Origin of the sequence: Pseudomonas sp. Choline-02u-1 (assembly GCF_002836515.1) — a bacterium.
Taxonomy (GTDB): domain Bacteria; phylum Pseudomonadota; class Gammaproteobacteria; order Pseudomonadales; family Pseudomonadaceae; genus Aquipseudomonas.
Window position 1 is genome coordinate 56,010 of record NZ_PJBC01000064.1, and the last position, 57,113, is coordinate 113,122.

General features: G+C 61.3%; 55 protein-coding genes (2 of these 55 cut by a window edge). 24 read left to right on the top strand and 31 right to left on the bottom strand.

What is annotated here, in order from left to right:
* The 4 genes from rlmH to CXF97_RS20885 form a co-directional block, all read right to left on the bottom strand.
* Positions 1–68 carry the 5' end (the start) of a 23S rRNA (pseudouridine(1915)-N(3))-methyltransferase RlmH gene (gene rlmH / locus CXF97_RS20870; protein ID WP_011063671.1) on the bottom strand. 400 nt of this gene lie to the left of the window's left edge, so 68 of the gene's 468 nt are visible here — the first part of the coding sequence; the start codon lies at positions 66–68; its stop codon lies beyond the left edge, outside the window.
* A gap of 9 nt (positions 69–77) precedes the next feature.
* A complete protein-coding gene (gene rsfS, locus CXF97_RS20875; RefSeq protein ID WP_016773024.1) occupies positions 78–572 on the bottom strand; it encodes a ribosome silencing factor in 495 nt (164 codons plus the stop codon).
* A gap of 72 nt (positions 573–644) precedes the next feature.
* Complete coding sequence (gene nadD / locus CXF97_RS20880; protein ID WP_101160615.1) at positions 645–1,367, bottom strand: nicotinate-nucleotide adenylyltransferase; 723 nt, start codon at positions 1,365–1,367, stop codon at positions 645–647.
* Entirely contained in the window at positions 1,336–2,607 is a 1,272-nt protein-coding gene (locus tag CXF97_RS20885; RefSeq protein ID WP_101160617.1) for a glutamate-5-semialdehyde dehydrogenase, read from the bottom strand. The genes nadD and CXF97_RS20885 overlap by 32 nt, the downstream gene beginning before the upstream one ends.
* A gap of 177 nt (positions 2,608–2,784) precedes the next feature.
* On the opposite strand from CXF97_RS20885, the gene CXF97_RS20890 reads away from it, so the two are divergent.
* The 4 genes from CXF97_RS20890 to CXF97_RS20910 all read left to right on the top strand — a co-directional run bounded on the left by CXF97_RS20890 (position 2,785) and on the right by CXF97_RS20910 (position 9,197).
* Complete coding sequence (locus tag CXF97_RS20890; protein ID WP_101160620.1) at positions 2,785–3,480, top strand: DNA-3-methyladenine glycosylase; 696 nt, start codon at positions 2,785–2,787, stop codon at positions 3,478–3,480.
* A gap of 124 nt (positions 3,481–3,604) precedes the next feature.
* Positions 3,605–4,921, top strand: coding sequence for a bifunctional DedA family/phosphatase PAP2 family protein (locus tag CXF97_RS20900; RefSeq protein WP_101160624.1), 1,317 nt, complete (start codon positions 3,605–3,607; stop codon positions 4,919–4,921).
* 396 nt (positions 4,922–5,317) lie between these two features.
* Positions 5,318–5,644, top strand: coding sequence for a hypothetical protein (locus CXF97_RS20905; RefSeq protein ID WP_101160627.1), 327 nt, complete (start codon positions 5,318–5,320; stop codon positions 5,642–5,644).
* A gap of 70 nt (positions 5,645–5,714) precedes the next feature.
* Entirely contained in the window at positions 5,715–9,197 is a 3,483-nt protein-coding gene (locus CXF97_RS20910) for a calcium-binding protein (RefSeq protein ID WP_256589885.1), read from the top strand.
* A gap of 172 nt (positions 9,198–9,369) precedes the next feature.
* Here CXF97_RS20910 and CXF97_RS20915 read toward each other — a convergent pair whose 3' ends face one another.
* From CXF97_RS20915 to CXF97_RS20935, 5 genes are all read right to left on the bottom strand, one after another.
* Positions 9,370–9,945: a hypothetical protein gene (locus CXF97_RS20915; RefSeq protein ID WP_101160630.1), complete on the bottom strand. Its 576-nt coding sequence runs from the start codon at positions 9,943–9,945 to the stop codon at positions 9,370–9,372.
* 69 nt (positions 9,946–10,014) lie between these two features.
* Positions 10,015–10,245, bottom strand: coding sequence for a hypothetical protein (locus CXF97_RS20920; protein WP_101160632.1), 231 nt, complete (start codon positions 10,243–10,245; stop codon positions 10,015–10,017).
* Between the two features lie 114 nt (positions 10,246–10,359).
* Positions 10,360–10,950, bottom strand: a complete 591-nt coding sequence (locus CXF97_RS20925; protein ID WP_101160635.1) for an LON peptidase substrate-binding domain-containing protein — start codon at positions 10,948–10,950, stop codon at positions 10,360–10,362.
* An 11-nt stretch (positions 10,951–10,961) separates the two neighbouring features.
* Complete coding sequence (locus tag CXF97_RS20930) at positions 10,962–11,678, bottom strand: LrgB family protein (protein WP_016773013.1); 717 nt, start codon at positions 11,676–11,678, stop codon at positions 10,962–10,964.
* Entirely contained in the window at positions 11,678–12,040 is a 363-nt protein-coding gene (locus CXF97_RS20935) for a CidA/LrgA family protein (protein ID WP_101160638.1), read from the bottom strand. The genes CXF97_RS20930 and CXF97_RS20935 overlap by 1 nt, the downstream gene beginning before the upstream one ends.
* Positions 12,041–12,233: 193 nt before the next feature.
* Here CXF97_RS20935 and CXF97_RS20940 point away from each other — a divergent pair, with 193 nt between their 5' ends.
* The 3 genes from CXF97_RS20940 (at position 12,234) to CXF97_RS20950 (ending at position 15,188) form a co-directional block, all read left to right on the top strand.
* On the top strand, positions 12,234–12,689 hold the full coding sequence (locus tag CXF97_RS20940; protein ID WP_101160641.1) for a MaoC family dehydratase: 456 nt from the start codon (positions 12,234–12,236) through the stop codon (positions 12,687–12,689).
* Positions 12,690–12,791: 102 nt separating this feature from the next.
* Positions 12,792–14,519: a C13 family peptidase gene (locus CXF97_RS20945; RefSeq protein WP_101160644.1), complete on the top strand. Its 1,728-nt coding sequence runs from the start codon at positions 12,792–12,794 to the stop codon at positions 14,517–14,519.
* A gap of 27 nt (positions 14,520–14,546) precedes the next feature.
* A complete protein-coding gene (locus tag CXF97_RS20950; protein ID WP_016773010.1) occupies positions 14,547–15,188 on the top strand; it encodes an oxidoreductase in 642 nt (213 codons plus the stop codon).
* 109 nt (positions 15,189–15,297) lie between these two features.
* Here CXF97_RS20950 and CXF97_RS20955 read toward each other — a convergent pair whose 3' ends face one another.
* From CXF97_RS20955 to CXF97_RS20970, 4 genes are all read right to left on the bottom strand, one after another.
* The gene (locus CXF97_RS20955) at positions 15,298–15,582 is read right to left on the bottom strand and encodes a YceK/YidQ family lipoprotein (RefSeq protein ID WP_101160647.1); all 285 of its coding nucleotides are present in this window, start codon (positions 15,580–15,582) and stop codon (positions 15,298–15,300) included.
* Positions 15,575–16,222 (bottom strand): flavin prenyltransferase UbiX, encoded by a 648-nt coding sequence (gene ubiX, locus CXF97_RS20960; RefSeq protein ID WP_101160650.1) that lies wholly within the window; start codon positions 16,220–16,222, stop codon positions 15,575–15,577. The genes CXF97_RS20955 and ubiX overlap by 8 nt, the downstream gene beginning before the upstream one ends.
* Entirely contained in the window at positions 16,219–17,568 is a 1,350-nt protein-coding gene (gene mpl, locus CXF97_RS20965; protein ID WP_101160653.1) for a UDP-N-acetylmuramate:L-alanyl-gamma-D-glutamyl-meso-diaminopimelate ligase, read from the bottom strand. Before mpl ends, ubiX begins: the two co-directional genes overlap by 4 nt.
* Positions 17,569–17,686: 118 nt before the next feature.
* Positions 17,687–19,597: a sigma-54-dependent Fis family transcriptional regulator gene (locus CXF97_RS20970; RefSeq protein ID WP_101160656.1), complete on the bottom strand. Its 1,911-nt coding sequence runs from the start codon at positions 19,595–19,597 to the stop codon at positions 17,687–17,689.
* A 383-nt stretch (positions 19,598–19,980) separates the two neighbouring features.
* Here CXF97_RS20970 and CXF97_RS20975 point away from each other — a divergent pair, with 383 nt between their 5' ends.
* The 10 genes from CXF97_RS20975 (at position 19,981) to CXF97_RS21020 (ending at position 30,190) form a co-directional block, all read left to right on the top strand.
* A complete protein-coding gene (locus tag CXF97_RS20975) occupies positions 19,981–21,501 on the top strand; it encodes an aldehyde dehydrogenase family protein (RefSeq protein ID WP_024014465.1) in 1,521 nt (506 codons plus the stop codon).
* A 246-nt stretch (positions 21,502–21,747) separates the two neighbouring features.
* Complete coding sequence (eat, locus tag CXF97_RS20980; protein WP_101160659.1) at positions 21,748–23,196, top strand: ethanolamine permease; 1,449 nt, start codon at positions 21,748–21,750, stop codon at positions 23,194–23,196.
* Positions 23,197–23,248: 52 nt separating this feature from the next.
* On the top strand, positions 23,249–24,643 hold the full coding sequence (locus CXF97_RS20985) for an ethanolamine ammonia-lyase subunit EutB (protein WP_101160662.1): 1,395 nt from the start codon (positions 23,249–23,251) through the stop codon (positions 24,641–24,643).
* A 5-nt stretch (positions 24,644–24,648) separates the two neighbouring features.
* Positions 24,649–25,473 (top strand): ethanolamine ammonia-lyase subunit EutC, encoded by an 825-nt coding sequence (gene eutC / locus CXF97_RS20990; RefSeq protein WP_101160665.1) that lies wholly within the window; start codon positions 24,649–24,651, stop codon positions 25,471–25,473.
* Positions 25,474–25,588: 115 nt separating this feature from the next.
* The gene (locus CXF97_RS20995) at positions 25,589–26,050 is read left to right on the top strand and encodes an N-acetyltransferase (RefSeq protein ID WP_007958617.1); all 462 of its coding nucleotides are present in this window, start codon (positions 25,589–25,591) and stop codon (positions 26,048–26,050) included.
* 228 nt (positions 26,051–26,278) lie between these two features.
* Positions 26,279–26,929 (top strand): DedA family protein, encoded by a 651-nt coding sequence (locus CXF97_RS21000; RefSeq protein ID WP_016773001.1) that lies wholly within the window; start codon positions 26,279–26,281, stop codon positions 26,927–26,929.
* A 4-nt stretch (positions 26,930–26,933) separates the two neighbouring features.
* Entirely contained in the window at positions 26,934–27,746 is an 813-nt protein-coding gene (locus CXF97_RS21005; protein WP_101160668.1) for a zinc-dependent peptidase, read from the top strand.
* A gap of 112 nt (positions 27,747–27,858) precedes the next feature.
* Positions 27,859–28,386 (top strand): inorganic diphosphatase, encoded by a 528-nt coding sequence (ppa, locus tag CXF97_RS21010; RefSeq protein WP_003205933.1) that lies wholly within the window; start codon positions 27,859–27,861, stop codon positions 28,384–28,386.
* A gap of 218 nt (positions 28,387–28,604) precedes the next feature.
* The gene (locus tag CXF97_RS21015) at positions 28,605–29,351 is read left to right on the top strand and encodes a S24 family peptidase (RefSeq protein WP_101160671.1); all 747 of its coding nucleotides are present in this window, start codon (positions 28,605–28,607) and stop codon (positions 29,349–29,351) included.
* Positions 29,352–29,755: 404 nt separating this feature from the next.
* Positions 29,756–30,190: a hypothetical protein gene (locus tag CXF97_RS21020; protein ID WP_256589887.1), complete on the top strand. Its 435-nt coding sequence runs from the start codon at positions 29,756–29,758 to the stop codon at positions 30,188–30,190.
* Positions 30,191–30,197: 7 nt separating this feature from the next.
* Here CXF97_RS21020 and CXF97_RS21025 read toward each other — a convergent pair whose 3' ends face one another.
* From CXF97_RS21025 to CXF97_RS21050, 6 genes are read right to left on the bottom strand one after another with little or no spacing between them, the layout of a single operon-like run.
* Positions 30,198–31,010, bottom strand: a complete 813-nt coding sequence (locus tag CXF97_RS21025) for a YfaP family protein (protein ID WP_101160677.1) — start codon at positions 31,008–31,010, stop codon at positions 30,198–30,200.
* A 3-nt stretch (positions 31,011–31,013) separates the two neighbouring features.
* Positions 31,014–32,633 carry a DUF2300 domain-containing protein gene (locus CXF97_RS21030; protein ID WP_101160679.1) on the bottom strand — a complete coding sequence of 540 codons (1,620 nt, stop codon included), beginning with the start codon at positions 32,631–32,633 and terminating at the stop codon, positions 31,014–31,016.
* Position 32,634: 1 nt separating this feature from the next.
* Positions 32,635–37,209 (bottom strand): alpha-2-macroglobulin, encoded by a 4,575-nt coding sequence (locus CXF97_RS21035; RefSeq protein WP_101160682.1) that lies wholly within the window; start codon positions 37,207–37,209, stop codon positions 32,635–32,637.
* Positions 37,206–37,856, bottom strand: a complete 651-nt coding sequence (locus tag CXF97_RS21040; RefSeq protein ID WP_071173713.1) for a DUF1175 domain-containing protein — start codon at positions 37,854–37,856, stop codon at positions 37,206–37,208. The genes CXF97_RS21035 and CXF97_RS21040 overlap by 4 nt, the downstream gene beginning before the upstream one ends.
* The gene (locus CXF97_RS21045) at positions 37,841–39,553 is read right to left on the bottom strand and encodes a DUF2138 domain-containing protein (RefSeq protein ID WP_101160684.1); all 1,713 of its coding nucleotides are present in this window, start codon (positions 39,551–39,553) and stop codon (positions 37,841–37,843) included. The genes CXF97_RS21040 and CXF97_RS21045 overlap by 16 nt, the downstream gene beginning before the upstream one ends.
* Before the next feature lie 35 nt (positions 39,554–39,588).
* The gene (locus CXF97_RS21050) at positions 39,589–40,380 is read right to left on the bottom strand and encodes a YfaP family protein (RefSeq protein ID WP_101160687.1); all 792 of its coding nucleotides are present in this window, start codon (positions 40,378–40,380) and stop codon (positions 39,589–39,591) included.
* Between the two features lie 278 nt (positions 40,381–40,658).
* Between CXF97_RS21050 and CXF97_RS21055 the strand changes: the two genes are divergently transcribed.
* From CXF97_RS21055 to CXF97_RS21075, 5 genes are all read left to right on the top strand, one after another.
* Entirely contained in the window at positions 40,659–41,792 is a 1,134-nt protein-coding gene (locus tag CXF97_RS21055) for a Fic family protein (protein ID WP_101160689.1), read from the top strand.
* 105 nt (positions 41,793–41,897) lie between these two features.
* Entirely contained in the window at positions 41,898–42,140 is a 243-nt protein-coding gene (locus tag CXF97_RS21060; protein ID WP_016772991.1) for an exodeoxyribonuclease VII small subunit, read from the top strand.
* On the top strand, positions 42,137–43,024 hold the full coding sequence (gene ispA / locus CXF97_RS21065; protein WP_101160691.1) for a (2E,6E)-farnesyl diphosphate synthase: 888 nt from the start codon (positions 42,137–42,139) through the stop codon (positions 43,022–43,024). The genes CXF97_RS21060 and ispA overlap by 4 nt, the downstream gene beginning before the upstream one ends.
* A 91-nt stretch (positions 43,025–43,115) precedes the next feature.
* Positions 43,116–45,014 (top strand): 1-deoxy-D-xylulose-5-phosphate synthase, encoded by a 1,899-nt coding sequence (dxs, locus tag CXF97_RS21070; protein WP_101160694.1) that lies wholly within the window; start codon positions 43,116–43,118, stop codon positions 45,012–45,014.
* A 153-nt stretch (positions 45,015–45,167) separates the two neighbouring features.
* Positions 45,168–47,051, top strand: a complete 1,884-nt coding sequence (locus CXF97_RS21075; RefSeq protein ID WP_101160696.1) for a TonB-dependent receptor domain-containing protein — start codon at positions 45,168–45,170, stop codon at positions 47,049–47,051.
* A 137-nt stretch (positions 47,052–47,188) separates the two neighbouring features.
* Here CXF97_RS21075 and CXF97_RS21080 read toward each other — a convergent pair whose 3' ends face one another.
* The 12 genes from CXF97_RS21080 to nrdR form a co-directional block, all read right to left on the bottom strand.
* Positions 47,189–47,989 (bottom strand): cobalamin-binding protein, encoded by an 801-nt coding sequence (locus CXF97_RS21080; protein WP_101160699.1) that lies wholly within the window; start codon positions 47,987–47,989, stop codon positions 47,189–47,191.
* Complete coding sequence (locus CXF97_RS21085; protein ID WP_101160701.1) at positions 47,989–48,408, bottom strand: MFS transporter; 420 nt, start codon at positions 48,406–48,408, stop codon at positions 47,989–47,991. The genes CXF97_RS21080 and CXF97_RS21085 overlap by 1 nt, the downstream gene beginning before the upstream one ends.
* Positions 48,405–49,022: a GTP cyclohydrolase II gene (ribA, locus tag CXF97_RS21090; protein ID WP_101160704.1), complete on the bottom strand. Its 618-nt coding sequence runs from the start codon at positions 49,020–49,022 to the stop codon at positions 48,405–48,407. Before ribA ends, CXF97_RS21085 begins: the two co-directional genes overlap by 4 nt.
* 244 nt (positions 49,023–49,266) lie before the next feature.
* The gene (locus tag CXF97_RS21095) at positions 49,267–50,004 is read right to left on the bottom strand and encodes an ABC transporter substrate-binding protein (protein WP_101160707.1); all 738 of its coding nucleotides are present in this window, start codon (positions 50,002–50,004) and stop codon (positions 49,267–49,269) included.
* A gap of 25 nt (positions 50,005–50,029) precedes the next feature.
* A complete protein-coding gene (locus tag CXF97_RS21100; protein ID WP_101160709.1) occupies positions 50,030–50,533 on the bottom strand; it encodes a phosphatidylglycerophosphatase A in 504 nt (167 codons plus the stop codon).
* Positions 50,530–51,495 carry a thiamine-phosphate kinase gene (thiL, locus tag CXF97_RS21105; RefSeq protein WP_101160712.1) on the bottom strand — a complete coding sequence of 322 codons (966 nt, stop codon included), beginning with the start codon at positions 51,493–51,495 and terminating at the stop codon, positions 50,530–50,532. The genes CXF97_RS21100 and thiL overlap by 4 nt, the downstream gene beginning before the upstream one ends.
* Before the next feature lie 27 nt (positions 51,496–51,522).
* Complete coding sequence (gene nusB / locus CXF97_RS21110) at positions 51,523–52,023, bottom strand: transcription antitermination factor NusB (protein WP_024014489.1); 501 nt, start codon at positions 52,021–52,023, stop codon at positions 51,523–51,525.
* Positions 52,020–52,496 (bottom strand): 6,7-dimethyl-8-ribityllumazine synthase, encoded by a 477-nt coding sequence (ribE, locus tag CXF97_RS21115; protein ID WP_003228649.1) that lies wholly within the window; start codon positions 52,494–52,496, stop codon positions 52,020–52,022. Before ribE ends, nusB begins: the two co-directional genes overlap by 4 nt.
* A gap of 91 nt (positions 52,497–52,587) precedes the next feature.
* The gene (ribBA, locus tag CXF97_RS21120) at positions 52,588–53,679 is read right to left on the bottom strand and encodes a bifunctional 3,4-dihydroxy-2-butanone-4-phosphate synthase/GTP cyclohydrolase II (protein ID WP_039761895.1); all 1,092 of its coding nucleotides are present in this window, start codon (positions 53,677–53,679) and stop codon (positions 52,588–52,590) included.
* A gap of 21 nt (positions 53,680–53,700) precedes the next feature.
* Positions 53,701–54,363, bottom strand: a complete 663-nt coding sequence (locus tag CXF97_RS21125; RefSeq protein WP_101160715.1) for a riboflavin synthase — start codon at positions 54,361–54,363, stop codon at positions 53,701–53,703.
* 47 nt (positions 54,364–54,410) lie between these two features.
* Positions 54,411–55,544, bottom strand: a complete 1,134-nt coding sequence (gene ribD / locus CXF97_RS21130) for a bifunctional diaminohydroxyphosphoribosylaminopyrimidine deaminase/5-amino-6-(5-phosphoribosylamino)uracil reductase RibD (protein ID WP_101160718.1) — start codon at positions 55,542–55,544, stop codon at positions 54,411–54,413.
* Complete coding sequence (gene nrdR / locus CXF97_RS21135) at positions 55,541–56,005, bottom strand: transcriptional regulator NrdR (protein ID WP_007910946.1); 465 nt, start codon at positions 56,003–56,005, stop codon at positions 55,541–55,543. The genes ribD and nrdR overlap by 4 nt, the downstream gene beginning before the upstream one ends.
* A 128-nt stretch (positions 56,006–56,133) precedes the next feature.
* On the opposite strand from nrdR, the gene CXF97_RS21140 reads away from it, so the two are divergent.
* Both CXF97_RS21140 and CXF97_RS21145 read left to right on the top strand, forming a co-directional pair.
* Positions 56,134–56,598: a YbaY family lipoprotein gene (locus CXF97_RS21140; protein WP_101160804.1), complete on the top strand. Its 465-nt coding sequence runs from the start codon at positions 56,134–56,136 to the stop codon at positions 56,596–56,598.
* On the top strand, positions 56,595–57,113 hold the 5' portion of the coding sequence (locus tag CXF97_RS21145; RefSeq protein ID WP_101160721.1) for a methyltransferase. The gene runs 138 nt beyond the window's last position; only the first 519 of its 657 coding nucleotides appear in the window; its start codon is at positions 56,595–56,597; its stop codon lies beyond the right edge, outside the window. Before CXF97_RS21140 ends, CXF97_RS21145 begins: the two co-directional genes overlap by 4 nt.

The window sequence follows — 57,113 nt, forward strand, 5'->3', positions numbered from 1 at the left end:
TATTCATGCCAGCCTTCTTCCACCCACTTGGGCATGCGTGAACCGACGGCGATCAGGCGCAGTCGCACAGCAATCCCTTAGAACTGGTCTTTGTTGAGCTTGGTGAAATGCTCGTGGGTGTTTTCCGGGCTGTGATGCTTGGCGTCGGCCGCACGGCTTTGCTCGGCACCGGCCCACAGACGCTCCAGGTCGTAGAACTGACGCGCCGAGGCGGTCATCATGTGCACGATTACCAGATCGAGGTCGAGCAGCACCCAGTCGCTGTCGCCCTTGCCTTCTTCGCCCAGCGGCTTGGCGCCCTGCTTTTTCACTTCCTCGCGGACCTTGTCCAGCATCGCGTTGATCTGGCGATTGGAGGTACCGGTGGCGATGATCATGTAGTCAGTGATGCTTTGCTTGTCGCGCACATCAATGATCTGGATGTCCTGGGCCTTGACGTCTTCCAGCGCAGCGACGGCAATCTTGACCAGTTCGTCGCCCTTGAGCGGCTCGTTGGTGTTGACGGCTTCCGGCAGTGGTGCGCTCTTGAACGTGCCTTTGCGCTTTACTTTCGGTAGATCTTTATCAGTCATATGAAACTCGTTTTGCTCATGTATTCGGCGGCTTGGGGATACGGTGATTCGTATCTGTGAAGCACGCCTTGTTCAGTTCGACGCACGGTACAGACCGTGCGCATCGATGTAGGCCAGGACCGCGTCGGGCACCAGGAAACGTACCGACTTACCGCTGGCCAGCAGTTGACGGATCTGGGTGGCGGAAACCGCGAGCGGTGTCTGCCAGACGAATGCAATCTGTCCGCTCGGCCCTTTCAGGGCCAGCGGGTCGCTCACCGAACGCGCTGCCAGCAGGTTGCGCAAGGCATCCGGCGGTTCGCTGTCGGCGTCCGGGCGCTGTAGCACCAGGATGTGGCAATGCTGGAGCAACTCTTCCCAGCGGTGCCAAGTGGGCAGGCCGCAAAATGCGTCCCAGCCCAAAAGCAGAAAAACCTGGGTCTCGGCGGGCATTTCTGCACGCAGCGACTCCAGGGTATCGATGGTCCAGGACGGTTTGTCCCGCTGCAATTCGCGGGCGTCCACTACCAGCGGCGGCAATCCGGCCACCGCGCACTCGACCATCGCCAGCCGATCCTGCGCTGCTACCTGCGGCGTACCACGATGCGGCGGCCGGGCGTTCGGCATCAGGCGCAACTCGTCCAGCGCCAGCGCTTCGACAACTTCCAGCGCGCCACGCAGATGACCGATATGCACCGGATCGAACGTACCGCCCAGCACGCCAATGCGTTGCGGGCGTGACTCGCTGCCGGTGTGCGGCGCTGTCAGGTCGAGGTCGGTCAAGTCAGACCGTCGCCTGGCCGCGCAACTGGCCATCGCCGACCACGATGTACTTCTCGCAGGTCAACCCTTCAAGCCCGACCGGGCCGCGGGCGTGCAGCTTATCAGTAGAAATGCCGATCTCGGCACCCAATCCGTATTCAAATCCATCGGCAAAGCAGGTCGGCGTGTTGATCATCACCGAGGCCGAGTCGACTTCCGCCACGAACCGCCGGGTGTCAGCGAGGTTTTCGCTGACGATCGAGTCGGTGTGATGCGAGCCGTAATGGTTGATGTGTTCGATCGCCTGTTCCAGACCGTCGACCACGCGGATCGAGAGGATCGGCGCCAGGTACTCGGTGTGCCAGTCGTCTTCGCTGGCCGCTACAGCCTCGATGATCGCCTGGGTACGCTCGCAACCGCGCAGTTCGACGCCTTTCTCGCGGAACTGCGCAGCCATCGAAGGCAGGAAATCCCTGGCAACAGCCTGATCGACCAGCAGGGTTTCCATCGCGCCGCAGATGCCATAACGGTAAGTCTTGGCGTTGAAGGCGATGCGCTGGGCTTTTGCCAGATCGGCGTGTGCGCTGACGTAAACGTGGCAGATGCCGTCCAGGTGCTTGATCACCGGCACGCGGGCATCGCGGCTGATGCGTTCGATCAGGCCACGGCCACCACGGGGGACGATGACGTCGACGTATTCCGGCATGCTGATCATCGCGCCGACAGCGGCACGATCAGTGGTTTCCACCACTTGCACCACCGCGGCGGGCAGGTCGGCCTCGGCCAGACCACGCTGAATGCACGCGGCAATCGCGCGATTGGAGTTAATCGCCTCGGAGCCGCCGCGCAGGATGGTCGCGTTGCCCGACTTCAGGCACAGGCTGGCGGCATCGATGGTCACGTTCGGCCGGGATTCGTAGATGATCCCGATGACGCCCAGCGGTACACGCATTTTGCCGACTTGAATGCCCGACGGACGGAAGCTCATGTCGCGGATCGCGCCGACCGGATCCGGCAACGCAGCGACCTGGCGCAGACCGACGATCATGCCGTCGATGCGTGCCGGGGTCAGTTCCAGACGTTCCAGCAGCGCCGGTTCCAGACCGCTGGCGCGCCCGGCAGCCAGATCCAGCTCGTTGGCTGCGGCCAGCTCGGCGCGAGCGGCGTCCAGGGCATTGGCGGCAGCCTGCAAGGCGCGGTTTTTCTGCTCGGTGCTGGCGCGACCGATGACCCGGGAGGCAGCGCGGGCGGCGCGACCCAATCGGGTCATGTAGTCAAGAACGGACTCAGTCATGGTCTGCTGGGGTCTTGGCAAAGAGGAAAGCGGCAGATTATAGCTGTCGCGTCCCGGGACTAACAGCGGTGACGGGCGGATGGTCGAAATGAGCTGCGTTTGGCCGTCGCTCAGACGTAATTAAGCTCAGCGTTGTTATCATCACGACCTCTTGAGCCTGGATAAACCTTGCCCATCATGACCAACGTGCCCCTTTGCCCCGAGTCCGCCCGCCTGCCCGTGGGCCTGCCGGACAGTTTTTTCGACCGCGACGCGCAGGTGCTGGCACAGGCTCTGCTCGGCAAAGTCATCCGGCACCGCGTCGGCGATCTGTGGCTGAGTGCGCGGATCATCGAGACCGAAGCGTATTACTTTGCGGAAAAAGGCAGCCATTCCTCACTGGGCTATACAGAAAAACGTAAGGCTTTGTTTCTGGATGGTGGGCACATCTATATGTACTACGCCCGTGGCGGTGACTCCTTGAACTTCAGTGCGCAGGGTCCGGGCAATGCGGTACTGATCAAATCCGCCTATCCGTGGGTTGATGAAGTCAGCGGTCCGGCGAGTCTGGCGCAGATGCTGCTGAATAATCCCGATGCCCAGGGCCGGCCGCGTCCGACGCAAAAGTTGTGCGCCGGACAGACCTTGCTGTGCAAGGCGCTGGGTTTGAAAGTGCCGATGTGGGATGCCAAGCGTTTCGATCATGAATTGCTGTTGGTCGAAGATACGGGGCCGGCGCCCTCGCAGATCATTCAAACCACCCGGCTGGGCATTCCGCTGGGGCGCGATGAACACTTGATGTACCGCTTCGTTGACGCTGCGTATGCGCAATGGTGCACGCGGAACCCGCTGCGACGGGGCCAGGTCGAAGGCCGGGATTTTATTCTTCTGTAAACGCTTACCCCTGTAGGAGCTGCCGCAGGCTGCGATCTTTTGATTCTGCTTTAAAGAAACAAGATCAAAAGATCGTAGCCTGCGGCAGCTCCTACCGGAATCATCAATAGTCTGGAGTTTTTGTATGGGCCCATGGCTCGATAGCATCACCGGATGGCTCGGTGCCAATCCACAGTGGCTGGCCGCAGCGGTGTTCATCGTTGCGTGCGTGGAATGCCTGGCGATTGCCGGGCTGATCGTGCCGGGCACGGTGTTGCTGTTTGCCGTGGCGGTACTGGCCGGCAGCGGCGCCTTATCGTTAAGCGAGACGCTCCTGCTGGGGTTTCTGGGCGGCATACTTGGCGACCTGATTTCATATTTCCTGGGCCGCCACTTTCACCAGAACATCCGACGCCTGCCCGGCCTGCGCCATCACCCGGAATGGATGGCCGGCGCCGAGTCGTATTTCCAGCGCTATGGCATCGCGAGCCTGCTGGTCGGGCGTTTCATCGGCCCGCTGCGACCCATGCTGCCGATGGTCGCCGGGATGTGCGACATGCCCTTTCCGCGTTTTTTCGCCGTCAGCCTGCTCGCTGCGGCCGGCTGGAGCCTGGCCTATCTGCTGCCGGGCTGGGCCACTGGCGCCGCGTTCCGCCTGCCATTGCCTGAAGGTTTCTGGCTGGAGGCCGGAATTGTCGCCGCCAGCATCGCGCTGATGGTCGGCCTGAGCGTCAACAGCAGCGTGCGTCGCCATCGTCGCGCGACGATCTGGATCGGCGGCATGAGCCTGTTGATCCTGATCGGTCTGTTCATCGGTTACCCGTATCTTACGGCGCTCGACAACGGCGTGATGACCCTGGTACAGGAACATCGCCAGCCAGCGCTGGACGAAATCGCCGTGACGCTGACCCTGATCGGCGAATTTCGCAACATGTTGCTGTTCAGCGCCCTGCTCGTCGTACTGCTGCTGTTGTGCAAGCAGTGGCGCCAGGCGATGTTCGCCGGTGCCACCATGCTGATCACAGCCATGGCCAATACCGGGACCAAATACTTCTTCGCCCGAGTGCGCCCCGAAGTACTCAGTGATCCACTGACCACCTACAGCATGCCCAGCGGCCACGCTTCTGGCGCGTTTGCCTTGTTCCTGACGCTGGGCGTGCTCGCCGGTCGGGGCCAGCCGCCACGCATGCGCCTGACCTGGCTGCTGATCGCTTGCATCCCGGCGCTTTCTATCGCCTTGTCGCGGGTCTATCTGGGGGCGCACTGGCCAACCGACATCCTGGCCGGCGCCATGCTTGCCAGTTGCGTTTGCGCCGCGATGCTATGGCTGAGCCAGCGCCAGACTTCCCTCAACCCAATGCCGTTCAAGATCTGGTGGCTGATCCTGCCATCGATGATTGCCTTGTTCGGCTTCTTCGTACTGCGCCATCTTCCGCATACGCTGCTGCGTTACGCTTATTGATTGAAACGGCACAAGCGTTATTTTCTCGCACTGCTCTTTTCGGAAACTTCCGACAAGGGCAGCGCGATTAACTTATTCGAGTTTTCCAATTGCTCGTAAGTTTTCGCGCGTCAGCTCAGTAACTTTCCCACCTGTAAGCATCCGAAAAAACCGGGTTACACAATTCAACCCTTCGCACTGCCATAAACAACTCCCAACTAAAGAAAAAGCATTAGATTGACCCACCTAACTCAATAACTTCGATCATCAAAACACTTCAATTAACCATACTTTGGAGTTTGTGGCTGTGTTGCTGATCCATCACCCGAGTCATTCATGAGCCCAAAGCTGCCACGCAAACCAGCCGCCACCCTACGACCACCCGCACCCCTCAAAGTGGTCCCCCATGAAGAAAACATGCTGTTCAACTGGGCAGCCCGCGAAACGCCCCCGACCCAGTTCCCCTCCGACGACTTCAAAGGGCTGATTTCGGTCACCCGCAGTGGATTGCCGGCCGAGCGCATCTGGCTGTTCAATTCAGTACCGACCAAAGCCGCCCGCATCGATGACATCGCCGGGCAGGCCGGCGACCGCGCCGAACGGATCGAAGCCGCCACTCGCGCCAGCCATGCCAATGTCTGGGAATACGACAGCTTGATCGACAGTGCCGAAGCGGCAGCCAATTCGATCGTCAGCCTTTCCGGCAACCGCAACGAATTCGTCTACGACGTTACCTGGCCGTGAGTACGCAACGGCCTGCACTGAAGCCCCCGGCATGGAAGCCGGGCAAACACATCATTAAAGGACTGATACCGTGTCAACACTCATCACACCCAGCCTCGCCGCCCTCCAAGCTCGCGCTCTTGCAATGGAGCAAATCAGCGCATCAGCCAACCCGTACGGGCGCCAGCCTGCTCGGTTGATACCGCCGCCTTCCGCCACCGTGGCGGACCCGGACGCGCCCTATCGACGCACGCTGGCGACTCTCGACAAACATTTCGGCCCGTTACGCATTGGCGAAGTCATGAGCAGTCGGGTCGAATTGCAGGCCCTCGGCGCGACCGTCCACGGCCACCCCATTAGTCCGGCGAACGCCGGCATGCAGAGCGCCGACCAAGCCTTCTTCGACGGTTTGAATTTCGATGCGGACAAGGTCCATGCACGCTTGCGCTCAGCGGACATCGCCGACAGCGGCGCCCCTGCCATGCTGTTTTTCGAACTCTGCTGCAAGCGTTCGCCTGATGCCGGGGACCTGTTCGTTCGCGCTACCAGTATCGATCCAGGCAGTTCCTTCGAGCGCCTCAATCGCTTGGGCCAGTCCGCGCAAAAACTCGATATTCAGCGCGTCGACGCGTTTGAAAACTCACCTGGCTGGGTCAATCGAGGCAAAAGCTATTTGATGAGCGGCGCCGGCGTCGGCATGCAGGCGTTCGGCATCTATAGCGGTTACATGGCCATGGTGGATGCAATCAAGCACGGTGAAACCGGGGAAGCCTGGATTCAGGGCGGCTCGATAGCTGCCGAGCTGGGTTCGCTGATTCTCGAACAGGGCTTCAGCAAAGGTGGTCAGGCAATGATCAGAAACGGCGGAATGATCTTCCGTTATTTCCCGCGGACTTCTGTCGGCAAATTCCTGAGCCGCGGCGCCGGCATGTTCGCCAGCATCCTCACGCTGCCCTTCGACATCAATGATGCGGTGAAGTCGTTCAATGCCGCAGCGGTAACCTCCGGCAAGGTGGCGCAAGACCACTACGTCAGCGCCGGCCTCAGTGTCGCCGGCGCGGGTATCAGCCTCGCACTGGGCGTGGCGGCCCTGGCCGGTTTCGGCAGCGTCGCCGGCCCTCTCGGCCTGGCTGCCGCCGCACTGTTGATCGCCGGCTCGATGATTTATCAAGCCGCGCGCGTGGTCGATGACATCGACGATTACATCGAACTGACGGCCCACGAACGCTTGCGCTCGGGCTGGTTCGCCTTCACCGGCAAGGAACTGGACAAGGAGGTCATGGACCGCTTCAAGGTCTCCAAGGGTTACCGCGACCATCAGGACCTACTGCAATTGTCCGCCAGACAAATGCTCGAAGGTGCGTACAAACACTCTCTGGAACATGTGATAAACGGTGCATTTCGGGTTGAGCTCAAATCGGTCCAACTCTGGCGCTACCAGTGGAACGAGCAGGCCGGCGAACAGCCGTTCAAGCTTGATAGCCAGGCGGCGGTCGTTGACGGTGATGACGAGATCGACGCTGGCAAAGGCTTGCCAGCGGAGCTTGAAGGCAAGGTTTCCGGCGCGGCGGGCGATGGCAAAGGTGTGCTCTGGCGCCTCGGCGATGGCAATGATCGGGTGGTCGGGGTGAACGATCAACCGAACATGTTTTCTTTCCGCTCCGGTCACAAGGCCCTCACGGGCGGCGCCAAGAGCGACGCGTTTTACCACGAAGTGACCCATGACGAACTCAACCGGGCGAACAAACCGCCTCATCTGAGCGTGTTCGATGGCGGCACCGGCTCTGACACGCTGGCGTTCGAAGGCAGCCGCCCACTCGATGACACCACCCACATCGGCCACGACATCAACCTGCAGACCGGCAAGGTCAGCCTGCGCGGGCTGGATGCCGATGTCGCCGCCGTACACGTCGCCCAGCTGACATCGATCGAAAACGTCTCGACACTGCGCAAAGGCACCAGCCGCGTGACCGGCAGCGGCGAAGCCAACCGGATCGCCGCCAATGGTTACGACCGGGTCAATGCCGGCGCTGGCGACGACACCATCGCCATCGGCGGCGTCGATTGCCGGGTCGATGGCGGCAGCGGCAGGGACCGCTACTACATCGCCGACACCTGCGTGCGCACCACAATCATCGAAGACGGCGAGCACGCCAGCCTGATCGAGTTCGGCTGGCCGCGGGACGTCATTCAGCACTGGGAAATCAACGACACCGCCCTGGTGGTCCGCTCTCTGCGCGGCATCGACGGCAACGATCCCGAGCATGTCCTCACCATCGAAAATGTCTACCAACGGATCGACGGCGAGCGCCAGTTGAAAAATAACCAACTGGTGTTCAAGACTCAGGACGAATACGAGCTGCTCGCGCTGCTGCCGAGCAAACCGGGGGCGGCATCGGTCGAGCAGGTCGACATTGCGGTAACGCTCATCGGCAAACCGAGCCCTGTGGCAGAGATCATCAGTAGCGGTACGGTGGACATCAATGATCAGGGGCGCAAACGGCATTATGTGTCGCGCCTGCCTGGCGATATCGAATTCGTCGCCAAACGTCATGCGACGCGCACTTCACGTACGGTTCACCTCGACTTCAAGAGCACTGAAATAAAAGATGTCGTGGTTAGTTATGAAGTCGAAATCCGCAAGGGTGTCTCCGGCAATACCCACCTGACTTACAAAGACATCGGCCTGGCGCTGCACCTGCCGCAGAAAGTCGTGACCTTCAAAGGGGTGATTCAGCCTATCGCCGCAGCCACCGGCTACAGCGGCAGAAACAGCCTGAAAGTCACTACGCCGTTGCTTGCCCACGACATCGTCCTGATTCTGCAGGATGAGGTTTCATATCGCCTGCAAGTGCCGGAGCTGAACTACCAGGACGATGCGCTTAACCCAGGCTCCCGCAGCCAGAGTACCCGCAGTTGCCTGAAGCGGCGTACCGGCAATTACCTGTTCACCCGGCCGGTGGCCGGAGAAAAACTGGCCTTGCCCGCGCAACCGAGCAAAGTAGTGATTCCCGCCGGGCCGCACACCGGCATCCATGTGCTCCACGGGCAAAGTTCGACGTACGACGTGTACCTGACCAGCAACTCCATCGTGCGCTTGTCAACACCGGGCGCGGCAGCGAAAACCGCCAACGCATCGGTCTGGAACATCTTCACCAGCACCATGACGGAGACGATCAAGCGTGATGACATTCAACTCGAGGCCAACCGCCTGCGCATCGGTAGCGCCGTGATCGAACTGCCGACTGTCGACGACGACGCACCGGTCGAGTCGGTCAGCGTGGTGACGTCCGCGGGGCATATTTACGAAGTGTCGCTGCTGTTCGAAGTGCTTCAGTTGTATGTCATCGATGCCAGCGCTTACACCAGCGTCGAAGCGCTCGTGACCGAGATCGACGCGCACCGCCAGCGCAACGAACTGGCCGCCATCGTGCACCTGCCGCACCTCAGCGCGAAGGGAAAAACCGGCACGCTGGTTTACCACGCGACGAAGCAGTACTGGAGCTTGAAGGGGGACCCGAAGGTACGTATCGAGCCTGAAGATCTATTGATCACTCCAATGCCAACTGTCTGATCGGTAGCAGTCGACGATGACGGCGCACCGCTGCAGCACAGAGGGCTGCAGCGGTGCCATTTTTGACGACGCCTCGGGCTAGGCCATAAGACGCCGAGCAGACCAAGACCGTGGTGTACGCCATCGATCATTCAGAAATGCATGGCGCGTTTTATTGGCTTTAAGTCTGTAACTATCGAACCACTTTGATCACGAACGTCGCCGGTTTGTTGTTGAACGCGTTATGCCCGGTGAGGTTGGGATCTTCATCCACAAAGGTATCCATACCGCCGCTGACGTGGCGGTACAACGGCTTGCTCCTGGATTTACCGTTCACCGCTTCGCTGCTCAACTCAAGATGGGCCGGCCCCGCCTCGAAGTCGCCCAGCGAAGCTTTGGGTACGCCGTACGTACTGATGGAAAAGTGCTGCGCGGGGGCACTGGTACTGGCTAAAAGGTTGTGCGTCAGGGCCTCTATGTAAAGGCGCGCATCGGCGAACGCCCCCGTATGCACCAGTGAGATTTCATAGTTGTCACCCTGCGGGACGAACTTCAGTAATAACGGCTCGTCGTCTTCATGATCGGCCAGCGTAATGAAACTGGCGACACGCGTATCCGCCAGCCCCACTTCGGCTTCCAGTTGCTCGCCTTTGGTCATGCGCAGTTGGCCAAGGGCCTTTTGCAGACGCTGTTGATTAAGCACCACCGGCCGACCGCTGAGATAAAGATGCGCGTTGAATGTTTTGCTGTTTACTCTGGTTATGGACATGGTTTGCACCTGTAAGCATCCCGCCGTCGGCTATACCCACGGCAGGCAATATCGTAAGGGGAAAAGTCTTCAAACAGCGACGGCTGCAACTATGGTCGAGGCGGACGCAGACATCCGTGGCATATCCCCTGCCGGTATTTTTTCGGACTTTCGTTTACGTCGGGCAATTATCATGCGATCGGCATACGTCGATGCAGCTTCAATCACATTGTTGACGTTATGGTCGGTCTCGGCATGTTTCAAAATATACTTGCCGGCAATATCGTCCCAGAACGCCCATTCATCTTCATATACAGTCATGACTTCTTCCTTGTTCTTATTCAAGTTACCCGCGTCCTGCGGGCCACTTGAAAGTAAGACAAAGTCATCGTAGCGACAATAATGGCAAATGCGATCAGTTGATTCAAAGTACAACTAGGCGAACAACTCGCCTTGTAGCTCATCAAGCAAGGCCTGGATCGCGTCCAACCGCTGTTGAGGATCATCGAGTTGCAGCAGGTCGATTTTGTCTTCTTCCGCGAACGGCAACAGATAGGCCAGCTGATTGGCCAGTGACTGCTGGCCGGCGGCTTCAGTCCCCATGGCCAAGGCTTCGACCATCGGGTGTTCGGCCAGTGCCTTGAGCAGTGCAACCAGATCGGCGTCCTCGTCCTGTAGCGGTTGCTCGGGCTCGTCGTCGAGCCACTCGACATCGGCCAGAATCAATTGATCGCGCTGCACTTCGGTGCGCAGCACATTGAAGCGTCGCCCGCCCTGCACACGAATACCGAGCAGACCGTTGTCCTGTTGCTGGAAATCGGTAATCCGCGCTTCACAGCCAACCAGGGCGAACCCCTGGGGCGCTACGCCGACTTCGCTGCCCTCGAGAATGCACACCACACCAAAGCCGACGCCCTGTTTCATGCAGCGGCCGATCATGTCGAGGTAGCGTGCCTCGAAGATCTGCAGATCAAGGTTGCAGCCGGGGAACAGCACCGTGTTCAGCGGGAAAAGCGGCAGACTCATAGACATTTTCCTTACACCACCATTGACACCGCCAACGGCAGGAACACCGCCGTGGCCACGCCCATCAGACTCATCGCCAGCGCGGCGAACGCGCCGCACTCATCGTTTTCCTGCATCGCCACCGCCGTGCCGACCGCATGCGCGGTCATGCCCAGCGCCATGCCGCGCGCTTCGGGGCTGTGCACGCCGAGGCGGGTCAGCAGCGCCGGGCCGAAGATCGCGCCAATCACCCCGGTGATCAGCACGAACACCGCGGCCAGCGCCGCCACGCCACCGATCTGCTCGGCGACCAGCATGGCGATCGGCGAAGTCACCGATTTCGGCGCCATGGTCATCAGGATCATGTGATCGGCACCGAACCACCAGCCCAGCGCCACACCCATGCCTGTTGCCACCACCCCGCCTATCACCAGCGTAGTAAAAATCGGCCAGAACAATTGGCGGATGCGACGCAGGTTGAGATACAGCGGCACCGCCAGCGCGACGGTTGCCGGGCCGAGCAGAATGCTGAGGATTTCGGTGCTCTTGCGGTACTCCGCGTAAGTCAGGCCGCAGCCGACCAGCACACCAATCACCAACAACATGGAGACCAGTACCGGTTGCAGAAAGATCCAGCGGGTTTTCTCGAATGCCGCCAGCACCAGTTGATAGGCGCCGAGGGTGATACCGATGCCGAACAGCGGATGGTGAATCACCGAGGCCCACGCGCCTTGCCAGTCGAACAGCATCAGGACTCCTCCGCCGGCGGCGCGTGACGTTTGACCAACCGTTGCATCAGCACACCGGCAAAGGCCATCGACAGGATCAGCGAGACCACCAGCGCGCCGACGATCGCCCAGAAATCGGCGGCAATCGCCGTGGCATACACCATCACCCCCACCGCCGGCGGCACCAGCAGCAACGGCAGATAACGCAGCAGACTGCCCGCCGCCTGATTCAGCGGCTCGCCGACCTCACCGCGAATGATCAGGTACACCAGCAACAGCAGCAGCCCGATGATCGGCCCCGGCAATATCGGTAACAGCAAGTGATTGAGCGCTGTGCCGAGCAATTGGAACAGCACCAGCAGGGTCAGGCCACGTAACAACATCCGACATCTCCGTCTTACATTTTCAGCCAGCAGGGCTCGGCATTATAAGCATGCCGGCGCTATGGACCGGCATTCGCCAAAAGCATGGTCGGTTGACCTGAGCAAATCGCCATGATGATCTACAGTGGTTCGCAGGCCGGTCAAATCCGCCCCCTGAAAAACTATAAAACCGATGAACCCAAGGAGAGTCTCAATGCCCTATGTTCCCGTTGCAGAGCTCAAAGATTATGTCGGCAAGGAACTTGGACGTTCCCAATGGCTCACCATCGATCAGGAGCGCATCAACCTGTTCGCCGAAGCCACCGGTGATTTTCAGTTCATTCATGTCGACCCGGTCAAAGCCGCGCAAACGCCTTTTGGCAGCACGATTGCTCATGGTTTCCTGTCGCTGTCGCTGATGCCAAAATTGATGGAAGACATCATCGTGCTGCCCGAAGGCGTAAAGATGGTCGTCAACTATGGCCTGGACAGCGTGCGTTTCATCCAACCGGTCAAGGTCAATTCTAAAGTCCGATTGAAGGTCGATATGGTCGAAGTGACCGAGAAAAAACCCGGCCAGTGGCTGCTCAAGGCGACCGCAACACTTGAAATAGAGGGCTCGGACAAACCGGCCTACATCGCCGAGCCACTGTCGCTCTGCTTCGTCTGATCATCCCGGATGCGAAGCAGCGCACGCTGTTTCGCGTCACGTCTGTATATATGCGACGCATAGCTGCGGCATACTCGGTCGCCTAATTGCCCGGATCCCGCTATGCGCTCAATCGCTCGACTTGCACCCCTTGCCCTGACCCTGATGCTCACCGCTTGCGGCGACGGCGAATCGCTGTTGCCGCCAGATGCGCGCCTGCCCGATGGTGGTCGCTATCGCGGTGAACTGGTCGACGGCTTGCTGCAAGGTCAGGGCCGCGTCGACTACCCCAATGGCAGTTGGTACGCCGGAGAGTTCGACAAGGGGCAATGGCACGGGCAAGGCGAATGGCATGGCAGTAACGGCGAGGTCTATCGCGGCCGGTTTCAGCAAGGTCTGTTTGAGGGTCAGGGCAGCCTGACCACCAATGCCAGCAGTTATACCGGCGGCTTCAAACAGGGCCGGCGCGATGGCGAAGGTACGCTGAAAGAAAACGGCATGACCTATCGCGGCGAATTCAAGGCTGACCAGTATTCCGGCCTTGGCCGTCTGGAAATGGACGACGGCAGCTCCTATCAAGGCCAGTTCGCCCATGGCAAACCCAACGGGGAAGGCCAGCGCGGCGACGCCAGCGGCAATTCGTTCACGGGCCACTTCGTCAACGGCCAACTGGAAGGCAACGGCACTTACAACAGCGCCGACGGCGATATCTACGTCGGCGGCTTCAAGAACAATCAACTGCACGGCAAGGGCCGCTACGAGAACGCCGACGGTGACGTCTGGCTCGGCCAGTTCAAGGAAGGCGCGCTGACCGGCAAGGGTGAATTGATCGGCGCCGATGGCAGCCATTACATCGGTGTGTTCAATGACTGGCGCTTCACCGGTCAGGGCCGCCTGAACCTGGCCGACGGCAGCTTTTATATCGGCGGCTTCGACAACGACAGTTACTCCGGCCGCGGCACTTTGGTGCTGACCGATGGCAGCGTGCTCACTGGCACCTGGATCAACGGCCAGCGCGTGCGCGACGCCGACGGCAAATTGCTGCCCGACACCCTCGAACTCGGTTTGCTCGCCCAGGGGCGCTTGCTCGACGAAGCGCTGACGGCGATTCCCGCTTCGACGCCAGCAGTCGAGCTGTACACGCTCACCCTCGGTGGCGACGGCAAGCAAAGTGTGTTTCTGCGCGAATCCGACTACGTTGCCAACATGCTCAATACGCGCTTCGGCGCCTTCGGCCAGATTCGTCTGGTCAATCACCGTGATCATCTCGGCGACCGGCCGATGGCCACCCGCGAAAACCTGCGCCGCGCCGCGCAAGCCCTCGCCGAACGCAGCGGGCCGGAAGATCTGCTGTTCATTTATCTGACCAGCCACGGCACCGCCGAGCATGAACTGGTGCTCGATCAGCCGCGCATGGAATTGGCCGATCTGCCAGCCGATGAACTCGCCGCCGTGCTCGCGCCGCTGAAGCACCGGGACAAGGTCATCGTGATTTCTTCGTGCTATTCCGGCGGTTTCATCCCGGCGCTGAAAGACGAACGCACGCTGATCATGACCGCCTCGCGCGCCGATCGGGTGTCGTTCGGCTGCTCCGAAGAAGCCAACTTCACCTACTTCGGCGACGCGCTGTTTGCCCAGGCACTGAACCAGACGGATGATCTGGAGCAGGCTTTCAAACTGGCCAAGGCCACCGTCGCCGAACGTGAACTGGCCGACGGCTTCGAAGCCTCGGAGCCGCAGATCTGGGCGCCGAAAACCGTACTGTCGCACTGGCAACTGCTGCGTAAACAGCAAGCGCGCAAAGCGTTGCAAAGCAGCGCATTGAACGACGCGGCGATAAAAGGCAACTAAGCTGGACAGTATCAAGGGAGAGACACTATGTACTTGACGCCTCAGCACGTATTGCTTGCCGGAGCCACCGGATTGACCGGTGAACATTTGCTCGACCGTTTGCTCAACGAGCCAACGATTACCCGTGTCCTCGCCCCTTCGCGCCGGCCGCTGGCCGAGCATCCGCATCTGGAAAACCCGGTGGGCGATCCACAAGCGTTTTTGCCGCAACTCAGCGGCCGGGTCGATATCGCCTACTGTTGCCTCGGCACAACGATCAAACAGGCAGGCTCCGAAGAAGCCTTTCGCGCCGTCGATCTGGACATGGTCGTGGCGTTTGCCAAGCGCGCGCGGGAGATGGGCGCGCGGCACCTGATCGTGATCAGCGCAATCGGCGCCGATCCGAATTCGTCGGTGTTCTATAACCGCGTCAAAGGCGAGATGGAACAGGCCTTGCGCGCGCAGAACTGGCCGCAGCTGACCATTTGCCGACCTTCGCTGTTGCTCGGCGAACGTACCGAGCCGCGTTTGGTCGAGCAACTGGCCGGGCCATTGTCAAAGCTGATTCCGGGGAAATACCACGGCATCGAAGCGTGCCAGTTGGCAAGGGCGATGTGGCGCCTGGCGCTGGAAGAACAGGATGGCGTGCGGGTGATTGAATCGGATGAGCTGCGCAAGCTCGGTAAATAATCTGCGGGCGATGGAGTGAAACAAGATCAAAGGATCGCAGCCTTCGGCAGCTCCTACAGAAGAGCCCATTCCCCTGTAGGAGCTGCCGAAGGCTGCGATCTTTTGACCTTTACAATCCACCCGTCGCCTGGAATCCCACGCCAATCACGGTAAGCAGCGACAACGGCAACAACAACGTATCGAGCAACGCACTGGCCGGCAGATCCACTCCCGGGTAGCTCGGCGCCTCGGCGCCGAACCGGTCCACCGCACAGCAGCCGCCATTCAACGCATACAAATCCAGCCGCGTCCCGGCGTACACCACCGGTGCGCCCGGTTTGGCAGCGTCGAGAGTGCGCGCGGTGGCACAACCACCCAATTGCAGCGCCAGCACAATCACCAGCAGCTTATTCATCGCTGCTCAGATGATGCTCGCCCCAGCGCGGCAACATGTCTTGCGCAATGCCGAGCAGATTGAGGATCCGCGCGACCACGAAGTCGATCAAATCATCGATGGTCTGCGGCTGGTGATAGAAGCCTGGCGACGCCGGCAGAATCGTTACGCCAAGGTTCGACAGCTTGAGCATGTGCTCCAGATGAATGCTCGAGTACGGCGCCTCGCGCGGCACCAGAATCAACTGGCGACGCTCTTTCAGCGTGACATCCGCAGCGCGTTCGATCAGGTTGTTGCAGGCGCCAGTGGCAATCGCCGACAGCGTGCCGGTCGAACACGGCACCACCACCATCGCCGCCGGCGCACCGGAGCCGGAGGCCACCGGCGACATCCAGTCTTCCTTGCCGTACACGCGAATCTGCCCGGCGGCGGCGCCGGTGTACTCGGTCAGAAACGCCTGCATCATCTGCGGTTTGTTCGGCAGCGACACGTCGGTCTCGGTGGCCATCACCAGTTGCGCAGCCTTGGAAATCAGGAAGTGTACTTCACGATCTTCGCGCACCAGGCAATCGAGCAGGCGCAAGCCGTACTGCGCGCCCGAAGCGCCGGTCATCGCCAGGGTGATGCGTTCCGGGCCGCCGGCCTGCGAATAAGTGTTCATTGCAGCGCCTCGGCGAGCTTGCCGTGCAGACCGCCGAAGCCGCCGTTGCTCATGATCACCACGTGCGTGCCGGGCTGCGCCTGGCTCTTCACGCGTTCGATGATGCCTTCCAGAGAATCGCTGACGATGGACGGCACGGTGCATAACGCTGCGGTGGCGCCGAGGTCCCAACCGAGGTTGGCCGGGGCGTACCAGATCACCTGATCGGCATCGACCACACTGTCCGGCAAACCGTCACGGTGCGCGCCGAGCTTCATCGAATTGGAGCGCGGCTCGATGATTGCAATCAGTGGCGCGTCGCCGATGCGTTTGCGCAGGCCATCGAGCGTGGTAGCGATGGCGGTCGGGTGATGGGCGAAGTCGTCGTAGATGGTGATGCCACGCACGTCGGCGACTTTCTCCATACGCCGTTTGACGTTCTTGAAGGCGCTCAACCCGGCGATGCCCATCGATGGCACAACACCGACATGCCGCGCCGCAGCCAGAGCAGCCAGGGCGTTGGCGACGTTGTGCTGACCGGTCAATTCCCACTCGACGGTGCCTTGCGACACACCTTCGAACATCACTTCGAACGCCGAGCCGTCCTCGCTCAGCAACTTGACCTGCCACTGACCGCCGGCACCGGTGGTTTGCACCGGGGTCCAGCAGCCCATTTCGATCACGCGCTGCAACGCCGGCTCTGTGGTCGGATGAATAACCAGACCTTCGCTCGGGATGGTCCGCACCAAATGGTGGAATTGACGCTCGATGGCTGGCAGATCGGGGAAGATGTCGGCGTGATCGAACTCAAGATTGTTGAGAATCGCGGTGCGCGGACGGTAGTGAACGAACTTCGAGCGTTTGTCGAAGAAGGCGCTGTCGTATTCGTCAGCCTCGATCACAAAAAACGGCGTACCGCCCAGACGTGCGGACACCGAAAAGTTCTGCGGCACGCCGCCGATGAGGAAACCCGGGCTCATGCCCGCGTGTTCCAGCACCCAGGCGAGCATGCTGCTGGTGGTGGTCTTGCCGTGTGTACCGGCCACTGCCAATACCCAACGACCTTGCAGCACGTGATCCGCCAGCCACTGGGGGCCGGAGACGTACGGCAGGCCTTTGTTCAGTACATATTCCACCGCCGGATTGCCACGGGACATGGCGTTGCCGATCACCACCAGATCCGGTGCCGGATCGAGCTGCGCCGGGTCATAGCCCTGCGTCAGCTGAATGCCCTGGGCCTCGAGCTGCGTGCTCATCGGCGGATAGACGTTGGCGTCGGAGCCGGTAACGTGATGGCCCAGCTCTTTGGCCAACACCGCCATCGAGCCCATGAAAGTCCCGCAGATACCCAGAATATGAATGTGCATAGTCGACCTCGTAAAACATGGCCGCAGGTTAGCGTAGGGAGGGGGAAATGGCACTCTTTAGCTGTATTCGAATACTCCCGGCTACCCCAACTGCACTCGTCAGCTCCTACAGGGAAATTTATGCGGTTCGGGCGATACCGTGCTTGCGCAACTTTCTGTACAGCGTATTGCGACTGACCCCCAACTGTTCAGCGGTACGGGTCATATTCCAGCGCGTCTGCTCGAGCGCACCGAGCAAGGCCAGACGCTCGGCGTCATCCAGTGGCTGCGCGCAAGGCTGCGCCGGCGCAACCGTCGGCCGCGCCTGTCGAATCATTGCCGGCAAATCCGCAACCCCGACCCGCCCGCCATCACACAACGCCGCCAGCGTGCGCAGGACATTGCGCAACTGCCGCACATTGCCCGGCCAGTTGAATGCCAACAACGCTTGCCGCGCCGGTTCGTCGATCAGGATCGTTTCGCCTCCGGCCTCCTCGGCCAGAAGAAAATCCAGTAGTTGCGATTTGTCACTGCGCTCACGCAACGCCGGCAATGCCACTTCCAGCCCGTTCAAGCGGTAATACAGATCCTCGCGAAAGCTGCCGCCCTCGACCCGCTCGAGCAGATTGCGGTGCGTCGCGCTGATGATTCGCACATCCACCGCTTGCGGTTCGCCGCCGATCGGTACCACTTGCCGATCCTCCAACACCCGCAGCAAGCGGGTCTGCAAGGCCAGCGGCATGTCGCCGATTTCATCGAGAAACAGCGTGCCGCCATCGGCCTGTTGCAGCTTGCCGCGCATGCCGTCCTTGCGCGCGCCGGTGAAACTGCCACCGCGATAGCCGAACAGTTCGCTTTCGATCAGGCTTTCCGGGATGGCTGCGCAATTGAGTGCGACGAAGGCGTTGCCAAAGCGCTGGCTGGCCTGATGCACAGCCTTGGCAAAGGCCTCCTTGCCCGAGCCGGTTTCGCCGTTGATCAACAGCGGCACGTCGCGCTCGAATACGCGCAGGGCTTTGCGAAATTCCGCCTGCAACGCTTCGTCGCTCAGGCAAATCCCGGACAGGCGTGGCGCTGGCGCGGCGATGGGCGCTGGAACAATAGCTGCCGGCTTGCGCGATTCGCCGCGCAACACCGCAAACAGATGCCGGCCATCGCGGGTACGCAACGGCCAACTGGCGCTGGCGTTAGCGCTCGCGCGGCCAAGCAGCTCATCCAGCGCACAATCGAAAAACGCTTCCACCGGTTGGCCGAGCAAGCCATCGCGGCTATGCCCGAGCAGGTTCAGCGCACTCTGGTTGACCGCACTGATCCGCCCTTCGCCGTCAAACGCCAGCAGCCCCTCGCTGAACAGACCGACGGACTCGGCCTGCAGGTGGAAACGCAGCAACCATTGATTGTCGAAACAGCGCAGGAAGTAGCAGCTCTCGATCATCTTCGCCGACAGATTGACCAGCGCCATGGTGTGAAACTGGCTTTGGCGCGAAACATCTGGGCGCGCCGAGGACACGTCGAGTACCGCCAGCAATTCCCCGTGCGGGTCGAACACCGGGCTCGCCGAGCAGGTCAGCCCGGTATGGCGGCCGCGAAAGTGTTCGTCCTGATGGATGGTCAGCGCCTGACGCTCGACCAGGCAAGTGCCGATGCCGTTGGTGCCTTCGCACGCCTCGCTCCAGTCAGCGCCGAGCCACAGCCCGGCGCGTTCGAAAATCCTGCGTTCGGCCGGCGCGGTGATGCAATTGAGGATCACACCGCGCGCGTCAGTCAGCAGCACCGCATGGCCGGCGCCGGAAAGTTGTTGATGCAGGCTGCTCATTTCCGTACCAGCGATTTGCAACACTTGTTGCAGACGTTCGCGACTCTCCAGCACCCGGCCGTGTTCAAGCACGGTCGGCGCCATGCTCAGGGCCGGGTCGAGGTGATAGTCCTGCAGACACCGTAGCCAGGAGCGGGCGATCGACGGGTCGGCACCGGGGCCGTGCAAATGCGGCTTGCCCTGGGTGGCGGTGAGAACCTGGCGGGCATGGCGACTCAAATGGTTGTCGTGCATTTCTTATTGTTCTCCCCGAAAGGTCTACGCAATCCCTGTAGGAGCTGCCGCAGGCCGCGTTCTTTTGATCTTGAAAAACAAAATCAAAAGATCGCAGCCTGCGGCAGCTCCTACGGAGATTGCTGTTGGCTGAGGATCCCTCAGCCACCCGCGCATTGCAATGCTGGCAAGACCGTCCGGTCACGGGCTGTGCCGCAAGCGGTACAAATTGTCACGCGCGCTGTACCGAAACCGTCACAGCGCCACTCCATTCGTCCGAGACAAACCGGCCAAGCCCTTGATTTGCCTGACCTGCACGGCAGTGGCCCGAGCCTTGCTCTACGCTTATACCAAGCGCACTTGCGCGTCTCTCTAATAAGTACAAAGCCAAGGAGAACATCATCATGCGTTACGCTCACCCCGGTACTGACGGCGCCAAGGTCTCGTTCAAGAGCAAGTACGGTAACTACATCGGCGGCGAGTTCGTCGCGCCGGTCAAAGGTCAGTACTTCACCAACACCTCGCCAGTGAACGGCCAGCCCATTGCCGAATTCCCCCGCTCGACCGCCGAAGACATCGACAAGGCGCTGGACGCTGCCCATGCCGCCGCCGATGCGTGGGGCGCCACTTCCGTGCAGGCACGCTCACTGATCCTGCTGAAAATCGCCGACCGCATCGAAGAGAACCTCGAACTGCTGGCGATCACCGAAACCTGGGACAACGGCAAAGCCATCCGCGAGACCCTCAACGCCGACATCCCGCTTGCCGCTGACCACTTCCGCTATTTCGCCGGGTGCCTGCGCGCTCAGGAAGGCAGCGCTGCGGAAATCGACGGCAACACCGTGGCCTATCACATCCATGAACCTTTGGGCGTGGTCGGCCAGATCATCCCGTGGAACTTTCCGCTGCTGATGGCCGCGTGGAAACTCGCGCCAGCGCTGGCCGCCGGTAACTGCGTGGTGCTCAAACCCGCCGAGCAGACCCCGCTGGGCATCTGCGTGCTGATGGAACTGATCGGCGACCTGCTGCCACCAGGCGTGCTCAATGTCGTGCAAGGCTTCGGCAAAGAGGCCGGCGAAGCACTGGCGACCAGCAAGCGTATCGCCAAGATCGCCTTCACCGGCTCGACCCCGGTCGGCTCGCACATCATGAAATGCGCAGCGGAAAACATCATCCCATCCACCGTGGAACTGGGCGGCAAATCACCGAACATCTTCTTCGAAGACATCATGCAGGCCGAACCGAGCTTCATCGAAAAAGCCGCCGAAGGTCTGGTGCTGGCGTTCTTCAACCAGGGCGAAGTCTGCACCTGCCCGTCGCGCGCGCTGGTGCAGGAGTCGATCTACGACGAATTCATGCAGGCGGTGATGAAGAAGGTCAGCCAGATCAAACGTGGCGACCCGCTCGACACCGACACCATGGTCGGCGCCCAGGCATCCGAGCAGCAATTCGACAAGATCCTCTCCTACCTGGAAATAGCCAAGGGCGAAGGCGCCGAGCTGCTGACTGGCGGCAAGGTGGAAAAACTCGAAGGCAGCCTGGCCACTGGTTATTACATCCAGCCGACCCTGCTCAAGGGCACCAACAAGATGCGCGTGTTCCAGGAGGAAATCTTCGGCCCGGTGGTGAGCATCACCACCTTCAAGGATGAAGCCGAAGCCCTGGCGATCGCCAACGACACCGAGTTCGGCCTCGGCGCCGGCCTGTGGACTCGCGACATCAACCGCGCCTACCGCATGGGTCGGGCGATCAAGGCTGGCCGCGTGTGGACCAACTGCTACCACCTGTACCCGGCACACGCCGCGTTTGGTGGTTACAAGAAGTCCGGTGTCGGCCGTGAGACGCACAAGATGATGCTCGACCATTATCAGCAGACCAAGAACCTGTTGGTGAGTTACGACATCAATCCGTTGGGCTTCTTTTAAGCGGACGGGGCGAGGCAGTGACTACTGCATCGCCCTTTCAATAGCTTCGCGAGCAGCTCGCTCCCGCAGAGAATTTGCGTGCGACCACAAATCCACTGTGGGAGCGGGCTTGCTCGCGAAGGCGGTCATACCTTCAATATCCAAGTCACTGACAAACCGCTTTCGCGAGCAAGCCCGCTCCCACAGGGGTAATTCGCCACTCCAGCGATCAGGTTGGATAAAAACAATAAAAACAGGTAACTGCTTATGCCAAGCGATCATGCAAACCCGCAACCGGCAACTTCCTCCGTCGACTTCGAAAAAGTCGGCACCGACTACTTTCAACAACGCGAACTGAAAAAAGGTGCCGCCGGCTGGATCCTGCTGGTGGGCCTGGGCGTTGCTTATGTGATTTCCGGCGACTACGCCGGCTGGAACTTCGGCCTCGCCCAGGGTGGCTGGGGCGGCATGTTCCTCGCCACGCTGCTGATGGCGACCATGTACCTGTGCATGTGCTTTTCCCTGGCCGAACTGTCGTCGATGATTCCCACCGCCGGCGGCGGCTACGGTTTCGCCCGCAGTGCGTTCGGGCCGTGGGGCGGGTTTCTCACCGGCACGGCGATCCTTATCGAATACGCCATCGCCCCCGCTGCCATCGCGGTGTTCATCGGTGCGTACTGCGAGTCGCTGTTCGGCATTGGCGGCTGGATGATTTACCTGGCCTTCTACATCATCTTCATCGCCATCCATATTTTCGGCGTCGGCGAAGCGCTCAAGCTGATGTTCATCATCACCGCCGTCGCCGCGCTGGCGCTGGGCGTGTTTCTGGTGGCGATGGTGCCGCACTTCGACGTCGCCAACCTGCTCGACATCCCGGTGACCACTGCGGTCGGCGCCAGCCCGTTTCTGCCGTTCGGCTATGTCGGCGTATGGGCGGCGATTCCCTATGCGATCTGGTTTTTCCTCGCCGTCGAAGGCGTGCCGCTGGCCGCCGAAGAAACCAAAAACCCCAAGCGCGATCTGCCGCGCGGGCTGATCGGGGCGATGCTGGTGCTGCTGATGTTCGCCCTGCTGATCCTGATCGTCGGCCCCGGCGGCGCCGGCGCCAATTCGCTGCTGACCTCAGGTAACCCGCTGGTCGAAGCACTCAGCAAGGCCTATGGCGGTTCGACCTGGATGGGCAGCTTCGTCAATCTCGTCGGTCTGGCCGGGCTGATCGCCAGTTTCTTCTCGATCATCTACGCCTACTCGCGGCAGATCTTCGCGTTGTCGCGGGCCGGTTACCTGCCGCGCAAACTGTCGCAGACCAACAAAAGCAAGGCGCCGGTGCTCGCGCTGGTGATTCCCGGGATTATCGGCTTCGGACTGTCGTTGACCGGCCAGGGCGACCTGCTGATTCTGGTCGCGGTATTCGGCGCTACCATTTCCTATGTGCTGATGATGGCCGCGCACATCACCCTGCGCATCCGCCGCCCCAAAATGGACCGGCCGTACCGCACGCCGGGCGGCATTTTCACTTCTGGCGTGGCGCTGGTGCTGGCTTGCATTGCCGTGGTGGCGGGCTTCCTCGTCGATCCACGGGTGGTGATTGGGGCCGCCATCATCTATGGAGTGTTAATTGCTTACTTTGCTTTCTACAGTCGGCATCACTTGGTAGCAGGCACGCCGGAAGAAGAATTCGCGGCGATTCAGAAAGCTGAACAAGCCTTGCACTGATTGTCGAAAACCACGGCGCAGAGCTGTTCTGCGCCGTCACGGAGAACGCTGAATGGCCAGTTTTGCTCACACGGTCGGCGCGCAGACTTACCGCTTCGACAGCCTCAAAGACGTCATGGCCAAGGCCAGCCCGGCACGCTCGGGAGACTTTCTTGCCGAAATCGCCGCGCTCAACGACGGCGAACGGGTGGCCGCGCAAATGGCCCTGGCGGACATCCCGCTCACCCACTTCCTGCAGGAAGCGCTGATTCCTTACGAAGCCGATGAAGTCACCCGGCTGATCATCGACACCCACGACAAGCAGGCCTTCGCCGTGGTCAGCCACCTCACCGTCGGTGGCTTTCGTGACTGGCTGCTCAGCGACGCCGCCGACGAAACCAGCCTGCGCCTGCTGGCCCCCGGTCTGACCCCGGAAATGGTCGCCGCCGTGTCGAAGATCATGCGCGTGCAGGATCTGGTGCTGGTCGCGCAGAAAATCCGCGTGGTGACGAAATTTCGCGGCACCCTCGGTTTGCGCGGACGCCTGTCGACCCGCCTGCAACCCAACCACCCGACCGACGAGCCGTCCGGGATCGCCGCGAGCATTCTCGACGGCCTGCTCTACGGCAACGGCGACGCGATGATCGGCATCAACCCGGCCACCGACAGCATCGCTTCGATCTGCGCGATGCTGGAAATGCTCGACGCGATCATCCAGCGCTACGACATCCCGACCCAGGCTTGTGTGCTGACTCACGTCACCACCTCGATCGAGGCGATCAACCGTGGCGTGCCGCTGGATCTGGTGTTCCAGTCGATTGCTGGCACCGAGGCAGCCAATGCCAGTTTCGGCATCAACCTCAATGTCTTGCAGGAAGGTTACGACGCCGGGCTCAGCCTCAAGCGCGGCACTCTCGGGCAGAACCTGATGTATTTCGAAACCGGTCAGGGCAGCGCGCTGTCGGCCAACGCCCACCATGGCGTTGATCAGCAAACCTGCGAGACAAGAGCCTACGCCGTGGCGCGCCATTTCAAGCCGTTTCTGGTGAACACGGTTGTAGGATTCATCGGCCCGGAATACCTCTACAACGGCAAGCAGATCATCCGCGCCGGCCTCGAAGACCATTTTTGCGGCAAGTTGCTTGGCGTGCCGATGGGTTGTGACATCTGCTACACCAATCACGCCGAAGCCGACCAGGACGACATGGACACCCTGCTGACGTTGCTCGGCGTTGCCGGGATCAACTTCATCATGGGTATCCCCGGCTCCGATGACATCATGCTCAACTACCAGACCACCTCGTTCCACGACGCCCTCTACGCCCGGCAGACCCTGGGCCTGAAACCGGCGCCGGAGTTCGAACAATGGCTGGCCAACATGGGCATCTTCACGCAAGCCGATGGCAAGGTGCGCTTTGGCAACAACCTGCCGCCGGCCTTCCGCCAGGCCCTGGCGCACTTGGGATGAGTCTTATGGAAAAACCACCGGTCGATTCGCAAAACCCGTGGCTGCAATTGCGCCGCCTGACCCCGGCGCGCATTGCTCTGGGCCGCACTGGCACCAGCCTGCCGACCAGCGCTCAGCTGGATTTCCAGTTCGCCCATGCGCAGGCGCGCGATGCGGTGCACCTGCCGTTCGATCATGCCGGGCTCAGCGCACAGTTGCAGGACGAAGGGCGCGAAAGCCTGCTGCTGCACAGCGCGGCGCCGGATCGCCATACCTATCTGCAACGCCCGGATCTGGGCCGCAAGCTCAGCGACGATTCGGCGCAATCCCTGCGTGATTACGCCAGCGCCCATCCGGGCGGCGTCGATCTGGCGATTGTCGTCGCGGACGGCTTGTCGGCTCTGGCTGTGCATCGACATACCTTGCCGTTTATCAAGCGCCTGGAAGAACAGATGAGCGACGACGGCTGGTCGCTCGCGCCCGTGCTGCTGGTGGAACAGGGCCGCGTCGCCATCGGTGACGAAATCGGCCAGTTACTCGGCGCGAAAATGCTGGTGATGCTGATCGGCGAGCGGCCGGGCCTGAGTTCGCCGGACAGCCTCGGGCTGTATTTCACCTACGCACCCAAGGTTGGCCTGACTGACGCGTATCGCAACTGCATTTCCAATGTTCGGCTTGAAGGTTTGAGCTACGGCATGGCGGCGCATCGCTTGCTGTACCTGATGCGCGAGGCCGGTCGGCGGCAGCTGTCAGGTGTCAATTTGAAGGACGAAGCCCAGCTTCACACGTTGGAGACGGACGACGCTGTCGACATGAAAGGTAATTTCCTACTCGATCCGCCCCCAGCCTGAACCGTTTCCGCATTGCCTTTGCAAGCGAGTTTCAGGCAGGATCGACGCACGGCCGCCCGGGTTTCCCATCGCCGTCAGAGCAGTTGAAGACAGCCACTTGAAGACGAGACCTATCATGCGGATTATTCAAGCGACCCTCGAACATCTGGATTTGCTGACTCCTTTGTTCGTCAAATATCGCGAGTTCTACGGCTCCCTGCCCTACCCGGATTCCTCCCGCGCGTTCCTCGAAAAACGCTTGCGCCGCAAAGAATCGGTGATCTATCTGGCGCTGGCCGACGATGACGACAAGAAACTCATGGGTTTCTGTCAGCTGTATCCGAGCTTCTCTTCGCTGTCGCTCAAACGTGTGTGGATTCTCAACGATATCTATGTCGCCGAAGACGCTCGCCGGCAATTGGTGGCCGACAACCTGATCCGCACCGCGAAGAAAATGGCCAAGGAAACCCAGGCCGTGCGCATGCGCGTCTCGACCAGCGCAGACAACGAAGTGGCGCAGAAGACCTACGAATCGATCGGCTTCAAGGAAGACACCGAGTTCAAGAACTACGTACTGCCGATCAGCGACGAGCTCTGACTCCGAAAGCGTCAGTGATGAGGGAGTTCGCTCCCTCGCCACGGCCAACCGCTGCCTGACAATTGCTCACTTCGCGACACTCGCCGCTACAAAACCGGCGCGCTTTTCAGCGGTCAGACCGTATAATCCCGATCTTTCCGGCTTGTAAGAAAAACTACACCCCGCTGTAGGCTTACACGAAGTCATCCGCACAGGCCTGCCGAGTCGGGCCGTCATACAGGTGCCCCCATGGATTTCAACCCGCTCGACCTTATCCTGCATCTCGATGTGTACCTCGATTTGCTGGTGAACAACTATGGGCCATGGATCTACGCCATCCTGTTTCTGGTGATCTTCTGTGAAACCGGGCTGGTGGTGATGCCGTTCCTGCCGGGCGATTCGCTGCTGTTTATCGCCGGCGCGGTGGCCGCGGGCGGTGGCATGGATCCGGTGTTGCTTGGCGGTCTGCTGATGCTGGCGGCGATCATGGGCGATAGCACCAACTACGTGATCGGACGCACGGCCGGGGAGAAGCTGTTCAGCAACCCCAACTCGAAAATCTTCCGTCGCGACTACTTGCAAAAAACCCACGATTTCTACGACAAGCACGGCGGCAAGACCGTGACCATGGCGCGTTTCCTGCCGATCATCCGCACGTTCGCGCCGTTCGTCGCCGGTGTGGCGCGGATGCCGTACCCGCGTTTCTTCGGCTTCAGCGTGCTCGGCACGATCCTCTGGGTCGGCGGTCTGGTCACTCTGGGTTACTTCTTCGGCAACGTGCCGTTCATCAAGAAAAACCTCTCGCTGCTGGTGGTGGCAATCATCCTGCTGTCGCTGGTGCCGATGATCATCGGCGTAGTGCGCAGCCGTTTCGGCGGCACCAAAGTGCAATCGCACTGATCCGATGTGGTCGCTGACCGCCTGGCGACGCCGGCGCCTCCTGGCCAGGCACCCGATTGCCGACGATCTGTGGCAACGGGTGCGCCATCAACTCTCGTTCCTTGACGGCATCAGCGCCGCTGAGGATCAGTGGTTGCGCGAAGCCTGCGTGTTGTTTCTCGAAGACAAACACCTGACCGCCCTGCCCGGCGTCGAACTGCATCAGGAGCAGCGCCTGCTGCTCGCCGCCCAGGCGCAGTTGCCGCTGCTGCATCTCGGTGACCTGAACTGGTATCAGGGCTTTCACGAGATCGTCCTGTATCCCGACGACTTCCTCAGCCCGCAACGCCATCGCGATGCCAGCGGCGTCGAGCATGAGTGGGACGGCGAACACAGCGGTGAAGCCTGGCAGCAGGGGCCGGTGATTCTCGCCTGGCCCGGCGTGCTGGCAAGCGGTGGCTGGGAGGGCTACAACCTGGTGATCCATGAGTTGGCGCACAAGCTCGACATGCTCAACGGCGACGCCAACGGCCTGCCGCCTCTGCACGCCGACATGCGCGTCAGCGATTGGGCCGCAGTGATGCAGGCCGCCTACGACGACCTCAACCGCCAGCTCGATCACGATCCCGACGCTGAAGCCGCCATCGATCCCTACGCCGCCGAGAACCCGGCCGAGTTCTTCGCCGTCACCAGCGAATACTTCTTCAGCGCCCCGGATCTGCTGCATGAGGCTTATCCACAGGTCTACTTGCAACTGCAGCTTTTCTACCGGCAGGATCCATTGGGCAGACTGCGGCAACTTCAAGCCACAGACCCGGTCTATCAGGCGCACGACTAAGCTCTGCACGACTTCTGGTACGTGGCGTCGGCGTAGGAATGTGCCTATAATCGCCGCCACTTTTTGGTCAATCCGGCCAAGTGTTTTTGGTCAACTACGGGGGCAACGCCCAATGAGCTACAGCAAGATTCCGGCTGGCAAAGACCTGCCGAACGACATCTACGTCGCGATCGAGATCCCGGCCAACCACGCGCCGATCAAATACGAAATCGACAAAGACAGCGATTGCCTGTTCGTTGACCGTTTCATGGCCACCCCAATGTTCTACCCGGCCAACTACGGTTACATCCCGAACACCCTGGCCGACGACGGTGACCCCCTCGACGTGCTGGTCGTGACCCCTTATCCGGTTGCCCCAGGTTCGGTGATCCGTGCCCGTCCGGTCGGCATCCTGAACATGACCGACGACGGCGGCGGCGATGCCAAAGTCATTGCAGTGCCACACGACAAGCTGTCGCAGCTGTACGTCGACGTGAAGGAATACACCGACCTGCCGCCACTGCTGATCCAGCAGATCGAGCACTTCTTTGCGAACTACAAGGATCTCGAAAAAGGCAAATGGGTCAAGATCGAAGGCTGGGCTGGCGCAGACGCCGCTCGCGAAGCGATCACCAAGTCGGTTGCCGCCTACAAGGGCTAAGCAATTGCGCCTCGCGTGAAGCTTGAAAAAAAACCCCGGCCATCCGGGGTTTTTTGTGTCTGCACGCTTCAGTTAAACGAAGCGTTTAAATTCCTACATGCAGTTTTAATCTGTTTAATTTCCCACAAGCGCGTCTTACATCCCGTCGCAAAATACAGGCTTTTTTTGAACGCCCGGTTTATTCAAACCGCTCTAGTGCGGCCGTAGACTCCGTGTTTATGAGAAAGAACACTAGCGGTCCACGATTCAAGGCACTCCTGGAAGCAGCGAACATCAGCACCACAGATTTCGCAAGGTTCTGGGGCACGGAAGCCCAAAACGTTCATAACTGGTACACCCGGGGCGTCCCGGCGTATCGCATGGAAGAAGTCTCACGCCTGTTGTCGGTCAATAGTGAATGGCTGAAAACCGGGGAAGGCGTCAAGGAGGTCCCGCGCCTGCACCCACCCGCCAGCAATGGCGACACGTTCGATGCCCAGGCCATCTGCGGCGTCTATACCGTCATCAACCCCAGCGACATCGACCTGGCTTTTTTCAAGGAAACCCCGATCGCCAACGGCGACGGCAAAACCCATGTCATCCTCGACCCTGACCAATCCCTGCGTCTGCCCCGCGCGCACCTCGATCAACTCGACATCCAGCACAGCAATGCCATTTGCGCGCACATGATCGGCAACAGCATGGCCGAACGCATCGAAGACGGGTCAATCGTCGCCATCGACCGCGGTCTGACCCAGGTCGTCGACGGCGAAATCTACGCCATCGAACACGACGGCATGCTGCGCATCAAATACCTGCACCGCATGCCCGGCAACGGCTTGCGCATGCGTAGCCACAACAGCGCCGAATACCCCGACGAGGTTTTCCGCCCGGCGCAGATCGAGGAGCAGCGGATCCACATACTTGGCTGGGTGTTCTGGTGGTCGACACTGGGTAAGCGCCGGCCGGTGGTGCCGTTTTTATGATTATTGATTCGAACCTGTGGGAGCGAGACTGCTCGTGAAGAGGCCCTGATAACCGGTACAAATTCATAGCTTGTACCGCTTCACAGGCTCTAAACCGCACTTGAGGCTGGGAATCCAACGCAAAACTCAGTATCCTGCGCCCCACATTCGCGCATCGACCCGCCCAGCGGCTCGAGTGACGCCCGACACGGCAGACCAACGTCTGACCAAGTCCCACAGCCGGACGCAGATCCGGATGTACGTTTTGAAGGCTGGCGCGGTTTACCAAAAATAAACCAAGCCAGTCCCCGAGAAGCCGGCCACAAGCCGGCTTTTTAATGTCTGCAAAAAGGTCAGGCCTCGCGCAAAGGAATCGAACAAGCTGGGCCCAGCAGTTCTGAAGCGTTTCACAAGGAAGCTAAAACGTGCGATTCACCCCTCGTTTCACAATGCTCGGACCAGTCATTCTGATCGCCGCGATGAGTTCTCAACTCTGCGGCTGCGTAGGCGCAATCGTGGCTTTGCCTGAAAAAACCACGCACAGAACTGATGAGTACAAAGTTCTAAGCGCTCGCTCGATCCCTCCAGCGGTCACCCGAACTGTTCAATCAACGCCTCAACGTGAGTGGTGTGGCATCACGGTTTGGGCGCTGATCATTCCTGTGCCGTTGAAGTTGCCTGTGTGTTCGTCGTACTCCGAACAGTCCTTTGGCAAGGACGAGTCTGGCGATGAAATCGCTTTGCTCTATTCAAAACAAACGGTGCCGTCGCCGTTCTACGCCTGCGGCCCGTTCATGGTGCTGGGACCGATTGTCCACGGTTATCAGGGCAATGCGCTTTGTGGCGTTTTTCCAAACTAGCCGTGGCTCACGGATAACTAAACGACTTCACCAGCGTCAGCTCACCCACCGCCCGCATCGGCACCAGAAACGTCTCCATCTTCTCGCTCGGCGTGCCTTCCTCGGTAATGACAGTCACCTGCGCCGTGGTCAGCGCCTGCACCGCTTCATCCCCTCCTTCGTCATCTCCGCGATACCCGCCGCCGTAATAATTCACATAGACCAGATACTGCCCCTTGATCGGCGCGGGCATGGCGGCGATTTCCGGGCCGTAGCCGGTGGTGACGTCGACGTCGAGGGCGGCGCCGTTGGGTGCGACGCGGTTGCCGTACCAGATGTGGGCGCCGTCGGGGGTGATCAGGTGCAGGTCGAGGTCGGTGCCGTCGCTGTTCCAGGCCAGCAGCACGCGCAGTTTGGCCGGTGTGGCGCCGCCGCGGGCATTGAGGAACTGCGTCCGGTGGCGTTGCTGGCCGTCGGGGCTGCGGACTTCGACGCTGTTGCTGCCGTTGGGGAAGGAGAACGGCCGATCGAAGCCGCCGGCGGGATCGATTTTCAGCGGCATGCTGACGCCGTTGACGATCAGACGTCCGGGTTCGTTGTTCTTCGGCACGGTTTTAATCTGGCCACTGATTCTGGCGGTATTGGCCTGGCCAAGCGGTGTGTTGACCGACGAGGCCGGGTAGTTGACGGTCTGACGGAAGCTCTCGCCCTCGCCTTGCGGTGCGCCGCTGCGCCAGCCGCCGACCGGGGTGTCGAGTTTGACGCCGTCAGCGGCGTGGGCCAGCGGCAATAGATTGTAGGCACAGAGCAGCAGCAAGACCTGTGGATAACGGAGTGTCATGGTCTATTCCAGCAAAAGGTGACGGGCGAGCCCTTCGATGTAGGTTTCATCCTGGCCGTTGGGGTGTGCTTCGAAGGCCAGGTGCAGATATTCGTGGGTCAAATCGAGGCGATCCTGCAGGGTCAGCACGCCGCGCACGTAAATCCGCTGGCGTTCGCGGTCGACGAAGGGCCGGCCGAAGGCAAGTTTGCAGACAGCGAACGTGCTGACTTCGTCGTAGCCGTTTTCGCTTTCGAGCCTCGGACGCCAGCCGCGTCGCTGTTTCTGCAGCCAGTCGTGCGCGGCGGGCAATGCTTCGCAGGAGGCGACCGGGTTGTCCCAGCGGCTGAGGCTGGCGCGTGGGTAGGCGTGCAGCAGAATCGCGTCGTAACGCTGGCCGGCCTTGGCTTGCTCGACGGCTTGCTGCCAGGCGAGTTTGTCCGGGCCGGGCTGCTCGGAGTGATAGGTGACCGTGCTGCCGGCCAGCACCAGATCGGCTGTCCACGCCGCAATGTTGCGCGATTCGGCTGAAGCCGGGCGCGGAGCGACGCGCTGGCGATTGCTGCTGTCGTCGATGCTCAGGCAGTCGCCATTGCGCGTGGCGTTTTGCAGCAGATAAGTGCGGATCGCTACGGCCAGCGCTTTGGCGGCTTCGGCAGGTTCCGGTTTGGCTTCGCGCTCAAGGACGCGGGCGACATATTCTTCGCGATCAAGTCTTGCGACGAGTTTGTCGTCGAGCAGAAACAGTTCGCCGTCGCTGTGGATATCCAGCGCATTGCCGTTGGCGAACTCGACGCGGTAGTCGCCGCGCAATGGCCCTGACGTGGCAACACGATCCCCGGCCAGAACTTTGGAAACCGGATATTTCGAAAACAGCCCGACTTCCACACAACGCCCCGCGTCCGCTGGCCACGCCGTCGGCAACACGCTGGCCAGCGCCTGACCGTAATGCCGCAGAACCATTTGACCGGTGCCGCGTCCACCCGCCCAGATCGGTGCGCCGTCGGCGGTCCAACCGGCGAATCCGCCTTGCCGCGATTGTGCATCCTGATCGTCGAGCCAGCTCCAGGTTTTCACCCGTAGACGCCCGCCCAGTTGGCCGACGACATTGCCGTCCGCCGCGTTCAGCACGACATCAAGTAATACGCGACGCATTTGATCCTGCGCTGGCAGCAACGCCAGAACGCCCAATAACTCAGCAACCGAAACCCTTGTTGCCGGCTGCACGGCTGGCAAATCCAGCAACCACGACGGCGCCTGCCGCGCCTGCCAATACGCTCGCCAATCCGTCGCAGCAATGCCCAACCGCGTCGGTTCGAAATACAGAGCGCAGGATTTCACCAAGGCCTGATCACGCTCGATCCTGCCGCCCGCCGAGCAGCAATAAACTTCTTCTTTGGATTGCCCGCGACATTCATAAGCCGGTTCCCGTGCACCGGTATCCACCAGCCACGCGTAGACGAACAACTTCCACAGACTGCCCAGCGGCGCATCCAGCGACGCTGGCAACGGTTCGCGCTTGATGAGTTGCGTCTGACTCAACGACAACAACTCGCCCTGATAGGCCACGCGCAGCGGCTCGTCCTGCGCTGTCGCCAGCGCAGGCATCACACACATCAACAGCCACAGCAGCGGCCGGCGCATGTCAGTTGACCGTGACCTGACCGAGGGCGGCTTTCGCTTCCTGGGCCTGATGCTGCGGCGCATAGACTTGTTTGAAGCGCACCGGCGGGAGGCTGAACTGGCCTTTCTGCGAGAAGCGCACCAGATGGCGCAGGCGTAACTCGCCGCTCAGCGCATCGACCGGCACCGCGTAAGCCAGTTGTCCCGGTTCGAACCTGGCTTTCTCCAGCGCGGTCGGTTCGGTGCCATCCTTGCCTTGCAACTTGATGCCCCACGTTGTGCGTTCGACGTCCGCACCCGGTGGCAGCGGCACTTCGAGCATGCCGTAGCGCAGCGGTTTCGGTGCCTTGCTGGTGAGGATCACCTCGTCCAGGTACAAGCTGTCGCTGGACAGCGGTTTCGTGCCGACCGGCTCGAGTTTGAAGGTGAACGCTTCGTCGCCCGGCACCAGACGCGACAGGCGCCGGGTGACGGTCACGGCCATCGGATCGACCTGCGGCTGTTGCGTCTGAAAGCTCAGCGCCGCACGTAGCGGCCGCTCTTGCGTGCCGGACACGCTCAGCACGCTGGGCAGCGCTGTGGTGCCTTGCCATACCCAGTACATCTCGCCGCTGGCCCCGTAGTTTTTCTTCCAGCCCTCACCCGGCATCAGCGCGATGGTCGGCGAAGCCTGAGCGATGCTGCGTTGCAGCCAGGTCAGCGCCAATGCACGTTCCAGTGTCGATTGCTGCGGCAACAGACGTTGCAACAACGCCGTCGCACGGGCCTGATCGAACGGTTGCAGCGACAGGCTCAACGCTTCGACAAATGGCTGCGAACTGACCGCCAGACGTTGTTGCGCTGCGCCCAGTTGGCGATTGAACGCCTCCGGCAAAGCGACTTTCGACTGCGCGGCCAACGATGCGCTGAGCACCCGCGCCGCTGCCAGACCCAGCGCCGAATCCGGATCGCTCATCACCAGACTGTCCTGGCCATCATCGAGCAAGGTTTCGGCGCTGCCCTCACCGGCCTTGGCCAGATCGTCGAGCAGACCGCTGAGCAGCGTGTTCACTGGCAGCTGCATCTGTTTGGCGAACGAGAGAATCAGCGCCCGTTGCAGCAATGGCGTATTCGGCGCTTGCTTGGCGTACACCTCGAGTACGCGCTGCCAGTGCTCCGGCGGCAGGGTCAGATCGAGTACGCGGCTGGCATTCCAGTCGGCGTAATAGGCATAGGCGGTAAGGAATGCATCCGGCTCGCCGTCGTAGCCCCACCAGGTGAAGCTCGCCGATGGCCCGGCCATCTGCACCAGCCGCAGGCGGCTGTTCTGCATGATCAGGCGCAAGCGATCACGTATCTGTGGATTCGAGGCCAGCGATGGATAAGCGATGCTCAACGGCAACAAGCGACTGGCGGTCTGCTCGACGCCGCCGTACGGGTAGCTGAGCAGATCATCGAGGGCCGAACGGAACAGCGCTTGCGGACTGTCATCCAGACGCAGGCGAATATCCGTCGCATCCGCCGGCAAAGTCAAAGGCGTATCGCCGGTGACGACATCAAGGCTTTGTGTCTGAGTGACCTGCCAGCCTTCGCCGGTTGCACTCAAGCGCACAGCCAGGGCATCGGCAACTTTGCCGTCCTGCACCAGCTCCGCTGTCCACTCGCCAGAGGCCAGGGCAAACGCCGGTAGCGGCAAGTAATTGATGCCGCTGTTCAGGGTCACCGGCAGACGTTGTTCGGTGCCGGCATAGTGAGTCACCAGTTCAGCCTTGACCGGTTTCTGAGCCTGACTGAACGCAAACACGCCCAGTTGCGGCTGATCGCCCTTGCGGAATTTGCTCGGCCCGCTCCACTTCAAGTACAGCGGTTTTTCCGAACGGACGAACTGCTTTTTCTGCCCGACCTGGCCATCATCGGCAATCGCTCGCGCGGTGATCCGCCAGCGGGTCAGCGAGTCCGGCATCTTGAAGGTGAAACGGGTTTTGCCGTCTGCGCCGGTCAACAGCTCTGGCTGCCATGCGGCGGTGTCGACGTCCTCCCGGCGCGGACGCTCGAGCACTTTAACGCCGCGCTCGCTGCGGTTGGCCTTGCCCGGCGCACCCGGGCTGCCCGGCAATGCCACGTCATAACTGATGAACGACAGGCTGGCGCTGGTACGCACATTGTTGCGCCGTGGGTGATAGAAGAACTGATCGATAGTCGGCGCGACTTCCGGCTGCAACGCGTAGACCATTTCGTCGACCACGCTGACCGTCAGATGCGCCGGAACCGCTTTGCCGGCGAACTGCGTGGTCAGGTCGACCGTGACCGTATCGCCCGGCAGGTACACCGCTTTGTCGGTGCTAATAGCCACGTCGATTTGCGGCGCGACCACTTTGATCCCGGCGTTCTGGAAACTGTACTGACCGCCCTTGGTGTAGAGCACGGAGAAGGTCAGGTTCGGCGCGAAGTTGTCCTTAACCGGGATCCGCGCGCGGTACTGAGTGTCGCTGAGTTTTTCCAGCTTCAGCCAGTCGCTGCCTTTGGCCAGCAGCGCGGTCGCTTCGACCTTGTCGCGCTCCAGCGACAGCAGCGCATCGCTGACCGGCTCGGGGAAAGTGATCAGCGCCAGCGCTTCTTCGCCCGCCTTGTACTCGGGTTTGTCGAGGACGATTTCCACGGTGCCCGGCACCGCTTTCACACCGTCGCCGGTGACCGAATGGCCGGTGGCGCCGAGGACGCGACCGTGTTGATCCTTCAGCGTCAGGTTGTACGTGCCCGGACGTTCGAAGGCGAGGCTGAAGCCTTTGTCCGTTGCGGCGAGTTTGCCTTCGCCGGTGCTCTGATCTTCGAGGCGCACCCAAGCGTAGCTGCTCGGCGTTACGGCTTTGCTTTGTTCGGTGCCACCCTCATTCGCGTAGCTGAAGGCAACCTTGTCACCGACCGCGCTGAAACGCTGCGGCGCGCTCAAGCGGAAACTCGCCGCACCACGGTCGATGAGGATTTCCTTGGTGGTCTTGACCCGATAAGCCGCGCCGTCGCTGGCGAACACGGTGAGCATGTAGCGGCTCGGTTTATCGGCGGCTGGCAGATCCAGGGTCGCGTTGCCTTTGCTGTCGGTGGTCAATTCGGTGCTGGTCAGCTCCACCGGGAATTGCCCGAGGTATTGCAGCTCGTTGTCGACCATCGACAGTTGCTGGGCGCGCAGGCTCAGGCTCAATTTGGCGTTGGCCACTGGTTTGCCATCCGGGTAGAGCAACACCAGACTGCCTTTGACCGGCTCGCCAGTGCGGTAGTCCTGCCTGGCCAGATTCAGCGAGATTTCGAAGTGCGGCTTTATGTACTCCGCCACACGGAAAGCACTGCTGTAAGCCTGATTCTTGTAGTTGAAGCGGATTTCGTAACCACCGGCCACGGCGTTATCCGGCAATTGGAAACGGCCCTGGGTACCTGCTTTCGAATCAAGCTTCAGATCGAGGGTTTGCAGTTCGGTCCCCGTGGCATCAAGCACGCTGACACTGACATCCGCCGCGCCCGGCAGCACCGAATCCCGCGCGCTCTTGAACTCGCGGCCAACGATCTTCAGCGACACCCAATCGCCCGGGCGATACAGCGGCCGGTCGGTGAAGGCATAGAGTTTGGTGTCGTAGATTTCACTGTCGTAGTAGAAGTTTTCCGAGACGAATACGCCGCCTTCTTCGTCCTCGCCGATGACGAACGAGCGCTCCGGGCTGACGTGTTTCAGGCGCAGCAGACCGTCGGCATCGGTAGCACCGCTGCTCATCACGCCGAGTCCGTCGGTCCACAGCACATTGACCTTGGGCACCGAACTGCCTTCGTGTTTGCGCGCGGCCCAGACCAGCAATTCGTCACCGGAAATCTTGCTCACCGCAACGGTGTTGGAGACGAAAACCATCGTGGTCGCGCGGTACTTGCCGATCAATGCTTCGACCAGATACAGCCCCGGCTTCAGGTTACCCAGCGGAATGTAAACGTTGCCCGGCGCGACACTGACAAAGTCGCTGGACGAGCCGGCCAGATTGACCCCAGCGGGCGGCTGGATCGGCTTGGCCTGCCACAGCGGATAACGGAACTGGCTAACCACCGGCAGACCCGGAATCAAGGCGAATTGTGGCTGCGCGTCGTACGGCGTCGGCGCGACCATGGCCTCGCCCATTTTCAGCTCCGGCACTTCTTCGGTGACCTGCTTGCGCGATTCGTAAGAGAACGCACGCTGCATCACTCGCCGGGACTTTCGATACCAGTTGTCCCACAGATACGCGAGAGTGTTGGACAGCCCTTCGCCCTTGAACTGGCCGTCACTGACGACGCGGTGCAGGTTCTTCTGGCGCTTGAGGAAATCCAGTGGCTTGTCGATACGGTACACGCGAATGTCGGCGCCACCGTACGGCTCCATACGAAAGCGCCGGTAATCACGGCCCGGGGCTTCGAGGCGGACCATCGCCGGCTCGTCGCTGGCAAAACTGCTGTCGGCAAGCAAAAAGAAACTCTCACCGGCCACCGGTGTGTAATTGCTCGGCTCCACCGAGTCTTCGGCGTTGACGCAGGTAAACGGCAGCAACAACGCCAACAGCAAGGAAATTCGCGAACAGATACGCAACATGCGGGCACCGGTCATTGGGAAAGAAAGTTCAGTCGATAGACGCCGATGAAGTTGGGGTTGGCTGCGTCGGGTATCCATCGGGTGTCCTTCCATGTCATGAGTTGCTGCAGGCTTGCCGAACGCATGCCGTTGTCAGTGGGGGTGGTGGTGCCGGTGTGATAGGCGATGTAGCGGCCCATCCAGATCATCAGGTGCTGGTCGTCGCCCTGATCGAAAAACATCAGGTCACCGGGCCGCGCCTGCGATACATCGCGGCCGACCAGATGGCTGTTGAACTGAATCAGTTTGATCGCGTTGACGTACGGCCCGACCTTGCCGCCGCCCTGCTGCCACTGTTGCGCAAGCTTGCGTTGCGCGTCGCTGAGCGCCAGCTCCGGCGGCAGATAGCGATTGGACAGGCCATTGCTTCGCAGCCATTTGTCGTCGTGGACTTTCAACGCTTCGTTGGCGGCAAAGCGCACCAGCCCGGCGCAATCCTGCTGATACCAGCGCGGGCTCGGGCCTTGGCTGAGCTGCTCTTGAGCGATGCGCACGAACCAGGCGCGGAATACCTGGGATTGCGCCGGATCGAGCGCTGGCGCTTCAACCGCACGGGCACCTGCGCTGAGCAACAGCGCGAGCAGGCCGAGGCTGCGGATCAGTGCGCTCACAGCGCTTTCCATTCCAGCGGCAGCCATTGCCAGTGGCCATCCGGCTCGCTGCCTTCGGGCAGGGTCAGGACATATTTGCCGTAGCCACCGAGGGTGCGCAGTTTCGGCATCAGGTAGGTTTGTGCGGCGTTGTAGAACACCGGCTCCATATCCTGCGGCAGGCTGTCGAGGGTCTCGCGCTGCATCAGTTGCGCCATCGCATCCGGGCCGAAGTAGATCGGCATCAGCACGTCGTTCGGCAACACGTCGGCCATTGGCGGGAAGCGCTTGTCGAGGGTGCCGAGGGCTTTGTCGACGAGTTTGTCGTCGAGGGAAAACAGCAGCGTCGAGCCGTGACGGGCGAGGCTGACTTTCATGTACGCCTTGCCGGATATCGCCTCCGGGTTTTCGGCGGTCTTCGCCGCGTACGGCCCGAAACTGGAACTGACCTGACGCTGCCAGAGGTGGCTCTGGCCTTCCTGCTTGTCGATCACCGGGAATACGCTTTCAGCGACGTTGGCTTCGAACGCGCCGACCATCGAGCCGAACAATTTGCCCAGATCAGCGTCGAGTTTGCTGCTGTCCTCGTCTTTGAGGCTGGCGACCAGCAATGGCGTGTACAGCCGAGAATCGGCGTACCAGCACAGGCCCGCCGCACCGGCGACGTGTTCGGTGAGGGTCTGCGCCACTGCTTCTTCAGCGCCGAGCTTGATCAATATCGGTTTTTGCGGTTCGGCCGCCACCGGCAGGGTCACACAAGCGCTCGCCCCCAGGGGCATCGCCTGCCAGACCGGTTTGAAATCGAAGTCCGGCTGGTTTTCCAGCTCGTCCATGGCCAGATAGCTGTGCCAGCCCTTGTCGTCCATGTCGAAACGCAGCCCGGCAAAATTCGGGATGAAGCGCTGATAGCCCATGGCGAGAACGCTGGAATTGACCGATAGGTGCTGTTTGGTTTCCGCAGCTTTCGCCGGTAGGCCGAACGCTTCTGGAAACAGTTTTTCGCCATTGAGCAATGCCGCCAGCGCTTGCGCGGAGACGCGGCCCGACTCTTCCGGGACGCCGCTCTCCGGGTCGTAGTACTTCGCCGGATTGGACAACACCACCAGCTTGTCGCCGCGCGACGCGAACAGCAGCGATTTGCTGGCGTTGTAGCTGAGCTGATACAGCGGGATCTCATCACTGCCGACCTTGAGAGTGCCGAAGACGCTGAGCTGGGTGTCATCCAGCGCAACTTTCGCCAGTGGCTCGAGCAGTTTCGCCAGCCCGCCGCGATCCATCACCAGCAGGAAATCCTTCAAGCGGCCATCGGCGCCTCGCCACAGCGCCACATCCGCCGGTTGATCAAAAAGCTGTTCGATCAAGCTGTCCTGCAACTTCAGGTCATGCTCGTAGATAATCCGGCGCAGGCTGCCGATCAGGCCGAGGCGGTCGGCGTGAGTTTCGTAATAGAAGACGAAATCCTCGGTGAGCGTGGCCTTGAGAAACGGCACCGTCAGGAGGTCCTTGGGCAACTGGCTCAGCGAGCGAGTTTCGAGCAAGGCGTCTGGACGGCCGAGGCCGAGCTTGTCACTGGCAAGTGTCGCCGGCGGCGCTTTGGGCTTGAGCAGCAGCCAGCCGAAACCGCCCGCCACACCGGCCACCAGGCACAGGCCGAGCACGACCAGCGGCCAGCGCCGCGAAGGTTTGGCCGCCGGTGTCGCGGCAGCTGGAGTCACAGTGTTATCGCTCATGTTCACAACATCCGAGTTCATCCGTGGCGGGATGCTTAATAGTTGAAAGTCTTGACCAGCAGCAGATCACCGATCGCCCGCAGGGGCACGATGAAGGTTTCGCGTTTTTCGTCGACGGTGTTTTCGTTGAGCACCAGGGTGATCTGCGAGGTGATCACCTCGTTCTGGTTGCTGGTCTCCTCGAAGTTATAGCCACCATCGCCGTAGTTGCCCCAATAGTTGACGTACACCAGATAAGTGCCGTGCAGCGGCGCGGTCATGGTGAACATTTCCGGGCCGGGGCCGTCGACGCCATCCGGGTCTAGGCCGCCGCCATTGCTCAGCGCCGGTCGTGCCCAAAAGGCATGCTGACCGTCGGGGGTGACAATATGCAGATCCAGCTCGGCTTTCGGGTCGTCCCATCCCAAGACAAGACGAATCTTCGCCGGCGTGCGCAGATTATTTGCTTCATAAAATTGCACGCGCTTGAGCGACTGGCCTTCGGCGCTGATCACTTCAACGCTGTTGGAGCCGGCGCCGAAGGCGTAGGGCCGGGCAAAACGCCCCTGATCGTCGGTGTACAGATTCAATGGATTGCCGTTGACGGCGAGGCTGTGCGGCGGACGCATGTGCCTGAGGGCTTTGAGCTGGCCCTGGATCATCGTGCGATTGCGCTGGATGCCGCGATCGATCGGCGGCGTCGGGTAGGCGACCTGCGGATTTTCCGAGCGATCGAGCAAGCCGTGATAACGCCAGCCGCCGACCGGCTCGGACACCTGCGCAGTCGGCGCGGCCCACAGCGCAGGTGCGCAGGCGAGGCCGATCAGCAGCAAAAGAGATGAACGCATGTGACGCCTCCTGCCATGCCTTGAACGAAACCTTGCACCCGATCCTCGGTACTTCACAGCGGTGAACTGCGTTTCGTCTGAACGCCCCGCAACTGTCGGGGCCGTAGAAGCGGCGAAGAGTAGCGATTCGGCAGTTTTTTAACAATCGGATACATGTGTGATTGCTGTAGGAATCGCGCCATTCTGGTAGACGATGAGCCGAATAGCCGGCATATTCGGCTCACCAAATGAGCCGAATAGCGTTTTTATTCGGCTCACGCTTCTACGACAGGTGATCAATGACCGCACATTGGATCTGGCAACAACCGGATTGGCCCGACTTCAATTGGCAAGCCGAGCGCCTCGCCCCGCTGCTGCGCGAGTGCGTGCAGACGCAGGGCCGACTCTTGGGAATGGCCGGCTCAGTGGGGGATTCGATGAGCGCACAGAGCGAGCTCGATGCGTTGCTTCAGAACATCGTCACCTCCTCCGCCATCGAAGGTGAGCAACTGAATGTCGGCTCCGTGCGTTCTTCTCTGGCCCGGCGCCTGGGTCTGGAATGGGTTGATCGCGATAGCGTCAGCCAGCGTAGCGAGGGCTTGGCGCAATTGATGCTCGATGCCACCCATGGCTTCGACGAGCCGCTGACCCTGGCACGATTGCTGGAATGGCACATCTGGCTTTTCCCCGCCGAGGAAGCGATGTTCAGCGCGCGGCCAATACTCGTCGGTACCTTGCGCGGCGACGAACCGATGCAGGTGGTGTCCGGACGACTCGACCGGCCAACGGTTCACTTTGAGGCGCCACCGCGCCAACGGCTGGAACAGCAAATAGAGCGTTTTTTGAGCTGGTTCGAAGCCAGCCGCGATCAGGTTTCGCTGGATCCGCTGTTACGCGCTGGCATCGCGCATTTCTGGTTTGTCACTCTGCACCCTTTCGACGACGGCAACGGTCGTCTGACCCGCACCATCACCGATCTGGCGCTGGCTCAAGGCGAAGCGCAGGCGATCCGCTTCTATGCGATGTCCGCAAGCATTCTCGAGGATCGCGCCGGTTATTACCGGATTCTGGAGTCGAGCCAAAAGGCCACGCTCGATATCACCGAATGGCTGACCTGGTTTTTGCAGACACTGCTGCGCAGCCTGCAGCAAGCCATCACCCGTATAGATTCGGTGTTGGGCAAGACTCGCTTCTGGCAGGCGCACCGCGCATCCGACCTTTCAGCGGAGCAGATCAAAGTGCTCAATCGCTTGCTCGATGGCGGTGAGCGCGGTTTCGAACAGGGCCTCAGCGCAGGGCAATATCAAGCGGTTGCGAAAGTATCCAAAGCCACCGCGACGCGGCATCTGACGGAGTTGCTGGACAAAGGCTGCCTGCAACGCCTGCCGGGGGGCGGACGCAGCACGCGTTACAAAATCCGCTATCCGGATTGACTCGCCGACCGTTATGGAGGGGCCTAGCGACGGCCCGCTCATTTGCCCATACCCCCCCTATCTGCTAGTGTCGCGCCGGTTTAACGTCTACCGGAAATTGCCGCCATGGCCCGCAAAAAAGCTGCACTGGATTTCGAACAATCCCTCGCCGACCTGCAAACACTGGTCGAGCGTCTGGAGAACGGTGAATTGTCGCTGGAAGACTCGCTGACCGCTTTCGAGCAGGGCATCGGCCTGACCCGTGACTGCCAGGCGGCGCTGGCCCAGGCCGAGCAGAAAGTGCAGGTGCTGCTGGAGCGTGATGGCGAACTCGCCGAGGAACCCTTCGACGCGGATGAGCCAGAATGATCGCGGCGTATTCGGCGAGCAGTCAGGCCCGGGTCAACGCGGCGCTGGAGACGCTGTTCAACGCGCCGCTACCGGAACTGGCGCGGCTCTACGAAGCGATGCGCTACAGCGTGATGAACGGCGGCAAACGCGTGCGCCCGTTGCTGGCTTACGCGGCGTGCGAAGCCCTCGGTGGCCAGGCTGAACAGGCCAGCGGCGCGGCGTGTGCGGTCGAGTTGATCCACGCCTACTCGTTGGTGCATGACGATTTGCCAGCCATGGACGACGACGATCTGCGTCGCGGCCAGCCGACGACCCACAAGAAATTCGATGAAGCCTGCGCGATCCTCGCCGGTGACGGCTTGCAGAGCCTGGCCTTCAGCGCCCTGCTCGATCCGCGCCTGAGCGATTGCAGCAGCGAAATCCGTCTGCAGATGGTCACAGCGCTGGCCCATGCAGCCGGCCCGGCCGGCATGGTCGGTGGGCAGGCCATCGATCTCGGCTCGGTCGGTCTCAAGCTCGATCAACAAGCCCTGGAACAGATGCACCGGCACAAGACCGGCGCGCTGATTGAAGTCAGCGTCAAGCTTGGCGCCCTGGCCAGCGGCCGCGCCCAGCCTGATCAGCTTCAGGCGTTGCAGACTTACGCACAGGCCATCGGCCTGGCCTTTCAGGTGCAGGACGACATCCTCGACGTGGAAAGCGATACCGCGACCCTCGGCAAACGCCAGGGCGCCGACATTGCCCGCGACAAGCCGACCTACCCGGCCCTGCTCGGCCTCGACGCCGCCAAGGCTTATGCGCTGGAACTGCGCGATCAGGCCTTGCAGGCGCTGCGACCGTTTGACGCGGCCGCCGAGCCGTTGCGCGAGCTGGCCCGGTATATCGTCGAGCGGCGCAACTGACGGCGTATCGGCCAAAAAAGACCAACGCGTGGGCAGGGGGCGATGCATCAGGTAAACTGCCGCATCTTTTATACCTATAACGATTCGCCTGATGCCCACGACGTTTCATGAGATTCCCCGCAAGCGCCCGACCACGCCCCTGCTCGACCGTGCGAACACGCCGGACGGCCTGCGCCGGTTAGGCGAAGCCGAGCTGGAAACCCTGGCTGATGAGTTGCGCCTGGAATTGCTCTACACGGTCGGCCAGACCGGTGGGCATTTCGGTGCCGGCCTGGGCGTGATCGAGCTGACCATCGCGCTGCATTATGTCTTTGACACCCCGGACGACCGTCTGCTGTGGGACGTCGGGCATCAGGCGTATCCGCACAAGATCCTCACCGGTCGCCGCGAGCGCATGGCCAGCCTGCGTCAGAAGGACGGCATTGCCGCGTTCCCGCGCCGCTCCGAGAGCGAGTACGACACTTTTGGCGTCGGCCACTCCAGCACCTCGATCAGTGCCGCGCTGGGCATGGCCATTGCCGCCCGTCTGCAGGACAGCGATCGCAAGGCTATCGCCGTGATCGGCGACGGCGCGCTGACCGCCGGCATGGCTTTCGAAGCGCTCAACCATGCGCCGGAAGTCAACGCCAACATGCTGGTGATCCTCAACGACAACGACATGTCGATCTCGCGCAACGTCGGCGGGTTGTCGAATTATCTGGCGAAGATCCTGTCCAGCCGCACCTACGCGAGCATGCGCGAAGGCAGCAAGAAAGTCCTGTCGCGCCTGCCCGGCGCCTGGGAAATCGCCCGTCGCACCGAAGAATATGCCAAGGGCATGCTGGTCCCCGGCACCCTGTTCGAAGAACTGGGCTGGAACTACATCGGCCCGATCGACGGCCATGATCTGCCAACCCTGATCGCGACGCTGCGCAACATGCGTGACCTCAAAGGCCCGCAGTTCCTGCACATCGTCACCAAGAAAGGCAAAGGCTTCGCCCCGGCGGAAGTCGACCCGATCGGTTATCACGCCATCACCAAACTCGAACCACTGGATGCTCCGGCCGCTGCGCCGAAAGCCGCCAGCGGGCCGAAGTATTCGGCGGTGTTCGGCGAGTGGCTGTGCGACATGGCGGCGGCTGATGCGCGTCTGGTCGGGATCACCCCGGCGATGAAGGAAGGCTCGGATCTGGTGGCATTCAGCGAGCGTTTCCCCGAGCGTTATTTCGACGTGGCGATTGCCGAACAGCACGCGGTCACGTTCGCCGCTGGCATGGCCTGTGAAGGCGCGAAACCGGTGGTGGCGATCTACTCGACGTTCCTGCAACGCGGTTACGACCAGTTGGTGCACGATGTCGCGGTGCAGAACCTCGACGTGCTGTTTGCCATCGACCGCGCCGGTCTCGTCGGCGAAGACGGCCCGACGCACGCCGGCAGCTTCGACCTGTCGTACCTGCGCTGCATCCCGGGCATGCTCATCATGACCCCGAGCGATGAAAACGAACTGCGCAAGATGCTCACTACTGGTCACCTGTTCAACGGCCCGGCGGCAGTGCGTTACCCGCGCGGCAGCGGCCCGAACGCGACCATCGAGAAAGACCTTACGCCAATCGAAATCGGTAAAGGCATAATCCGCCGTCAGGGCAGCAAAGTCGCCCTGCTGGTGTTTGGCGTGCAACTGGCCGAAGCGCTGAAAGTCGCCGATAAGATCGATGCCACCGTGGTCGACATGCGTTTCGTCAAACCGTTGGACGAAGCCCTGGTTCGCGAAATCGCCGCCAGCCACGAACTGCTGGTGACCATTGAGGAAAACGCGATCATGGGCGGCGCCGGTGGCGCAGTCAGCGAATTCCTCGCGCGCGAGAACATCCTCAAGTCGATGCTGCACCTGGGCTTGCCGGATATTTACGTCGAGCACGCGAAGCCTGCGCAGATGTTGACCGAATGCGGTCTGGATGAAGCCGGGATCGAAGCGTCGATTCGTCGGCGCCTGGATCTGCTTAAAAAATAAACTGCTGGGTACATGCATAACCCCTGTGGGAGCGGGCTTGCTCGCGAATGCGGCGGATCAGTTGATGATGAGTTGACTGATTCACCGCTTTCGCGAGCAAGCCCGCTCCCACATTTGATTTGTGTAACACCTGAAACTGCCGTTGGACTGTCCATGAACCTCTCGCGCCTCGCCCTGCCCTTCCTCCTGCTGCCAACCGCCAGCGCCCTTGCCGATACATTCGAGCGCGATCAGGCGCTGAAGCTGCCGGACACGTTGATCAGCGCCAATCGTCAGGTCGAGGCGCGCAACGACAGCAGCGCCGCCAACACCGTGTTTACCCGCGAAGACATTGATCGCCTGCAACCAAGCGACGTGCCCGATCTGCTGCGGCGCGTGCCCGGCGTGCAAGTGGCGCAGACTGGCGGGCGCGGCAGTCTGCCGGGGATCTACATTCGCGGCACGCAATCGGCGCAGAGCCTGGTGCTGGTCGATGGCCAGCGCATCGGCAATTCGACTTCCGGCGACAGCAACCTGCAGCATCTGAACATCGAGCAGATCGAGCGCGTCGAAGTGCTGCGCGGTTCGCGTTCGGTGATTTATGGCAGCGACGCGATTGGCGGGGTGATCCAGATCTTCACCCGGCGCGGCACCGAGCAAGGCTTGCAGCCACGCCTGCATCTGGGCTTCGGCAGTCAGCAGACATGGGAGCGCAGTCTTGGATTGTCCGCAGGCGATGAGAAAACCCGCTTCAACCTCGGCGCCAGCCTCAACGAAACTGGCGGGATCGACCGCACTCACGACTCGTACCCCAGCGACGGCGATCACGACGCCTACCGCAACAAATCCCTGAGCCTGAGCATCAGCCACGCGCTGAACGAGGACATCGAAATCGGCGCCAATCTGCTGGATAACCGTGGCAAAAGTGAGTTCGACAATCCGTTCGGCCGCTTCGACCCGGTGACGTTCGAGTCGCTGCAACAACAGCCCTACAGCGATTTCAACGTCAGCAGCCTTAGCAGTTATGTCGATGCGCGAGTCAACGAAACCTGGAAAACCCGCGTCGAATTCGGCCACAGCGAAAACCGCGAAAAGACCTTCGACAAGCTCAGCGACGAGCGCACCGTGTTCAACACCTATCGCGACTCGCTGAACTGGCAGAACGACCTTATGCTGGATGCGCGCAACAGCCTTATCCTCGGCGGCGACTGGTACGAAGACCGGGTCAACAGCAGCACTGCGTTCGACGAGGACAGCCGCTGGAATCGCGCAGCGTTCATCCAGCATCGCTATCAGGCCGACAGTTTCTCCACCGAGATCGGCCTGCGCCACGATGACAATCAGCAGTTCGGCAGCCAGAACACCTGGAGCGGCACCTTCACCCTGCCGCTCAATCCGGACAACGACCTGTTGCTGAGCTACAGCGAAGGTTTCCGCGCGCCGACCTTCAACGACCTGTACTACCCGGACTTCAGCAATCCCGACCTGAAACCGGAAACCTCGAAAAGCTACGAACTGCAATGGCGCAGCCAGTTGAGCGATAGCGCGCGCCTGGAAACCTCGATTTACCGCACCGACCTGGAAGACGCGATCATCTTCGGCAGCAACTCACGCCCGCAAAACGTCGCGTCGGCGCGGATCAATGGCTTTGAAGCGGCGCTCAGACACGAGCTGTTCGGCTGGCAGAGCAATCTTGGCGTGGCGATCATCGATCCGCGTGATCGCGATACCGGGCATACCCTTGCGCGACGGGCGCGACGCACGGCCAGTTGGGATGTGGATCGGCAGTTCGATCGCTTGGGAGTGGGCGCCAGTTGGCAATTGGTCAGCGGCAGTTACGATGACGTGAAAAACACCCAGTCGCTGGGTGGCTACGGCACACTCGGACTGCGCAGCAGTTGGGCGCTTACTCGTGAGATCAAGCTGGATCTGAAGGTCGACAACCTGCTGGACAAGGGCTACAGCCGGGCGAATTACAGCTATGAAGGCGGGCAGTATGGCTATCGGGAGGAAGGTCGGGCGTGGATGTTCGGGGTGACCTGGACGCCTGAACTCTGATCCTTGATTTGTGCTGGATTGACTGGCCTCTTCGCGAGCAAGCCCGCTCCCACAATGAATCTCGGTGCACCACAGATTCATGGTTGAAACCAATCAAATGTGGGAGCGGGCTTGCTCGCGAATGCAGGCGACGCGGTCTACCGGTCAGGCGCAATCAATTGGCAAAGCTTGGCGGTGGCGCTAATCATCTGCCCACTCGGTCGCTCGAGGCCCTTGTCAGCGACCAATAGCAGTCTCCCCTGCCTCACCGCTGCCACCTGCGGCCAGGCCGTCCACGCTTCAAGCTGTGCCTGATCACCGGCGACGATCACTTCTGGATCACGCTGCAACACCGCCTCGATACTCACCTGCGGCGCCGGGAGATCAAGGTCGGCGAACACATTGCGCGCGCCGCACACCTCAAGCGCATCGCTGATGATCTGTCCGCCACCGACGGTGTACAGCGGCTTGTCCCAGACTTGATAAAACACCCGCAGCGGCACGTCTCGACGATAACGCTGGCGCAGATCGTCCAGCTGCTCGCGCAATTCGGCCGCCCGTTTCGCCCCGCGTTCAGGACGCCCGATCTGTTCGGCAATGGCTTCAATCTGTGCGGCGAGCTGCGTCAATGTGTGCGGCTCGGCGACAAAGATCGGAATGTTCAGGCGCTTGAGCAGATCACGCTGCCCCGCGCCTACGCTTGCGGGCCAGAGCAACAGCAAATCCGGTTTCAGGCTGAGCAAGCGTTCCATGTCGAGCTGGCCATAGCGACCCACAGACGGAACATCGGCAATCGCCGCCGGCCGCTCGCCAGCATCGAGCACGCCGACCAGCAAGTCGGCAGAATCCAGTTCAACGACGATTTCAGACAGCGAGGGCGCGAGGCTGACCACCCGCAATGCGGCCAGCGCCGGGCTGCTCAGCACGAGCAGCAGAACCGCCAGCCACAGGCGAGACATCAGCCGAGTTGACGCGGAATACGGTAGAGGTAGAAGAGCACGGCGGTGGACAGCGCCAGCAGCATCAACGGCACGGCTTCGAGGCCGACGAAGACCGCCAGCGCGCCAATCCACGCTGGCAAAGACGCCACCAGAAACGCCGCACGCCGACGCGCCGCGAGGGCGATCCAGGCGGCGGGTTCATCGGCGGTATCGAGAGATTTTTGCGTGGCGATCAATGCGTGTTTGTAACGGCCGAAATACTTCAGGCTGACAAACATCGAGGCCACGCCGGCGATGAACAAAGGCATCGCCAGCACCGGCAAGAGGCCCTGGCCTTCGCCGAACAACGCGTTGAGTACGAACAGCGGCAACAGCGCCAGCGCCAGGTATTGCCACCAGGCCACCGCCAACCGCCGCCGCACCTGGCCGCGGGTCACGCGCGGTCGACCTCGCCCTGATGCTCATTGCCCATCATGTGGTCGAGCTTGCTGGCCTTGGTCGCCAGGTACAGTTTGTTGTGCGGGTTGTGGCCGGTGTGCAGCGGCACGCGCTCGGCAACGACGATGCCCATGTCGGTCAGCGCTTTGACCTTGCGCGGGTTGTTGGTCATCAGGCGCAGGGCTTTCACGCCCAGATGCTCGAGCATCGGCAGGCACATGGCGTAATCGCGCTGATCGGCGGCAAAGCCCAGACGCTCGTTGGCTTCCACGGTGTCGGCGCCGCCGTCCTGCAATTCGTAGGCACGGATCTTGTTCAGCAGACCAATGCCGCGACCTTCCTGACGCAGATACAGCAGCACGCCACGGCCTTCGCGGGCGATCGCCTGCAGAGCGGCGTCCAGTTGCGAACCGCAGTCGCAACGCTGGCTGAACAAGGCATCGCCGGTCAGGCATTCGGAGTGCAAACGGCCGAGTACCGGAGCGCCGTCGGCAATTTCACCCAGGCTCAGCACGACGTGCTCGCGGCCGGTGGATTCATCGAGAAACCCGTGCATGGTGAATTGCGCATAAGGCGTTGGCAGCTTGCAAGCGGCAACAAAGACGACAGGCACCGGTGTGCTCCTGATCTAAAAATTCTGAAAATTCGCAGGCCGGCATTGTAACAGCAGGTTCCTGTAGACGCTTAGGCTGAATTATCGGGCATAACGATCAAAAAGTTTGATGACACTCCCGCTCCTTGTAGGAGCTGTCGAGTGCAACGAGGCTGCGATCTTTTGATCTTGATCTACAAGCAGCAGATCAAAAGATCGCAGCCTCGTTGCACTCGTCAGCTCCTACAGGGATTTGTGTTGGGCTTCAGTTCGGGTTGAACGGGTACGGCTGCTGCCACTTCTCGAAGATCGGCTGTAGCTCCCCGCTCTTGACCAGTTCCGTCATGCGCCGGTCATACAGCGCCATCAACGCGCGAGCCTGTGGGGTATCGGCGAAACCGAGAAACAGCGGCAGTTCAGCCAGATGCGAATAACGGTACTGCGCCGGATCCGCCGCATCGCGCACCACGGCTTGAACCTCGGTCAGCGCGTCGATGTAGTAATCGGCCCGTCCCTGCTTGAGCATCAGCAAAATACCGGTACGCCGCTCGATCTGATTGAAGCGCTTGATGTTCGGCAGGTAGTTTTCGTAGCGGTAGCCGCGCACCCAGGCCAGGCGGTATTTACCCAAATTCGCCTGGGTCGGCGCCGGACTGCTGGCCAGGCCCAATGCGTAGACGTGATCGGAATCGAAATTCCACTGCGGGTACACCAAGTGCTCGGCTTCGTTGCGGTAGGAGCCGACCTGCGCGTCGATTTCCTTCAACTGCGCCAACCCGATGGAACGGGTGTACGGCACGGTGCGAATGTCCAACTTGACCCCGGCCGGCTCGAAGACTTTGCGCAACACGTCCCAGGCCAGACCGTGGCCATCGGCGGCGGTGTAATTTTCCCAGTCTTCGCTGGCCAGATGGATGACCGCAGGCGTCGGCGCGGCCACCTGCGCATGGGCAACGGTGCCCAGCAGAGCGAAAACCAGCAGCGCCAACCCGCGTCGCAGCATCCGTTATTTCCTCACTTGAGACGAATCAGGCGAATACCCAAACCAGCCCTTGCATCGCCAGCCAGGCGAACACTCCGGCCAGCACGTCGTCGAGCATGATGCCGACGCCGCCATGCACGTGCTTGTCGATCCAGCGGATCGGCCACGGCTTGAGAATATCGAAGAAGCGGAACATCAGAAAACCCGCGAGCAGCCAGTACCAGCCTTCCGGCACCAGCCACAGGGTGATCCACATCCCGACCATTTCGTCCCAGACGATGCCTTCGTGGTCATGCACACGCAAATCGTCAGCGACTTTGCCGCACAGCCAGAAGCCGAACAGCATGGTGATGCCCAGCATCAGCCAGTAGCCCCAGTCGGGCAGCATCTGCCACAACGGAATGAACGGCAGCGCCACCAGCGAGCCCCACGTGCCCGGTGCCTTGGGCAAGGTGCCGGAGCCGAAGCCGAACGCGAGAAAATGCCACGGATTGCGCCAGACCGAAGGAGGCACGAATTCGGCAGGGACCTGTTTCGGGTGATCTGTCACGGTGTCTCCTGAAAATGTTGGTAGCCGCGAATTAGCGGGGTGATGTCGCGCCCGTCGCGGTCCAGCAGCGCCACGCCCTGGCCGTCGCTGACCCGGCCGATCACATGGATCGACCAGCCGTCAGCCAACAGCGCCGGCAACTCGGCGGACGGCAAGGTGAAAGCCAGCACGTAATCATCGCCGCCGCTCAGTGCCGCGCGCTCGGCACCGCGTTGCCCGAGAAACGCCACTAAAGCATCCGACAACGGTACGCGCTCGCGTTCAATCTCAAGTCGCACCTTCGACGCCAGCGCGATATGCCCGCAATCGGCCAGCAGACCGTCGGAGATGTCCAGCGCAGCCGTGGCCTTGCCGCGCAGGGCCTGACCGAGCGCCAGTTGCGGTTGCGGTGACCAGTAATGATCAAGCAGCACCTGGCCGATGTCGGGCGCCGCATCACGCTGCCCCAGCACCAGCGGCAAGGCGCCGGCCGCATTGCCCAGTTCGCCGCCGACGCAAAGCAGATCGCCGGGCTGCGCGCCGCTGCGGGTCAACGCCTGGCCGGCCGGTACGCGGCCGAATACGGTGACGGTCAGGCTCAGCGGCCCGCGCGTGGTGTCGCCACCGACCAGCGCCACGCCGCAGCTTTGCGCCATGCGGTTCAGACCACGGGCATAGGCTTGCAGCCAATCGGCAGTCACCGTCGGCAAGGTCAGGGCAAGGGTAAAGGCAACGGGCGCAGCGCCCATGGCGGCCAGATCGCTGACCGCCACGGCCAGCGAGCGCTGACCGAGCAGAAACGGATCGCAGGGGTCGGCGAAATGCACGCCGGCCACCAGCGTATCGGTGGAAACCGCCAGCTGTTCGCCAGCGGGAACCGCCAGCAAGGCGCAGTCGTCACCGATCCCCAGAGCAACGCCTTCGCCGCCCTGCGCACAAGGCGCGGCGGCGAAGAAATTGCGGATCAGCTCAAACTCGCCCATGGCCGAGAAAAAGTGTTCAAGCGCCGATCAGCGCTTGAACGCCTTCACTTCAGCTTCACGCAGGCGCGGGGCCAGCTTGTCGAGCACGCCGTTGACGAACTTGTGGCCGTCGGTCGAACCGAACACTTTGGCCAGCTCGATACCTTCGTTGATGACCACGCGGTACGGCACGTCGACGCGCTTGAGCAGTTCCCAGGTCGACAGGCGCAGAACCGCCAGTTCAACCGGGTCCAGCTCTTCGATCGCCAGATCCAGGCAAGGCGTCAGGGCGGTGTCGATTTCGGTCTTGAACTGCGGAACCCCGTGAAGGATTTCGCGGAAGTAGGCGCCGTCGACATCGGTGAAATCGTTATCCACGCGAAACTGCGCTTCGATCTCGTTCAGCGATTGCCGGGCCATGTGCCACTGGTACAGCGCTTGAGTCGCGAGCTGACGGGCTTCGCGACGCTTGGCGCTTTTCGACGGCTTGCCGGCATCCGCAGGTTTCGGATCGCGCGGGTTGAAACGATCGCTTTCGTCGCTAATCACTTGGCCTCCAACTGCGCCAGCAGGCTGACCATTTCCAGAGCGGACAGGGCAGCTTCGGCACCTTTGTTACCGGCTTTGGTGCCGGAACGTTCGATGGCTTGCTCAATGGAATCGACGGTCAGCACGCCAAACGCGACCGGTACGCCGAATTCCATGGAGACCTGAGCCAGGCCTTTGGTGCACTCGCCCGCCACGTATTCGAAGTGCGGAGTACCGCCACGAATGACCGCGCCGAGGGCGATGATCGCTGCGAACTCGCCTTTCTGCGCGACTTTCTGCGCAACCAGCGGGATTTCGAAGGCGCCCGGTGCGCGGATGATGGTGATGTCGCTTTCGCTCACGCCGTGGCGAACCAGGGCATCAACGGCACCGCTGACCAGGCTTTCAACCACGAAGCTGTTGAAGCGGCCCACTACCAGAGCGTAGCGGCCTTTGGGGGCGATGAAGGTACCTTCGATGGTCTTCAGGGTCATTCGTCAGTTCTCTTAAAGAGCCGGGACGCGTCTGCTACGCGTCCCTCAGTGATTTGTTTGCCGCGAATCGGAGTCCGGAAACAGCCGGTCATTATTCGGAGGGCACGTATTCTACAACTTCCAGATCGAAACCGGATATCGCATTGAATTTCATTGGTGCCGACATCAAGCGCATTTTGCGCACACCGAGGTCTCGCAGGATCTGCGAACCGGCACCGACGATGCTGTAAGTGGTCGGCTTTTTCGGCGCTGCCTGCTCACCGGTTTCACGGATATGCGCCAGCAGCACGTCGCCATCGAGCGGGTGACCGAGCAGCAGCACTACACCGCTGCCGGCCTCGGCGACCGCAGCCATGGCGGCGCGCAGGCTCCAGCGGCCCGGTTGCTTGACCATCAGCAGGTCGCGCAGCGGGTCCATGTTGTGCACGCGAACCAGCGTCGGCTCTTCGGCGCAAACAGTGCCCAGGGTCAGTGCCATGTGCACGTCGCCTTCCACCGAATCACGATAGGTCACCAGGTTGAATTGGCCCAGTTCGCTGTCCAGCGGCTGCTCGGCAATCCGCTGAACGGTACGTTCGTGGATCATCCGATAGTGGATCAGGTCGGCGATGGTGCCGATCTTGATGTTGTGTTCGGCGGCGAACGCTTCGAGTTCAGCGCGACGGGACATGGTGCCGTCGTCATTCATCACCTCGCAGATCACCCCGCTCGGCTCAAAACCGGCCATGCGCGCCAGGTCGCAAGCGGCTTCGGTGTGGCCGGCGCGAGCGAGGGTACCGCCGGCCTGGGCCATCAGCGGGAAGATGTGGCCCGGGCTGACGATGTCTTCGGCCTTGGCGTCTTTAGCGGCAGCCGCTTGCACGGTGCGCGCGCGATCGGCGGCGGAGATGCCGGTGGTCACGCCTTCGGCAGCTTCGATCGAAACGGTGAACTTGGTGCCGAAACCGGAACCGTTGCGCGGCGCCATCAGCGGCAGCTTCAGCAGTTCACAACGCTCGCGGCTCATCGGCATGCAGATCAGGCCACGGGCGTGCTTGGCCATGAAGTTGATGTGTTCGGCCTGGCAGCACTCGGCGGCCATGATCAGGTCGCCTTCGTTCTCGCGGTCTTCGTCATCCATGAGGATGACCATCTTGCCTTGGCGGATGTCTTCAACCAGTTCTTCGATGCTATTGAGCGCCACAAGGCACCCCCTTCTCTTGAATTATTTGAGGTAGCCGTTTTGGGCCAGAAAGCTTTCGGTGATGGTGCTGCCGGCGGTCTTTTCTGCAGCCTTGTCACCCAGCAGTAGACGTTCCAGATAACGCGCCAGCAGGTCGACTTCCAGATTCACCCGGCGGCCCGGTTTGTACGAAGCCATGATGGTTTCGCTGAGGGTGTGCGGAATAATCGTCAGCATGAATTCGGCGCCATCGACTTCGTTCACGGTCAGGCTGGTGCCGTCCACGGTGATCGAGCCTTTGTGGGCGATGTACTTGGCGAGCTCTTTCGGTGCGCGGATGCGAAATTCCACAGCGCGGGCATTGTCGCTACGCGATACCACTTCGCCGACGCCATCGACGTGACCGCTGACCAGATGCCCGCCGAGGCGAGTGGTCGGTGTCAGGGCTTTTTCCAGATTGACCGGGCTGCCGCTTTTCAGGTCATTCATGGCGGTGCAATCGAGCGTTTCGCGGCTGACGTCGGCAGCAAAACCATTGCCCGGCAACTCGACGGCGGTCAGGCAAACGCCGTTGACCGCAATGCTGTCACCCAGTTTGACGTCGCTCAGGTCGAGCTTGCCGGTGTCGACGTGCACCCGCACATCACCGCCCTTTGGGGTCAGTGCGCGGATACTGCCGATGGATTCGATGATGCCGGTGAACATGGGGTTCTCCTTGAGAACGGGGCCAGGGCTAACGCAATGGCCGGGAATTATACGCGGGCTGAAGGGACAGGAATCGCAGTGACTCGCCAGTCATCGCCCACCGCGCGGATTTCAGTGATTTTCAGTTCCGGCGCATCTTTCATCTGCGCCAGCGGCCAGTCGAGCAGCGGACGCGCCGTTGAGCCAAGGAACTTGCCGGCAATGAAGATCACGAATTCGTCGACCAGACCCAGTTGCGCAAAGGCCCCGGCCAGTCGCGGACCGGCCTCGACCAACACCTCGTTGGTGCCACGGCTGGCCAGTTCGATAAGTAATTGATGCAGGTCGACCTGGCCGTCTTCACCCGGCACGATCAGGCATTCCGGGCCGTTGGCGTATTGCTCCTCGACGGCGACACAGGTGGCGACCAGCGCCGGCCCGGCCTTGAAGAATGGCGCATCCAGCGGCACCCGCAGGCGGCCATCGATCAACACGCGCAATGGCGGGCGACTCATGGCCAGCGCAGTTTGCTCGCTGTCGAGACCGAGTTCGTCCGCGCGTACGGTCAAGCGTGCGCCATCAGCCAACACCGTGTCGGCGCCGGTCAGCACTACTGCCGTCTCAGCGCGCAAACGCTGTACCGCAGAACGCGCCGCCGGGCCGGTGATCCATTGGCTCTCGCCGCTTTCCATCGCCGTGCGCCCGTCGAGGCTCATGGCCAACTTGACCCGCACGAACGGCAAGCCATGTTCCATGCGCTTCAGAAAACCTTGATTGAGCTTGCGTGCTTCAGCCTCCAGCACACCACTTTCGGTGGCAATACCAGCCTCGGTCAGGCGCTGCAAACCGCGCCCGGCGACCTGCGGATTGGGATCGCGCATCGCCGCCACGACCCGGGCAACGCCAGCGGTCACCAAGGCATCGGCGCACGGCGGGGTACGCCCGTGGTGGCTGCAAGGTTCGAGGGTGACATACGCCGTGGCGCCCCGGGCCTGCGTGCCAGCGGCGCGCAGGGCGTGGACTTCGGCATGGGGCTCGCCGGCGCGCTCATGCCAGCCTTCGCCGACAATCTGCCCGTCACGCACCACCACGCAACCGACCCGAGGATTGGGATGGGTGGTGTAGTGACCTTTGCGCGCCAGTTCCAGCGCGCGGGCCATGAAATGCGCGTCGAGGATCGCCTGCTCGGCGGCGGTGGTCATTCTTTCACCGGTTCGCGGGCGAGGCGGTCGATCTCTTCGCGGAACTCATTGAGATCCTGAAAGCGCTTGTACACCGAGGCAAAACGGATGTAGGCGACTTCATCGAGCTTTTGCAACTCGGCCATCACCAATTCGCCGACCACGAGGGACTTGACCTCGCGCTCGCCGGTGGCGCGCAGCTTGTGCTTGATGTGGACCAGAGAGGATTCGAGGCGCTCGACGCTGACAGGACGTTTCTCCAGCGCGCGCTGCATGCCGGCGCGCAATTTTTCTTCGTCGAACGGTTGGCGGCTGCCGTCGGTTTTGATCAGGCGCGGCAACACCAGTTCGGCCGTCTCGAACGTCGTGAAACGTTCGCCGCAGGCCAGGCATTCACGCCGGCGGCGCACCTGTTCGCCCTCGGCGACCAGACGCGAGTCGATGACCTTGGTGTCGTTGGCACCGCAGAAGGGACAGTGCATGGTGGCTGGCAACAAAAAATGGGAGGGCCATGGTAGCGCATCCCCGTGGCAAGACAAGCCATAGGCTTTGCGGTATACAGAACGGCATGATCGTCTGATCCATGGAATTCATTCTGCCGGAGCCTCCAATGCCGTTACGTCCGCTCGTTCTGCTCAGTCTTTTCAGCCTGCTGGTGGCCTGTGGCAGCGACGCACCCAAGCCGCAACCGCCGACGCCAGGTCCTGCGCCGCAGCAGGCGCAGAAAAAAGCCAAAGAGGCCGCCGAACTCGGCCCGCTGCCAGCCCATCAGCGCGAACTGAGCGGCACCCTGCAAGGCGTGCCCGCTGGCGCCGAAGTCGAACTGGCGCTGCTGGTGATCGACACAAAGGATCGCCCGCAACAGCTGCTCGCCAGTTCCAGCCTGATCGGCAACAACCAGGTCCTGCCGTTTCATCTGCGCTTCAACCCCGAAGCGTTTCCGGTCGGCGCGCGAGTTGAGCTGCGCGGTCGCGCCAGCCAGTCCGGGCAACTGATTCTGCATCTGCCGTCGCAGACGATCACTCAACCGACCACTCAGGCTCTGGGCCAGCTGCAATTTGTCAAAGCACCATGAAGGCACCGCTCGACCTGCAGCAGGCTTTGGGGGAATTGCTCGGCGACGCCAGACTCAAAGCCTGCACGCTGCCCGGCACCGATTTGCAGTTGTGGTTGATCGACGGCGACAACATGGCCCGCGAATTCAGCCAGGAAGAGACCCAACGCATCCTGCACGAGCCACCCTATTGGAGTTTTTGCTGGGCCAGCGGCTTGGCCGTGGCGCGTTACCTGGCTGAGTGTCCCGAGTGGGTGCGCGGCAAGCGCGTGCTGGATTTCGGCGCCGGCTCGGGGATTGCCGGGATCGCGGCGGTGAAGGCCGGAGCGCTGGAAGTGGTGGCCTGCGATCTCGATCCGCTGGCGATTGCCGCGTGCCGGGCGAATGCCGAGCTCAACGATGTGCAGATGAGTTATTCGACGGATTTCTTTGCCGAGGCCGATCGCTTCGATCTGATTCTGGTCGCCGACGTCCTGTACGACCGCGCCAACCTGCCGCTGCTCGATGCGTTTCTCAGTCGAGGCCGCGAGGCGCTG

Coding starts and splice junctions, on each gene's coding strand:
- CXF97_RS21095 (WP_101160707.1), bottom strand. CDS start 50,004: ATGCTGCGACGCGGGTTGGCGCTGCTGGTTTTCGCTCTGCTGGGCACC.
- CXF97_RS20930 (WP_016773013.1), bottom strand. CDS start 11,678: ATGCTGTTCGACTGGCAAGGCGCGTGGGCCTCGGTGATTCACCATCCG.
- CXF97_RS20985 (WP_101160662.1), top strand. CDS start 23,249: ATGGCCAGTTTTGCTCACACGGTCGGCGCGCAGACTTACCGCTTCGAC.
- ribD (WP_101160718.1), bottom strand. CDS start 55,544: ATGACCACCGCCGCCGAGCAGGCGATCCTCGACGCGCATTTCATGGCC.
- eat (WP_101160659.1), top strand. CDS start 21,748: ATGCCAAGCGATCATGCAAACCCGCAACCGGCAACTTCCTCCGTCGAC.
- CXF97_RS21040 (WP_071173713.1), bottom strand. CDS start 37,856: ATGGAAAGCGCTGTGAGCGCACTGATCCGCAGCCTCGGCCTGCTCGCG.
- CXF97_RS20900 (WP_101160624.1), top strand. CDS start 3,605: ATGGGCCCATGGCTCGATAGCATCACCGGATGGCTCGGTGCCAATCCA.
- CXF97_RS20950 (WP_016773010.1), top strand. CDS start 14,547: ATGTACTTGACGCCTCAGCACGTATTGCTTGCCGGAGCCACCGGATTG.
- CXF97_RS20955 (WP_101160647.1), bottom strand. CDS start 15,582: ATGAATAAGCTGCTGGTGATTGTGCTGGCGCTGCAATTGGGTGGTTGT.
- CXF97_RS21055 (WP_101160689.1), top strand. CDS start 40,659: ATGACCGCACATTGGATCTGGCAACAACCGGATTGGCCCGACTTCAAT.
- CXF97_RS21045 (WP_101160684.1), bottom strand. CDS start 39,553: ATGAGCGATAACACTGTGACTCCAGCTGCCGCGACACCGGCGGCCAAA.
- ispA (WP_101160691.1), top strand. CDS start 42,137: ATGATCGCGGCGTATTCGGCGAGCAGTCAGGCCCGGGTCAACGCGGCG.
- CXF97_RS20915 (WP_101160630.1), bottom strand. CDS start 9,945: ATGTCCATAACCAGAGTAAACAGCAAAACATTCAACGCGCATCTTTAT.
- CXF97_RS20925 (WP_101160635.1), bottom strand. CDS start 10,950: ATGAGTCTGCCGCTTTTCCCGCTGAACACGGTGCTGTTCCCCGGCTGC.
- CXF97_RS21035 (WP_101160682.1), bottom strand. CDS start 37,209: ATGACCGGTGCCCGCATGTTGCGTATCTGTTCGCGAATTTCCTTGCTG.
- ppa (WP_003205933.1), top strand. CDS start 27,859: ATGAGCTACAGCAAGATTCCGGCTGGCAAAGACCTGCCGAACGACATC.
- CXF97_RS20920 (WP_101160632.1), bottom strand. CDS start 10,245: ATGACTGTATATGAAGATGAATGGGCGTTCTGGGACGATATTGCCGGC.
- CXF97_RS20975 (WP_024014465.1), top strand. CDS start 19,981: ATGCGTTACGCTCACCCCGGTACTGACGGCGCCAAGGTCTCGTTCAAG.
- CXF97_RS20945 (WP_101160644.1), top strand. CDS start 12,792: ATGCGCTCAATCGCTCGACTTGCACCCCTTGCCCTGACCCTGATGCTC.
- rsfS (WP_016773024.1), bottom strand. CDS start 572: ATGACTGATAAAGATCTACCGAAAGTAAAGCGCAAAGGCACGTTCAAG.
- CXF97_RS20935 (WP_101160638.1), bottom strand. CDS start 12,040: ATGTTGTTACGTGGCCTGACCCTGCTGGTGCTGTTCCAATTGCTCGGC.
- CXF97_RS21050 (WP_101160687.1), bottom strand. CDS start 40,380: ATGCGTTCATCTCTTTTGCTGCTGATCGGCCTCGCCTGCGCACCTGCG.
- CXF97_RS21075 (WP_101160696.1), top strand. CDS start 45,168: ATGAACCTCTCGCGCCTCGCCCTGCCCTTCCTCCTGCTGCCAACCGCC.
- CXF97_RS21140 (WP_101160804.1), top strand. CDS start 56,134: ATGCCGTTACGTCCGCTCGTTCTGCTCAGTCTTTTCAGCCTGCTGGTG.
- CXF97_RS21060 (WP_016772991.1), top strand. CDS start 41,898: ATGGCCCGCAAAAAAGCTGCACTGGATTTCGAACAATCCCTCGCCGAC.
- CXF97_RS20885 (WP_101160617.1), bottom strand. CDS start 2,607: ATGACTGAGTCCGTTCTTGACTACATGACCCGATTGGGTCGCGCCGCC.
- CXF97_RS21000 (WP_016773001.1), top strand. CDS start 26,279: ATGGATTTCAACCCGCTCGACCTTATCCTGCATCTCGATGTGTACCTC.
- mpl (WP_101160653.1), bottom strand. CDS start 17,568: ATGCACATTCATATTCTGGGTATCTGCGGGACTTTCATGGGCTCGATG.
- CXF97_RS21125 (WP_101160715.1), bottom strand. CDS start 54,363: ATGTTCACCGGCATCATCGAATCCATCGGCAGTATCCGCGCACTGACC.
- CXF97_RS20995 (WP_007958617.1), top strand. CDS start 25,589: ATGCGGATTATTCAAGCGACCCTCGAACATCTGGATTTGCTGACTCCT.
- CXF97_RS20940 (WP_101160641.1), top strand. CDS start 12,234: ATGCCCTATGTTCCCGTTGCAGAGCTCAAAGATTATGTCGGCAAGGAA.
- CXF97_RS20905 (WP_101160627.1), top strand. CDS start 5,318: ATGCTGTTCAACTGGGCAGCCCGCGAAACGCCCCCGACCCAGTTCCCC.
- CXF97_RS21005 (WP_101160668.1), top strand. CDS start 26,934: ATGTGGTCGCTGACCGCCTGGCGACGCCGGCGCCTCCTGGCCAGGCAC.
- ribE (WP_003228649.1), bottom strand. CDS start 52,496: ATGACCCTGAAGACCATCGAAGGTACCTTCATCGCCCCCAAAGGCCGC.
- CXF97_RS21030 (WP_101160679.1), bottom strand. CDS start 32,633: ATGCGCCGGCCGCTGCTGTGGCTGTTGATGTGTGTGATGCCTGCGCTG.
- thiL (WP_101160712.1), bottom strand. CDS start 51,495: ATGGGCGAGTTTGAGCTGATCCGCAATTTCTTCGCCGCCGCGCCTTGT.
- ubiX (WP_101160650.1), bottom strand. CDS start 16,222: ATGAACACTTATTCGCAGGCCGGCGGCCCGGAACGCATCACCCTGGCG.
- eutC (WP_101160665.1), top strand. CDS start 24,649: ATGGAAAAACCACCGGTCGATTCGCAAAACCCGTGGCTGCAATTGCGC.
- CXF97_RS20890 (WP_101160620.1), top strand. CDS start 2,785: ATGACCAACGTGCCCCTTTGCCCCGAGTCCGCCCGCCTGCCCGTGGGC.
- CXF97_RS21015 (WP_101160671.1), top strand. CDS start 28,605: ATGAGAAAGAACACTAGCGGTCCACGATTCAAGGCACTCCTGGAAGCA.
- CXF97_RS21080 (WP_101160699.1), bottom strand. CDS start 47,989: ATGTCTCGCCTGTGGCTGGCGGTTCTGCTGCTCGTGCTGAGCAGCCCG.
- nrdR (WP_007910946.1), bottom strand. CDS start 56,005: ATGCACTGTCCCTTCTGCGGTGCCAACGACACCAAGGTCATCGACTCG.
- CXF97_RS21025 (WP_101160677.1), bottom strand. CDS start 31,010: ATGACACTCCGTTATCCACAGGTCTTGCTGCTGCTCTGTGCCTACAAT.
- CXF97_RS20970 (WP_101160656.1), bottom strand. CDS start 19,597: ATGCACGACAACCATTTGAGTCGCCATGCCCGCCAGGTTCTCACCGCC.
- dxs (WP_101160694.1), top strand. CDS start 43,116: ATGCCCACGACGTTTCATGAGATTCCCCGCAAGCGCCCGACCACGCCC.
- nadD (WP_101160615.1), bottom strand. CDS start 1,367: ATGGCCAGTTGCGCGGCCAGGCGACGGTCTGACTTGACCGACCTCGAC.